This is a genomic window from Acinetobacter sp. Lyrl_1 (genome assembly GCF_051948795.1).
GTDB lineage: Bacteria > Pseudomonadota > Gammaproteobacteria > Pseudomonadales > Moraxellaceae > Acinetobacter > Acinetobacter towneri.
This window is the reverse complement of sequence record NZ_JAYJLK010000012.1, coordinates 1-57,540: the sequence shown is the minus strand read 5'-3', so window position 1 is coordinate 57,540 and position 57,540 is coordinate 1. Positions and strand designations below refer to the sequence as shown.

60 protein-coding genes are annotated in these 57,540 nt (G+C 41.3%); 47 read left to right on the top strand and 13 right to left on the bottom strand.

Annotated features, from left to right (window positions below; all coding sequences use genetic code 11):
• Positions 1-162 precede the first annotated feature (162 nt).
• Positions 163-738, top strand: a complete 576-nt coding sequence (locus VF675_RS06145) for an FxsA family protein (protein WP_440204942.1) — start codon at positions 163-165, stop codon at positions 736-738.
• 169 nt (positions 739-907) lie between these two features.
• Positions 908-1,543 carry a LysE family transporter gene (locus VF675_RS06140; RefSeq protein ID WP_096901197.1) on the top strand — a complete coding sequence of 212 codons (636 nt, stop codon included), beginning with the start codon at positions 908-910 and terminating at the stop codon, positions 1,541-1,543.
• A 20-nt stretch (positions 1,544-1,563) separates the two neighbouring features.
• Here VF675_RS06140 and VF675_RS06135 read toward each other — a convergent pair whose 3' ends face one another.
• Positions 1,564-1,773, bottom strand: coding sequence for a hypothetical protein (locus VF675_RS06135; protein ID WP_154320816.1), 210 nt, complete (start codon positions 1,771-1,773; stop codon positions 1,564-1,566).
• Between the two features lie 312 nt (positions 1,774-2,085).
• On the opposite strand from VF675_RS06135, the gene VF675_RS06130 reads away from it, so the two are divergent.
• A complete protein-coding gene (locus VF675_RS06130; protein WP_440204941.1) occupies positions 2,086-2,316 on the top strand; it encodes a hypothetical protein in 231 nt (76 codons plus the stop codon).
• Between the two features lie 152 nt (positions 2,317-2,468).
• Here the strand turns inward: VF675_RS06130 and VF675_RS06125 are convergent, their stop codons facing one another.
• Positions 2,469-2,780 carry a monooxygenase gene (locus VF675_RS06125; protein WP_004976884.1) on the bottom strand — a complete coding sequence of 104 codons (312 nt, stop codon included), beginning with the start codon at positions 2,778-2,780 and terminating at the stop codon, positions 2,469-2,471.
• Positions 2,781-2,938: 158 nt separating this feature from the next.
• Positions 2,939-4,105, bottom strand: a complete 1,167-nt coding sequence (gene metK, locus VF675_RS06120; protein WP_004976883.1) for a methionine adenosyltransferase — start codon at positions 4,103-4,105, stop codon at positions 2,939-2,941.
• Positions 4,106-4,854: 749 nt separating this feature from the next.
• On the opposite strand from metK, the gene tkt reads away from it, so the two are divergent.
• From tkt to VF675_RS06100, 4 genes are all read left to right on the top strand, one after another.
• Positions 4,855-6,843 carry a transketolase gene (gene tkt / locus VF675_RS06115; RefSeq protein ID WP_179997015.1) on the top strand — a complete coding sequence of 663 codons (1,989 nt, stop codon included), beginning with the start codon at positions 4,855-4,857 and terminating at the stop codon, positions 6,841-6,843.
• A 152-nt stretch (positions 6,844-6,995) separates the two neighbouring features.
• On the top strand, positions 6,996-7,211 hold the full coding sequence (locus VF675_RS06110) for a hypothetical protein (RefSeq protein WP_004976879.1): 216 nt from the start codon (positions 6,996-6,998) through the stop codon (positions 7,209-7,211).
• A 221-nt stretch (positions 7,212-7,432) separates the two neighbouring features.
• Complete coding sequence (locus VF675_RS06105) at positions 7,433-7,873, top strand: GNAT family N-acetyltransferase (RefSeq protein ID WP_004976877.1); 441 nt, start codon at positions 7,433-7,435, stop codon at positions 7,871-7,873.
• A gap of 136 nt (positions 7,874-8,009) precedes the next feature.
• Positions 8,010-8,594 (top strand): YceI family protein, encoded by a 585-nt coding sequence (locus VF675_RS06100; RefSeq protein WP_440204940.1) that lies wholly within the window; start codon positions 8,010-8,012, stop codon positions 8,592-8,594.
• A gap of 175 nt (positions 8,595-8,769) precedes the next feature.
• Here VF675_RS06100 and exaC read toward each other — a convergent pair whose 3' ends face one another.
• Complete coding sequence (exaC, locus tag VF675_RS06095; protein WP_019837400.1) at positions 8,770-10,281, bottom strand: acetaldehyde dehydrogenase ExaC; 1,512 nt, start codon at positions 10,279-10,281, stop codon at positions 8,770-8,772.
• A 245-nt stretch (positions 10,282-10,526) separates the two neighbouring features.
• Between exaC and VF675_RS06090 the strand changes: the two genes are divergently transcribed.
• A complete protein-coding gene (locus VF675_RS06090; RefSeq protein ID WP_070155198.1) occupies positions 10,527-11,708 on the top strand; it encodes a transcriptional regulator in 1,182 nt (393 codons plus the stop codon).
• A 57-nt stretch (positions 11,709-11,765) separates the two neighbouring features.
• Here the strand turns inward: VF675_RS06090 and VF675_RS06085 are convergent, their stop codons facing one another.
• Positions 11,766-12,761: an alpha/beta hydrolase gene (locus VF675_RS06085; RefSeq protein WP_323712825.1), complete on the bottom strand. Its 996-nt coding sequence runs from the start codon at positions 12,759-12,761 to the stop codon at positions 11,766-11,768.
• Positions 12,762-13,008: 247 nt separating this feature from the next.
• Positions 13,009-14,181, bottom strand: coding sequence for an iron-dependent methanol dehydrogenase (gene mdh, locus VF675_RS06080; RefSeq protein WP_004976867.1), 1,173 nt, complete (start codon positions 14,179-14,181; stop codon positions 13,009-13,011).
• A 456-nt stretch (positions 14,182-14,637) separates the two neighbouring features.
• On the opposite strand from mdh, the gene VF675_RS06075 reads away from it, so the two are divergent.
• The 6 genes from VF675_RS06075 (at position 14,638) to VF675_RS06050 (ending at position 22,661) form a co-directional block, all read left to right on the top strand.
• A complete protein-coding gene (locus tag VF675_RS06075; protein WP_440204939.1) occupies positions 14,638-16,641 on the top strand; it encodes a hypothetical protein in 2,004 nt (667 codons plus the stop codon).
• Positions 16,642-16,744: 103 nt separating this feature from the next.
• A complete protein-coding gene (locus VF675_RS06070) occupies positions 16,745-18,457 on the top strand; it encodes an AAA family ATPase (RefSeq protein WP_136144566.1) in 1,713 nt (570 codons plus the stop codon).
• A 140-nt stretch (positions 18,458-18,597) separates the two neighbouring features.
• The gene (locus VF675_RS06065) at positions 18,598-19,581 is read left to right on the top strand and encodes an ion transporter (RefSeq protein ID WP_096901190.1); all 984 of its coding nucleotides are present in this window, start codon (positions 18,598-18,600) and stop codon (positions 19,579-19,581) included.
• Positions 19,582-19,617: 36 nt separating this feature from the next.
• Positions 19,618-20,046 carry a hypothetical protein gene (locus VF675_RS06060; RefSeq protein WP_440204938.1) on the top strand — a complete coding sequence of 143 codons (429 nt, stop codon included), beginning with the start codon at positions 19,618-19,620 and terminating at the stop codon, positions 20,044-20,046.
• A gap of 388 nt (positions 20,047-20,434) precedes the next feature.
• The gene (locus tag VF675_RS06055) at positions 20,435-21,355 is read left to right on the top strand and encodes a LysR family transcriptional regulator (RefSeq protein ID WP_131261626.1); all 921 of its coding nucleotides are present in this window, start codon (positions 20,435-20,437) and stop codon (positions 21,353-21,355) included.
• 130 nt (positions 21,356-21,485) lie between these two features.
• On the top strand, positions 21,486-22,661 hold the full coding sequence (locus tag VF675_RS06050; RefSeq protein ID WP_179988719.1) for an MFS transporter: 1,176 nt from the start codon (positions 21,486-21,488) through the stop codon (positions 22,659-22,661).
• Positions 22,662-22,746: 85 nt separating this feature from the next.
• Here VF675_RS06050 and VF675_RS06045 read toward each other — a convergent pair whose 3' ends face one another.
• Entirely contained in the window at positions 22,747-23,202 is a 456-nt protein-coding gene (locus VF675_RS06045; protein WP_004976854.1) for a DUF441 domain-containing protein, read from the bottom strand.
• Between the two features lie 159 nt (positions 23,203-23,361).
• Here VF675_RS06045 and VF675_RS06040 point away from each other — a divergent pair, with 159 nt between their 5' ends.
• Positions 23,362-24,084 (top strand): pseudouridine synthase, encoded by a 723-nt coding sequence (locus VF675_RS06040; protein ID WP_440204937.1) that lies wholly within the window; start codon positions 23,362-23,364, stop codon positions 24,082-24,084.
• Between the two features lie 101 nt (positions 24,085-24,185).
• Here VF675_RS06040 and VF675_RS06035 read toward each other — a convergent pair whose 3' ends face one another.
• The 3 genes from VF675_RS06035 to VF675_RS06025 form a co-directional block, all read right to left on the bottom strand.
• Complete coding sequence (locus VF675_RS06035; RefSeq protein ID WP_004976850.1) at positions 24,186-24,629, bottom strand: GNAT family N-acetyltransferase; 444 nt, start codon at positions 24,627-24,629, stop codon at positions 24,186-24,188.
• 93 nt (positions 24,630-24,722) lie between these two features.
• Positions 24,723-25,079, bottom strand: coding sequence for a type II toxin-antitoxin system RelB/DinJ family antitoxin (locus VF675_RS06030; RefSeq protein WP_004976848.1), 357 nt, complete (start codon positions 25,077-25,079; stop codon positions 24,723-24,725).
• A 110-nt stretch (positions 25,080-25,189) separates the two neighbouring features.
• Complete coding sequence (locus VF675_RS06025) at positions 25,190-26,104, bottom strand: pseudouridine synthase (protein WP_154320807.1); 915 nt, start codon at positions 26,102-26,104, stop codon at positions 25,190-25,192.
• Positions 26,105-26,319: 215 nt separating this feature from the next.
• Here VF675_RS06025 and tsaE point away from each other — a divergent pair, with 215 nt between their 5' ends.
• From tsaE to hfq, 4 genes are all read left to right on the top strand, one after another.
• Positions 26,320-26,796: a tRNA (adenosine(37)-N6)-threonylcarbamoyltransferase complex ATPase subunit type 1 TsaE gene (gene tsaE, locus VF675_RS06020; RefSeq protein WP_440204944.1), complete on the top strand. Its 477-nt coding sequence runs from the start codon at positions 26,320-26,322 to the stop codon at positions 26,794-26,796.
• Positions 26,789-28,771, top strand: a complete 1,983-nt coding sequence (gene mutL / locus VF675_RS06015) for a DNA mismatch repair endonuclease MutL (RefSeq protein ID WP_440204936.1) — start codon at positions 26,789-26,791, stop codon at positions 28,769-28,771. The genes tsaE and mutL overlap by 8 nt, the downstream gene beginning before the upstream one ends.
• 6 nt (positions 28,772-28,777) lie before the next feature.
• Positions 28,778-29,722 (top strand): tRNA (adenosine(37)-N6)-dimethylallyltransferase MiaA, encoded by a 945-nt coding sequence (miaA, locus tag VF675_RS06010; RefSeq protein ID WP_440204935.1) that lies wholly within the window; start codon positions 28,778-28,780, stop codon positions 29,720-29,722.
• Positions 29,723-29,814: 92 nt separating this feature from the next.
• Positions 29,815-30,333 (top strand): RNA chaperone Hfq, encoded by a 519-nt coding sequence (gene hfq / locus VF675_RS06005; RefSeq protein ID WP_154320804.1) that lies wholly within the window; start codon positions 29,815-29,817, stop codon positions 30,331-30,333.
• A 169-nt stretch (positions 30,334-30,502) separates the two neighbouring features.
• Here the strand turns inward: hfq and VF675_RS06000 are convergent, their stop codons facing one another.
• Both VF675_RS06000 and VF675_RS05995 read right to left on the bottom strand, forming a co-directional pair.
• Positions 30,503-31,801 carry a peptidylprolyl isomerase gene (locus VF675_RS06000; RefSeq protein WP_278517477.1) on the bottom strand — a complete coding sequence of 433 codons (1,299 nt, stop codon included), beginning with the start codon at positions 31,799-31,801 and terminating at the stop codon, positions 30,503-30,505.
• Positions 31,801-34,254 (bottom strand): LPS-assembly protein LptD, encoded by a 2,454-nt coding sequence (locus tag VF675_RS05995; protein WP_440204934.1) that lies wholly within the window; start codon positions 34,252-34,254, stop codon positions 31,801-31,803. The genes VF675_RS06000 and VF675_RS05995 overlap by 1 nt, the downstream gene beginning before the upstream one ends.
• A gap of 120 nt (positions 34,255-34,374) precedes the next feature.
• Here VF675_RS05995 and VF675_RS05990 point away from each other — a divergent pair, with 120 nt between their 5' ends.
• From VF675_RS05990 to pyrF, 28 genes are all read left to right on the top strand, one after another.
• Positions 34,375-35,388: an aminoglycoside phosphotransferase family protein gene (locus VF675_RS05990; RefSeq protein ID WP_440204933.1), complete on the top strand. Its 1,014-nt coding sequence runs from the start codon at positions 34,375-34,377 to the stop codon at positions 35,386-35,388.
• Positions 35,389-36,078: an N-acetylmuramate alpha-1-phosphate uridylyltransferase MurU gene (gene murU, locus VF675_RS05985; RefSeq protein ID WP_440204932.1), complete on the top strand. Its 690-nt coding sequence runs from the start codon at positions 35,389-35,391 to the stop codon at positions 36,076-36,078.
• A gap of 84 nt (positions 36,079-36,162) precedes the next feature.
• Positions 36,163-36,795, top strand: coding sequence for a 16S rRNA (guanine(527)-N(7))-methyltransferase RsmG (gene rsmG / locus VF675_RS05980; protein ID WP_440204931.1), 633 nt, complete (start codon positions 36,163-36,165; stop codon positions 36,793-36,795).
• Between the two features lie 23 nt (positions 36,796-36,818).
• On the top strand, positions 36,819-37,601 hold the full coding sequence (locus tag VF675_RS05975; protein WP_004976821.1) for a ParA family protein: 783 nt from the start codon (positions 36,819-36,821) through the stop codon (positions 37,599-37,601).
• Complete coding sequence (locus tag VF675_RS05970; RefSeq protein WP_180044047.1) at positions 37,598-38,485, top strand: ParB/RepB/Spo0J family partition protein; 888 nt, start codon at positions 37,598-37,600, stop codon at positions 38,483-38,485. The genes VF675_RS05975 and VF675_RS05970 overlap by 4 nt, the downstream gene beginning before the upstream one ends.
• A 30-nt stretch (positions 38,486-38,515) precedes the next feature.
• Positions 38,516-39,163, top strand: coding sequence for a MotA/TolQ/ExbB proton channel family protein (locus VF675_RS05965; protein ID WP_440204930.1), 648 nt, complete (start codon positions 38,516-38,518; stop codon positions 39,161-39,163).
• 9 nt (positions 39,164-39,172) lie between these two features.
• Complete coding sequence (locus VF675_RS05960; RefSeq protein WP_180062205.1) at positions 39,173-39,595, top strand: ExbD/TolR family protein; 423 nt, start codon at positions 39,173-39,175, stop codon at positions 39,593-39,595.
• Complete coding sequence (msbA, locus tag VF675_RS05955; RefSeq protein ID WP_178318410.1) at positions 39,595-41,322, top strand: lipid A export permease/ATP-binding protein MsbA; 1,728 nt, start codon at positions 39,595-39,597, stop codon at positions 41,320-41,322. Before VF675_RS05960 ends, msbA begins: the two co-directional genes overlap by 1 nt.
• 3 nt (positions 41,323-41,325) lie before the next feature.
• Positions 41,326-42,339: a tetraacyldisaccharide 4'-kinase gene (gene lpxK / locus VF675_RS05950; RefSeq protein WP_004976808.1), complete on the top strand. Its 1,014-nt coding sequence runs from the start codon at positions 41,326-41,328 to the stop codon at positions 42,337-42,339.
• Positions 42,340-42,350: 11 nt separating this feature from the next.
• Entirely contained in the window at positions 42,351-43,112 is a 762-nt protein-coding gene (kdsB, locus tag VF675_RS05945) for a 3-deoxy-manno-octulosonate cytidylyltransferase (RefSeq protein WP_004976805.1), read from the top strand.
• 14 nt (positions 43,113-43,126) lie between these two features.
• Positions 43,127-44,116 carry a DNA polymerase III subunit delta' C-terminal domain-containing protein gene (locus VF675_RS05940; protein ID WP_004976804.1) on the top strand — a complete coding sequence of 330 codons (990 nt, stop codon included), beginning with the start codon at positions 43,127-43,129 and terminating at the stop codon, positions 44,114-44,116.
• 10 nt (positions 44,117-44,126) lie between these two features.
• A complete protein-coding gene (locus VF675_RS05935) occupies positions 44,127-44,468 on the top strand; it encodes a PilZ domain-containing protein (protein ID WP_026438361.1) in 342 nt (113 codons plus the stop codon).
• 24 nt (positions 44,469-44,492) lie between these two features.
• Positions 44,493-45,266 (top strand): TatD family hydrolase, encoded by a 774-nt coding sequence (locus VF675_RS05930; RefSeq protein ID WP_104851894.1) that lies wholly within the window; start codon positions 44,493-44,495, stop codon positions 45,264-45,266.
• A 95-nt stretch (positions 45,267-45,361) separates the two neighbouring features.
• Complete coding sequence (locus VF675_RS05925; protein ID WP_096901168.1) at positions 45,362-45,976, top strand: TetR/AcrR family transcriptional regulator; 615 nt, start codon at positions 45,362-45,364, stop codon at positions 45,974-45,976.
• Between the two features lie 6 nt (positions 45,977-45,982).
• Positions 45,983-46,534: a pilus assembly FimT family protein gene (locus VF675_RS05920; protein ID WP_440204929.1), complete on the top strand. Its 552-nt coding sequence runs from the start codon at positions 45,983-45,985 to the stop codon at positions 46,532-46,534.
• The gene (gspI, locus tag VF675_RS05915) at positions 46,524-46,904 is read left to right on the top strand and encodes a type II secretion system minor pseudopilin GspI (RefSeq protein ID WP_004976793.1); all 381 of its coding nucleotides are present in this window, start codon (positions 46,524-46,526) and stop codon (positions 46,902-46,904) included. Before VF675_RS05920 ends, gspI begins: the two co-directional genes overlap by 11 nt.
• Positions 46,901-47,524 (top strand): type II secretion system minor pseudopilin GspJ, encoded by a 624-nt coding sequence (gspJ, locus tag VF675_RS05910; protein ID WP_440204928.1) that lies wholly within the window; start codon positions 46,901-46,903, stop codon positions 47,522-47,524. The genes gspI and gspJ overlap by 4 nt, the downstream gene beginning before the upstream one ends.
• A 13-nt stretch (positions 47,525-47,537) precedes the next feature.
• Positions 47,538-48,521, top strand: coding sequence for a type II secretion system minor pseudopilin GspK (gene gspK, locus VF675_RS05905; protein ID WP_096901166.1), 984 nt, complete (start codon positions 47,538-47,540; stop codon positions 48,519-48,521).
• Between the two features lie 175 nt (positions 48,522-48,696).
• On the top strand, positions 48,697-49,293 hold the full coding sequence (locus VF675_RS05900) for a 6-pyruvoyl trahydropterin synthase family protein (protein ID WP_104851897.1): 597 nt from the start codon (positions 48,697-48,699) through the stop codon (positions 49,291-49,293).
• 37 nt (positions 49,294-49,330) lie between these two features.
• Positions 49,331-50,044 (top strand): uracil-DNA glycosylase, encoded by a 714-nt coding sequence (gene ung, locus VF675_RS05895; RefSeq protein ID WP_096901164.1) that lies wholly within the window; start codon positions 49,331-49,333, stop codon positions 50,042-50,044.
• Positions 50,041-51,162: an enoyl-CoA hydratase/isomerase family protein gene (locus VF675_RS05890; protein ID WP_004976784.1), complete on the top strand. Its 1,122-nt coding sequence runs from the start codon at positions 50,041-50,043 to the stop codon at positions 51,160-51,162. The genes ung and VF675_RS05890 overlap by 4 nt, the downstream gene beginning before the upstream one ends.
• Before the next feature lie 27 nt (positions 51,163-51,189).
• On the top strand, positions 51,190-51,681 hold the full coding sequence (gene tadA, locus VF675_RS05885) for a tRNA adenosine(34) deaminase TadA (RefSeq protein WP_004976782.1): 492 nt from the start codon (positions 51,190-51,192) through the stop codon (positions 51,679-51,681).
• A 101-nt stretch (positions 51,682-51,782) separates the two neighbouring features.
• A complete protein-coding gene (locus VF675_RS05880) occupies positions 51,783-52,214 on the top strand; it encodes an SRPBCC family protein (RefSeq protein WP_019836521.1) in 432 nt (143 codons plus the stop codon).
• Positions 52,215-52,230: 16 nt separating this feature from the next.
• Entirely contained in the window at positions 52,231-52,923 is a 693-nt protein-coding gene (gene cmk / locus VF675_RS05875) for a (d)CMP kinase (protein ID WP_440204927.1), read from the top strand.
• A 119-nt stretch (positions 52,924-53,042) separates the two neighbouring features.
• Positions 53,043-54,719 (top strand): 30S ribosomal protein S1, encoded by a 1,677-nt coding sequence (rpsA, locus tag VF675_RS05870; protein WP_004976774.1) that lies wholly within the window; start codon positions 53,043-53,045, stop codon positions 54,717-54,719.
• Positions 54,720-54,878: 159 nt separating this feature from the next.
• Entirely contained in the window at positions 54,879-55,184 is a 306-nt protein-coding gene (locus VF675_RS05865; RefSeq protein ID WP_004976773.1) for an integration host factor subunit beta, read from the top strand.
• A gap of 17 nt (positions 55,185-55,201) precedes the next feature.
• Positions 55,202-55,567 (top strand): lipopolysaccharide assembly protein LapA domain-containing protein, encoded by a 366-nt coding sequence (locus tag VF675_RS05860; protein WP_004976771.1) that lies wholly within the window; start codon positions 55,202-55,204, stop codon positions 55,565-55,567.
• Positions 55,568-55,749: 182 nt separating this feature from the next.
• Positions 55,750-56,430 (top strand): orotidine-5'-phosphate decarboxylase, encoded by a 681-nt coding sequence (gene pyrF / locus VF675_RS05855; RefSeq protein ID WP_019836519.1) that lies wholly within the window; start codon positions 55,750-55,752, stop codon positions 56,428-56,430.
• A gap of 121 nt (positions 56,431-56,551) precedes the next feature.
• Here pyrF and VF675_RS05850 read toward each other — a convergent pair whose 3' ends face one another.
• Complete coding sequence (locus tag VF675_RS05850; RefSeq protein ID WP_440204943.1) at positions 56,552-57,457, bottom strand: lysine exporter LysO family protein; 906 nt, start codon at positions 57,455-57,457, stop codon at positions 56,552-56,554.
• Positions 57,458-57,540 lie beyond the last annotated feature (83 nt).

The following is a 57,540-nucleotide window of genomic DNA, read 5'->3' as shown; positions in this document are numbered from 1 at the left end:
TAAGTCTGTTATTGGGTGATGATGAAAATATTAATGACAGACTTAACCTTTAAAAATACAATAATGCCCATATTGAAACAACAGCGAATCAAAAAAGCTTGATCCCGATGAAGCACTTGGTTACTGCATTTTATTTATTTTGTTGAGATTAGATTAATTTTCATGAAATTATTTCTTATTGTTCTAATTGGCTTAGTTCTTGAAGTCTTCGTCTGGATTGGTGTGGGCGACCTAGTGGGGAGCATGTGGTACGTGTTCTTTTGGTTTGTCGCTGCTTTCTTCATTGGTTTGAACCTGATTCGTAAATATTCTGCAGGCGTGATGCCACAAATGCAGCAAATGCAAATGGGGCAGATGAGTGCCGATCCTGCGCTGAGTAATAATTTACCTAAAATTTTTGCGGGTTTTTTATTGATGATTCCAGGATTAATCAGCGATGTTTTGGCATTGCTGGTGATGATTCCTGCCGCACAAAATGCCTTTAAAGCGGCAATGATGAAAGCCATGATGAAACGTCAGCAAGCCATGATGGATCAAATGATGGGTGGCATGATGGGCGATATGAATGGCATGGGCGGAGCAGGTCAAAACCCGTTTGCAGATTTAATGCGCCAAATGCAAGACATGCAAAATCAGCAGGGCGGTGGTCGTGATTCCAGTATTATTGATGGTGAAGCACGTGAAATTACCCCCGATGCGAAAAAAATTGAAATGAAAGATGTCAATCCACCTAAATAATATGGGTGATGCTTGAGATCAAACCGAATCGTGCTGATTCGGTTTTTTTATGGGTATTTTTTGGTGAATATGCATGTGAGTGTTTAAACATTGAGGTGTGCATTTAAAGCCTTATTTATTCTCCTACCGCACAAGGTATAATCGGATTTTCAATTCTCCTGATGTATTTATGTCTTTGTTATTCACCATTTGTGCGCTGCATTTTGTGGCACAGCTTAGTCCAGGACCAGATGTTTTATTAATTGCCAAAAGTGCAGCCAGCAATACCCGCCGTAATACCTTGCAGATTATTGCGGGTATTTCATCAGGGATTGTGGTGTGGGTGGTGCTGACCTTATTAGGTTTTACGGTTTTGGTGCAGCAATTTCCTTGGATTCAGCAAGTCTTAATGCTGATTGGCGGTTTATTTCTTGCCAAAATGGGATGGGGCATGTTGTCGGGCGGTTGGCATAGTTGGCAGCAGCGCAAACAGTTTGATGATACTCAAGTGCAAATTCCAGCCGCAAAAAACTACTTTTTATTGGGGCTATTCACCAATTTATCTAATCCGAAAACCTTAATTTATTTTAGTAGTGTATTTGCTTTGGCGTTGAGTTCATCGGCAAGTGCATCTTTGAAAGCCCAATTGGCAGTGATTATTCCAATCCAAACTTTTGTGACATTTACACTATTTATGTTGCTACTTTCTACACCAAAAATGAAAAAGTTATATCAGCGTTCAGGCAGTTATATTGATATGGTCTCGGGCGGATTATTTTTATTATTTGCTGTGTGGTTGTGGTTAGATGCACTGCGTATGTTTTAAAACATAGGTTTTGATGCCAATTAGTTAGATGATTTGATGTTGTCCAAAGCCAAGTTTGACGATTTTTCATTCAGTATTTCGGTTGCAGTCGTGTTTTCAGTTTTATCTAAATGATTGGGCTGATAAGTACGGTTTGATTGCAAAGTTGCTTCGGTATTTTCCGAACCTTGGTATTTACGACTACGGTTGGCACGTTCTCGCAAGCCACCTTTTTTAATGAGTTGCACCACTTTAACTTTACTCCGTGTAATAAAAAAATATGTGCTGAAAGCCAAGCTTGAGTCTAAACTTCAAGTAATCGAGCATGCAGAATTTTAGCATGGCATACCTATTTTAGATGGATAAAGTGACTGTTTATTCAAAAATACGATTTGCGCGAATAGCCGAACTTTGACATTCTAATTTACAAGCGATTGTGTCTGCTCAATCATCCAAAGGGTGTAAGCTACAAAGTGTCACAGTTGCTTAAACAAAATTACACTGCATCAGGGTAGATGGTGTAACAATAAAAACAAGAATTACAGTGAAGTAGGAGAATACCTATGCTGTATCATCAGTATCGTTGCGCATGTTGCAATCGGGTGGTGGAATCATCAGAAAAAGAATGTGGTACTTGTGGTTCACATATTCGTAGTCCTTATGGTTTCTGGTTATTCTGTATTTTGGCATGCTTGGCAGCAGCCGTTGTGTTTAAAGTTGTGCATGTTTATTTGCAAGATCATCAAGAAGTGCCCGTGCAACAATCGGTGCTTGAGGTGATTCGTACGCAATAAGTGCTGCATCCAAGCTTAACGCTTATTTCGTCTATACAAGATTTCAAAAAATCCTGAATCATTAAATGGCTCAGGATTTTATTCAACTGTTTTTTCAATATTGAAGAGACTCACCATTTTATTCTTCAATATGGATGAGCAATTTAAAAAGATTAGCGACTTAAGAAGTCAGCTTGGTTGATTGCAGACAGTGCAGCATTCACCTCAAAAATCTTGCCACGAATATTCTTCACGCCAAAACTTTCTAAACGTGCAGTGTGCATTTTTAAATAGCGTTCAGCATTGGCCGCATGATCAAACAGATAGATTCCACCGGCTTCCTGTGTTTGACTGTTCTCAGTCCAAATTTTCCAAAGCATGCCAGTTTCTAGGTTAATGCTTTCTGCAAGTTCACGGTACGCTTGGCTCATGCTTTCGCCAAATGGGCCTTCAGAAGGGAAATCGACTTGAAGAATAACCGCCATAATAAACTCCTACATCATTATCTTAGATGAGTATTTAAAAAATCTCAGGAATGATTCACTATAACATATTCGTATTTTGTATATTGTGGTTTGACAGCTAAATTTTAGGCATAAAAAAGCCCACCGAAGTGAGCTTGATAAAACTAAAAAGTTTTACATTACAGACCTGCAGAGGCTTTTAATGCTTCAACTTTGTCGGTTTTTTCCCATGTAAATGCAGTGTCAGAACCTTGACGACCAAAGTGGCCATAAGCTGCAGTCTGTTTATACATTGGTTGTAACAGGTTCAACATGTTGGTAATGCCGTATGGACGTAAATCGAAGTGTTCACGTACTAAAGCAATAATCAACTCATCTGCCACTTTTGCAGTGTTGAAGGTGTTGATTGAAATTGATGTTGGCTCTGCAACACCAATAGCATAAGACACCTGAATTTCACATTTGTCTGCCAAGCCAGCTGCCACAATATTTTTGGCAACATAACGGCCTGCATAAGCAGCAGAACGGTCAACTTTAGATGGGTCTTTACCAGAGAATGCACCACCACCATGACGCGCCATGCCGCCGTAAGTATCTACAATGATTTTACGACCTGTTAAGCCGCAGTCACCTACAGGACCGCCAATCACAAACATACCTGTTGGGTTGATGTGGAATTTGGTGTCTGCATGGAACATTTCTGCAGGAATCACTTTTTTCACAATTTCTTCAATTACCGCTTCTTTAAGCTGAATTTGAGAAATTTCAGGATCATGCTGAGTAGATAACACCACCGCGTCCAAACGTACAGGCACACCATTTTCATAAGCAAAAGTCACCTGACTTTTTGCATCTGGGCGTAACCACGGCAAAGCACCACTGCGACGTAATTCAGCTTGCTTTTCCATTAAGCGGTGTGCGTAAGAAATTGGGGCAGGCATTAATACATCAGTTTCACGGCTGGCGTAACCAAACATCAAACCTTGGTCACCTGCGCCTTGATCTTCAGGCTTTTGACGGTCTACACCTTGTGCAATTTCAGGTGATTGTTTACCAATCATGTTAATGACCGCACAGGTTGAACCATCAAAACCTAAGTCAGAATGATGGTAACCAATGCCATTTACGGTTTGACGAACAACGGCTTCAAAATCGACATTTGCAGTTGTTGTGATTTCACCTGCCAGTACAACCGCACCCGTTTTTACAAGCGTTTCACAAGCAACCCGCGCATAAGGGTCTTCTTTTAAGATTGCATCCAAAATGGCATCACTGATTTGGTCAGCCATTTTATCTGGATGGCCTTCGCTTACAGATTCCGAGGTAAATACAGCGTACTCGCGCATAAGTCCTATCACAGTTAAATTCAAAAGACGCAATATGTTACATCGAGTTAGACTTTAGGACTAGCGCATTACGACTAAATTGGCTGAATTTATTTCAATTCAATGACTTTTTATCGCATATCTTTAGCTAAAAAATAGATAAAGTATCGGTATGACTATATTGTGACTCAAAAATATTCATGTTGGCTAAAGTATGCTGTCATAATTTTAAACTAAGGAGCACCTTGTTTTTAAGTGGTGAATCATTTTTAAAAACAATATTGTAGATGGGTAATTTAAAGACTTTGAATTGACTTTATCTGCATCAAGCTGCATTTTCAAAAGCTGTTTTAAAATTTTGGACGATGGCTGTGATTCAATTTATTGTGTGAAAAGTGAATAAAATTCAAGATGTGTTAAAATCTGTCTATTATTTCTACAGAATACTGTTGTGTTTTAACTTGTTGCTAGGCATTTGATTGGAGTTGCTGCAAGAGCGACATCACAATTCCATCCTGCGTCTATAAATTGAAATATCTATACTTTAGAATTTTGCCAAGAATAGAGCTTAACACGGCAATTAGCTATTTTCTTGTTGTTATAAACGTGAAAACGTCTTTGAATTTGCACGAAAAATACCCTGAATGGGAATTAATGCGTAAATATTGTTGCATAGGCTTTACCCCTCAGGCGTTTTTTTGAGAGAATAGCGGCTGTTTTGAATTCTATTCATCTTCTTCTATTTAACGATTTTTTGTGGACTCTGACCTATGACGACCCCGCTTAACGAACGTCGTATTGCAAACGCAATTCGTGTATTGGCAATGGATGCTGTGCAAAAAGCAAATTCAGGACATCCAGGTGCACCGATGGGGATGGCAGATATTGCCGATGTGGTGTGGCGTGAATTTTTGAATCACAACCCAACCAATCCACAATGGGCAAACCGCGACCGTTTTGTATTGTCTAATGGTCATGGTTCAATGTTGCAATATGCGTTGTTGCATTTAACAGGTTATGATCTTTCAATCGAAGATTTAAAAGCGTTCCGTCAGTTACACTCTAAAACACCTGGCCACCCAGAATTGGGTTATGCACCAGGGATTGAAACCACCACTGGTCCACTCGGTCAGGGGATTGCCAATGCTGTTGGTTTTGCTTTAGCAGAAAAAACACTGGCTGCACAATTTAATAAAGAAGATATTCAGGTTGTAGACCATTTCACTTACTGTTTCTTGGGTGATGGTTGCTTAATGGAAGGTGTTTCACACGAAGCATGTTCATTGGCAGGTACTTTAGGTTTAGGCAAGCTGGTTGTTTATTATGATGACAACGGCATTTCTATTGATGGTGAAGTAGAAGGCTGGTTCTCTGACGATACCGAACAACGTTTCTTATCTTACGGCTGGCAAGTCTTAAAAGTTGATGGTCACGATGCCGATGCAATTCGTGCTGCAACGGTTGAAGCAAAAGCTGAAACGCAAAAACCGACTATTATTATTTGTAAAACTGTTATTGGTTTAGGTTCGCCAAACAAACAAGGTAAAGAAGACTGTCACGGTGCGCCATTAGGCCATGATGAAATCGCTTTGACGCGTCAAGCATTAGGCTGGACAGATGAAGCATTTGTTATTCCTGAAGATGTATATGCCGCTTGGGATGCTAAAGCGAAAGGTGCAGAAGCAGAAGCAGCATGGAATACAACTTTTGATGCCTATGCAGCAAAATATCCAACGGAAGCTGCAGAACTTAAACGCCGTTTAAGCGGTGAACTACCTGCAGAATTCATCGCGCAGGCAGATGCGTTTATTGTTGAAACCAATGCTAAAGCTGAAACTATTGCAACGCGTAAAGCCAGCCAAAATACTTTGCAAGCATTTGGCCCATTATTGCCTGAATTATTGGGTGGTTCTGCAGACTTGGCAGGTTCAAACTTAACCCTTTGGAAGGGTTGCCAAGGCGTTCAGGACAATGCAGCAGGGAACTACGTGCATTATGGCGTACGTGAGTTTGGTATGACTGCTATTGCAAATGGTGTAGCACTTCACGGTGGTTTCATTCCTTACGTTGCAACATTCTTAATGTTTATGGAATATGCGCGTAATGCCGTGCGTATGTCTGCATTAATGAAGCAACGTGTGATTCATGTGTATACCCACGACTCGATTGGTTTGGGTGAAGATGGTCCAACACACCAACCGATTGAACAAATTGCATCTTTACGTGGTACGCCAAACTTAAATACATGGCGTCCTGCAGATACCGTTGAAGCGGCTATTTCTTGGAAATCTGCATTAGTACGCAGCGAAGGTCCAACTGCTTTAATTTTCTCACGTCAAAACTTGCCATTCCAAACTCGTACTCAAGCGCAAATTGAGAACGTGGCAAAAGGTGGTTATGTCTTGGCTGAAGAAAAAGGTGAATTGAAAGCCATTATTATTGCAACAGGTTCAGAAGTGGGCTTGGCAATGGAAGCATACGCGCAGCTTGAAGGTGTACGTGTTGTGTCTATGCCGTGTGCAGAAGAATTTGTGAAGCAAGATGCAGCATATCGTGAAGCGGTATTGCCATCACATATTCGCGCACGTGTTGCGGTTGAAGCAGCGCATGTAGACTACTGGTGGAAGTTTGTCGGCTTAGACGGTAAAGTTATTGGTATGACAACTTATGGTGAATCTGCACCTGCAAAAGACTTGTATCAGTACTTTGGCATTACCACTGAAGCGGTTGTTGCTGCAGTAAAAGAATTAACAGCTTAATTTTTTAATACAGTGTTTTTAAAGGCGTTCCTGCAAAGGGACGTCTTTTATTTTTGCATATTTGTTTGGTATTCGATGTGATGATCCAACAAATTTTGTCAGTGTAAGTCAGGTTTGTGAATAAACCTCTGTGTAATTGAGTGAGATGAGAAATGAGTTTGTACGAGCAAATTAATGATGAAGTCACTTTAATGGATGCGGGTGAGCAAAAGTGGATTGGACAAGATTTACCACTTGAAGCTATGGTGGCGGTAGAGTTGTTGTTACAGGATTTGGCTGAAGATCAGCAAATCAAAATTCGCCGTAAGAACCATGAAAAGCAATCAGGCTTAAAGCAAGTTGATCGTATTTTGATTGAGAAGCTTTAATCTATTGCGATGAATGCGGTGCATTAAATGGTGTATCGTCAAAAATAGCTTTATTCTATGCGTAGGGTAAAGCTTTTTTTATTGCTGAAAAATAGTTTATAAAATAGCCTAAGCATAATATTCAATGTGAATCATCAAGCATTTCAAGATATAACAATTAGGCAATATCCAAGCATGCAGACAACACAAGTACAGCATAACTAAGTCAAAAAATAGATATTGTGCCGTTAAGCGGAATTCAGTTTGAACAATGGCAAGCACTTTGGCAAGGCTATCAGCAATTTTATCGGGTGCAACTCAGTGATGACGTGACACAACAGACTTGGTCAAAACTAACTGATCCTCAACGACCCTATATTTATGGCTTGGCTGCCGTATATCAAACTCAAGTTGTCGCCATTGTGCATGTAATTGAACATGACAGTTGCTGGACGCTTAAACCTTATGCCTATTTGCAAGATTTATATACCTTGCCTGAGTACAGAGGGATGGGAATTGCTCAGCAGCTTATTCAGCAGGTGAATCAAACAGCGCAACAGCGTGAATGTGATCGGGTATATTGGCTGACTCATGAAGATAATTTACAGGCACGGCAGTTGTATGATCGTGTCGCAAAAAGAACAGGTTTTATTCAATATCGCAGCCCTGCAACAGCGATGTAAAACGCGCATGCATATTTTTACAAATTTATCGTTTCAGTCATGCAACATACTGTTTTATCTTTAATCCTGTATTTGCAGCAAAAATCTATAAACTAAACCTCATTGAAACGTATCAACACTTTTAGAGATGAACAATATGAACATGAAATCAATTGCTTTAGGTTTGGCTATCGCGTCTGCAGCAACAATGACAATGGCTAAACCAGTGGCTTATCAAATTGACCCAACGCATACTGCTACTGTATTTACTTGGGATCACTTCGGTTTTTCTACGCCATCAGGTAACTTCTCAGACATTCAAGGTACTATCAACATTGATGAGAAAAAACCTGCGAACTCATCTGTTAACGTAACTATTCCATTAAGCAGCATTAACACTAACGTTAAAGCTTTAGATGAGCATTTAATGGTAGCAGACTGGTTTGATGCAGCAAAATACCCAATAATTACTTTCAAAAGTACTAAAGTTGAAACTCAAGACAAGAAAAACTTTAAAATCACTGGTGATTTAACTGTAAAAGGTGTGACTAAACCGGTAGTACTTGATGCCGTATTGAACAAGCAAGGTCCACACCCAATGACTCAGGCGGCGACTGTTGGCTTTAATGCAACAACTTCATTCAACCGTTCTGCATTTGGTATTGCAAGCTATGTACCAAACGTAGGTGATAAAATTACTGTAAACATCACTACTGAAGCATCTGTAGCTGCAAAAAAATAAGCAGATATGATGTGATAAAAGCACCATTGATATGGTGCTTTTTTGTGTCTGTAATTTTAGATGTATTTATACATGTGGCAGATTTTGAGTCTAATATTGAAAGGGATGAAATAAAAATGCGAACCGAAGTTCGCATTTTTATATAGGAGCTTTAGCTTTTAAAATTTAACAAAGCTTAGAAGAAGCCCGCAGGTTTAGTTGAATAGCTCACCAACAAGTTTTTGGTTTGTTGATAATGCTCTAACATCATCTTGTGGTTTTCACGGCCAATACCTGATTTTTTATAACCACCGAAAGCTGCATGCGCAGGGTAAATGTGATAACAGTTCGTCCAAACGCGACCCGACTGAATAGCACGACCTGCACGGTAAGAAGTGTGCGCAGAACGTGACCAAACACCTGCCCCTAAACCGTAAATGGTGTCATTGGCAATTTTAATGGCTTCATCGAAGTCTTTAAATGTGGTCACAGAAAGCACTGGGCCAAAAATCTCTTCTTGGAAAATTTTCATGTCGTTGGTGCCTTTGAAAATTGTCGGCTCAATATAGAAACCGCTGCCAACTTCATGACGCTCACCACCACCTGTTAACACTTGTGCACCTTCGGCACGACCTGTCGCAATACAACCCAAGATTTTGTCCTGTTGTTCTTGCGATGCTTGTGCACCAATCATCGTTTCAGTATCAAGCGGGTGACCTGTTTTAATACGTTTAACACGTTCAATGGCTTTTTCAAGGAAACGGTCAGCAATACTTTCCTGCACAAGCGCACGCGATGGACAAGTACAAATTTCACCCTGATTCAGCGCGAACATAGCAAAGCCTTCGAGTGCTTTGTCTAGGTAGTCGTCTTCTTGCGCCATAACATCTTCAAAGAAAAGATTTGGAGATTTACCACCAAGCTCCAAAGTCACTGGAATGATGTTTTCAGTGGCGTATTGCATGATCAATTGACCGACCTGAGTCGAACCTGTGAATGCAATTTTGGCAATACGTGGATTGGTTGCCAATGGGCGACCCACTTCTACACCGTAACCATTGACTACGTTTAGTACGCCAGCAGGCAATAAATCTTGAATCAGTTCGACTAAAACTAAAATGCTGGCAGGGGTTTGCTCTGCAGGTTTAAGTACAATACAGTTACCGGCAGCCAAAGCAGGTGCAAGTTTCCATGTTGCCATTAAAATAGGGAAGTTCCATGGAATAATTTGCCCTACAACGCCCAATGGCTCATGGAAATGATAGGCAATGGTATCTTCATCAATTTCAGAAATTCCGCCTTCTTGGGCACGAATACAGCCCGCAAAATAACGGAAATGGTCAATCGCCAATGGAATGTCGGCAGCCAATGTTTCACGAACAGGCTTACCATTATCCCATGTTTCTGCCACTGCCAATAACTCTAGATTTTGTTCTAAACGATCTGCAATTTTTAACAAAATGTTAGAACGCGTTGTTGGAGATGAGCTGTTCCATTGCGCTTTGGCTTTATGGGCTGCATCTAAAGCCAGTTCAATGTCTTCTGCCGATGAACGTGGGACTTTGGTAAATACTTTGCCATCCACAGGAGAGATATTTTCAAAATATTCACCTTTTACAGGGGCGACCCACTCGCCACCAATAAAGTTTTCGTATTGTGCTTTGAATTGAACTTTTGAACCGGGTTGATTGGGATCTACGTAACGCATAATTCACTTCCTTTGATGGTTTTTTATAATCTGCCGTCATCTTTACCTTTTAGCACAATCCTGTGTCTAAAATCAGGTTAAATTTACGGCTAAGGTATAAGGTACTTTGGTACGCTATTTGTTTAGCATACCAATATAAGGTTGGAAAAAGGTTGGAAAGTTGCAGGTTTACAAGCAATGAACAAATCCTTACAAAAGTAAGCGGTACAATGGATGTAATGCCCACAGGATTGTGAGAATCAATAATGATGAAAAAACAAGACCTATTGGAAAAAAGACAGCATATTGAACAATTTAGACAAAGCAGCAGTTTATCGCCGCTGCATGCGCAGCAAATTCAGCAGAGTATTTTAAAATCATGGCAACGCTCTCAAATTGCTGAAATTCCTGTTGATCGGTTGGCAGCCCCGTTAAATTATAGTCTAACGCATACACATGGTGGTTCGGCCTTACAACGTGCTGTGCAAAACTGTGCAGAAGATTTAAGACATATCGCACAGCAGTCCGACATGGTGGCAGCCGTGGGCGATGTGGGCAGTACAATTATTTGGACGGCAGCGAGCGCGCAAATGCGTAATGTGGCGGAACAGGTGCATTTTGTAGAAGGCGGGCAGTGGCGTGAAGAGTTGGTGGGTACCAATGCTTTGGCTTTGTCACTTAAAACTCAGCAAGCAAGTTGTGTGTTTTCCAGTGAACACTTTATGTCATCGTTACATGACTGGGTTTGTTATGCAGCGCCTATTTTAGACCCTTATTCCAAACAAGTATTGGGTGTAATTGATTTATCGACTACTTGGAAAAACCATAACAGTTTGGGGATGTTGGCAGCAGAACGCTGTGCTTCTTTGATTCAAAATGCACTGCTTGATCAGCAAAAACAGCAGCTTTATATTCGCGCGTTTCGCGTGCCACAGGTGTTATTTAATGGCAAAGTGGTGGTGATGACACCGCGTCAAATTGAAATATTGGTGATTTTAGCACTTTGTCCACAAGGCATGAGTTTAGATACTTTACACCAAGCTCTATATGGTGAGCGTAAAGTCAGTATGGGCACGCTTAAAGCTGAGATGTCTCAATTACGTGATATTCTAGGCGGGATGCTTGGTTCGCGTCCTTACCGAATTTTGGCGCATATAGAAGCCGATTTTTTACAAGCCGAGCAGGCTTTAGATGCTGGTTATGTGCAGTCTGCCTTACAAACGTGTGCAGGAGTATTTTTGGCGAAAACTGAAAGTCCATTTTTATGTGCATGGCGAGATTGCTTAGAATCTCGCCTGAGTGATGCCATTTTTAATGCACAAGATACCGATGTATTGCTAAAACATTTGGCACGCAGCCCTGAAGCGATTGACGCAGTGGAGCGTTTAATTGAATTGATGCCCAAGGGGCATCCTGCACATCAAATTTTATTAAAATACACAGCTTAAGGGATGCATCAAGTCATTTAGCCGTTAATTCACTTCCTTTAGTTCTAGTTTTTAGTTTTATAGCCCCTTGCGGTTTAACCAGTCAAACAAGGACTGATACACTTCCGCACGGACTTCGGGCGCAGAAAGTACCAAATCATGCACACCATTTTCAATTTGGCAAAGCTGAATATCGCCATGCATGTGATGCCCATATTTTTGCATATCTGCAACATTTAAAATTACGTCAGTGCGTTGCGCAATCTCATTCCATTGGCGTGGATAACTACTTTGACTCGCATGCATAATTAAGGTGGGTACACCCAAATGCACACTGGCATGAATTTCTTTTTGCGCTTCATGAATTGCACGTACAAAACTTAATCGCACTTTTGGATAACGCGGTTTCTTCCATTCCAAATTAAATAACCATTCACCATGATATTGTTTGTGTAGACTTGGTACATAAAATGGATTAAGGCGGCTTGGAAATTTCATTTCTGGCAGCAATTTGCCCAATTGGCTCAAACGAGGAATGCCGAATTTTTTCTCAATCTCGCTCATATTGAAATCATAAAAAGGGCTGTTACACCATAAACCACGAATCAGTGGATGATTGGGATGATGTGCTACATATAACGTGGTGATTAATCCACCTGTTGAATGTCCCGCCAAAATTACCGAATCATGTTCTTCTGTGGCAATTTGCTCAAGTGCAGCGGAAATTTCTGCATCATATTCAGACAAGCTGCGCACATTGTACCAATTTTGATGTGACAAATGCGAACGCCCATATTTACGTAAATCTAGGGCATAAAAGTCATAACCATGCTGATTAAACTGGTCTGCCATTTCTGTTTGAAAAAAATAGTCAATAAAACCATGAATATAAAGTACGGCTTTACGGGTTTCCTGTTCGGCTTTTTTGCGTACCAAGGTAGCAATCACTTTGCCTTCATAATCCGAAGGAAAATCCAGCGTCATTTGTTGGTAATCGGCACCCAAAATATCGGGTTGATAGCTTGGTGTTGTTTTTTGTTTTTTACTTAACAGCATAAGGTGTTCGTCATCCATTTTATTTTGACTATATCCTTGATGAGCTGTGCGCATTTGTCAAATTGAATTATGCAAACCCTCTGCATCTAAATCGCTTTAGTTTTATGCTGCGAGTTCATTTTGTTCTGAACAGCAAAAAAAGCAGAACGCATCTGAGATGGTTCTGCCAAAGGGAAGGATAAAAATAAAACAGCAACAGAGGAAAATTGAAAAAAAGGATGGGAGATGCTGAACAAATCTTGATTCACTCAGCAGGAGATTCAAATTACATCGCGGCTTTAAAAATTTCGACCACTTGTGCATGATTGGCTTTACGTGGGTTGGTGAGCATGCAGGCATCTTTTTGTGCATTTTCAGCCATAATCGCCAAGTCATCTTCTTTCACGCCTAACTCTGCTAAACCTGTTGGAATACCAATCGAGCTAGATAGTTCACGAATAGCATCAATCGCGGCATAGGCGGCTTCTGTGGTGGTTAATCCGTCAGTATTGACTCCCATCAATTCTGCAATATCTGCATAACGCTCAGGGCAGGCAATCAGGTTAAATTCGCAAACATGCGGCAGTAAAATTGCATTACAGACGCCGTGCGGCAAGTTGTAGAAACCACCGAGTTGATGCGCCATGGCATGCACATAACCCAATGAGGCATTATTAAATGCCATACCAGCCAAATATTGCGCATAGCTCATGGCATCACGTGCTTCAATATTTTCACCATTTGCCACGGCAGGGCTAAGCCACTGGCTAATCATACGAATAGCTTTTTCAGCGCAGGCATCGGTAATAGGATTGGCTGCAGTTGAAACGTAGGCTTCTACAGCATGGGTTAAGGCATCCATGCCTGTTGCTGCGGTTAAACCTGCAGGTTTGGCAATCATGAGTTTTGGATCATCAATGGCGATGAGTGGTGTGCAGCGCCAATCGACAATTGCCATTTTAACGTGCGTGTCGGTATTGGTAATGATACAGAAACGGGTCATTTCCGATGCTGTACCTGCTGTGGTGTTAATGGCAATTAGTGGAGTCATTGGCACGGTACTTTTATCAATGCCTTCATAATCACGAATATGCCCACCACCTGCGGTAACTAAGCCAATGCCTTTGGCACAGTCGTGTGAAGAACCGCCACCTAAAGACACAATAAAGTCGCATTGATTGGCATTGTAGGCATCGACACCTTTATGTACGTTAATGTCGGTTGGGTTTGGCTCAGCACCTGCAAAGATATGGCTAGCAACGCCTGCTTCGGTGAGATAGCCTGCAATGGTATCGGCTACGCCAAATTTAAACAGTCCTTCATCTGTCACAATCAGGGCTTTTTTAGCACCTAAATTTTGCGCTCTTACGCCAATTTCTTTGGCACAACCAGGGCCGAAGAGAGACACACAAGGAATATAAAAACCGTTGGTTTGATCTGCAATATTTTTAAAAGCCATGCTCAGATTCCTTCTTGCATTGGGTATTGGAATAATGTGTTGTTATCGCGGTGTTGAACCGTGATTTGAGTATTCAATGCTTTGTGGTGAAATCCTACCTACCAAACACCAACCCTATTTTCTGAGTAAATAATGCAAACTAATCAATTGAAATTTATTTGTTTTTTAATGGGTTTTTATTTTTTCTGAAGTTGTGCGCAGGCTATAGGCAAGGGCTTAAATCTTGTTTATAGTGTTTTTGTATCTCTAATTTTAAGGTGTAGATACCGTTCACATAAATTTCAGGTGTAATTCAATTAATAAGTGGCTTAAGCTCGATTGAAGAATTGTCCACTTTTTGCAGATGGAAATAAAAAACAAAAAATAGGGATGTATCACGTGATGGGTCTAGTCGGTGCAATCAAATAAAAATAAGATGACACTTAGATAGACCGCACTTAAGCATGAGGAGCGTATATGCAGCCAATTTGCCAGCATAGCCAGTTGCATGCCGTTGCACAGCAATTGGTTCGTATTTCCAGTGTGGCCGCAGAAATCTATCAAGATCAAATGGATTTGGTTGGACATTTTACAGCACAAAATTTGTTTCGGATCGATCCTTTGCAGCATCGGGTCGAATTGCTGAATGGTCTGTTTAGTCTTGAATTTTATCCGCCAAAATCGCATACAAATTTAATAGAAACTCACTTTGAATTTGCGGGGAAACAGCAAGAAGCATTTGAAGATTTTTTCTTACATGATCTGCATTTTTTGACTGGGGATTTAAAACCGCAGCATTCTTTATTTTTGCGTAATCAGGCGCAGCAATTGCGACAATTGATTCTGCAGCAAGTTTACCTGTGGGTAGATGGTGCAGCACGGGTTAAGCAATTGTTATTGCATTTAGATGCAATGCAGGCACAAATTTTAGATCAGGCATTAATGCAGGCAGACGATCAGTATCAACCAGTATTGACCAAATTTGTGCAGCAAGGGCAGCACATTCCTGAAGATGTTTTAACTAACTTATCGATGCTGTGTGCTTTGGAATTTGTAGAGGGTGAAACCTTTTTGCCAGTGCAAGCACTGATGCAAAGTTATGATGATTTTTGTTTTAGTGCGGCAGAATTTTTACCTAAAGCCATGCATCGTATTTTAAGTATTTCATTTCCTGAACGATTTAATTTGCAGGATTTAATCGATCATCAGGATGATATTCGGTTGTTGTATCGACATGCCGAAGAACATGGGCATTTATTGGGTTTTGCGCGTTTAATGCACCGTGAGGTGTGGCAGCGTTCCGATGCTTTGGCGAAACCGCATTTTTTAAAATCTTGCCCTTTAATTTGGCAAAAGAAAGTCGCCAAACTGCCGTTATTTGATTATCCACGTGCGGTGAATTGGCTGTTTAAACAGTCTGCACAAGTGTTGGATTGGCTTAGTTTAAATATTCATCATACCAGTGTGCGGGTGGCAGTGACTGCGCTCAGTTTTGTCGATTGTAGTCAGGCACATCCACGGATTATTTTGGCAACTTTGCAATATTTTCAATATTCAGCCGCACGTATGTTCATTCAAAGCTGTAATGTATATGCGACACAGCAAGCGTGGTTCGCACATGCGCATAATGTCAGTTTAATGCCGCATGGCGAAAAACAATCGTTGGATGATCCGCGAGTTGCCATTAGTCCTTCTATTTTGTATTTGGATGAGTGGATGACTTTGCTGAAAACCGTGGCACAACATGATGAGCATTTGGTCAAGCATGTATTTCGGCGTTTAAGTCGTGTCATGCAAAGCTATATGTTGTATTTACAGCAAATCACTCAAGATTTACCGACAGCTTTGTTGGACTATATTCAGTCAGAAAGTCAGCAGCAACGTGATTTTTATACGGTATTGCAGCGTTATCAGATTCAGCCTGATGATTTTCGGCAGCGTTTTTATTTACGTGCACACAATACACGTGTTTCGGTATTTGACAGTTATGTGCGCGACTATTTACTGGAATATTTCGTAGCGCATACACATATTCCAAAAAGTTTGAGTTGGTTGGGGTTGTTTCATCAAGCGGTACATTGGCATCAACAAGTGTATAAAGCAGAGCTATTTGCCAAACTGAAAAAAGAAATTCCGTGTAGCACATGGCAGGCGAAAAGCCCGCAGCAAATATTGTACTTTTCAGGTTGGTGTTTTGAAGAACTGACCGATTTAGACCGTATTATTGAAGAATCGAAAAACTTTAAACACTGTTTGGCACTGAGCTATGCCAAAGCCGTGAGTGAAGGACAATATGTGGCGTTTAACATGGCATCACCACATTATGTGCAGCAATTGACCTTGGGCTGTCACTTTAGGAATGGGCAACTTGTGTTTGATCAATTGGAATATCCTAATAATCAAAAAGCAGAACAATTGTTGGTTACCATCGCAGCGCAGTTTATTGCATGGCTGAATCCACAATTACCATCAAAGTCATAAGTTACAAGTCATAAGACAACTGTTGTCGTATTCACGGACTTGAGCCTTAACTTTTGGCTCAAAACTCGTTAGGCTATAGCCGTTCAATCATGGTATAGGTCTTATGAAACAGGAAACTGCACTTAAACTTTTAAAAGCAGGCGAAAATGTCTTTTTAACAGGCTCGGCTGGTGCGGGTAAAACCTATACCCTGAATCAATACATCAATTATTTAAAAGCGCGCAAAGTGCCAGTGGCAATTACGGCATCTACAGGCATTGCTGCAACGCACATGAATGGCATGACCATTCATACATGGGCAGGCATTGGTATTAAAGATTTTTTGTCCGATGCTGACCTGAAAAATATGAAAGAGCGCAAATATCTCAAAGAACATTTAGAAAATGCGCAAGTGCTGATTATTGATGAAATTTCGATGTTGCATGCTAAGCAACTGAATTTGGTCAATCAGGTTTTAAAATATTTTAAAGACAGTGATGACGCTTTTGGTGGTATTCAGGTGATTGTCGCGGGAGATTTTTTCCAGTTACCGCCTGTGGGAAAAAACGATGAGCGCAATCGTGACAAGTTCTGTTTTATGTCAGATGCGTGGGTCGAAGCTAAATTTCGGGTCTGTTATTTAACCGAGCAGCACCGTCAGGGCGATGACTACTTAAATGACATTCTCAATGCGATTCGTGCACAAAGTATTGATCATCAACATATTCAGGCTTTGGAACACACCCGTCATCAAGATATTGGCGACACTTTCACGCGTTTATATACGCACAATATGGATGTGGACAATATCAACTTTAAGCATTTGAATGAAATTGAAACTGAGAGCAAGCAGTTTGATGCCGTGTGTGATGGCAATGAAAAGTTGATTGAAACGCTGAAATCATCGGTACGTGCGCCTGAAATTTTAAATCTAAAAAAACATGCCAAAGTGATGTTTGTTAAAAACAACTTCGATATGGGCTATATCAACGGCAGTTTGGGCGAAGTGATTGGCTTTGAAGAAGATGATGATCACGGCATTTTACCTAAAGTAAAATTGACCGATGGCACAGTATTGTTGGTCGAGCCTGAAACTTGGTCGGTGGATAATGATGCAGGCAAAACCATTGCCAGTTTCCAGCAAATTCCGCTGCGTTTGGCATGGGCAATTACCATCCACAAATCACAAGGTATGACCTTAGAAGCGGCAGAAATCAATCTTAGCCATACTTTTGAAAAAGGGCAGGGTTATGTGGCGTTGTCACGATTAAAATCGTTAAGCGGTTTGCGTTTATTGGGATTTAATAGCCAAGCTTTGGAACTCGACAGTTTAGCGATTAAGGCTGACCGCCGTTTTCAGGAATTGTCTGAAGAAGCTGAAACGCACTATGAGCTGATGGATTTAACACCACAACATAATGCATTTATTCGTCACTGTGGTGGCACGTTGAACGAAACCGAAATTTTGCGCAATGAAAAGAAAATTGCCAAAGGTGGAAAAACCAATTATGCGACTGCCACGTTAGATGAAACCCGCGCTTTATTTGAAGAAGGTTATGATATTCAGGATATTGCAGTAGAGCGAGGTTTAACTCCTGCAACTATTATCAACCATTTGGCACGTTTGCAAAAAGAACAAAATCTGGATATTTCAGTGGCACATCCAGGTGAAGAAGTGGTGGAAGAGGTCCGTAAAATTTATAAGCGATTAATGAAGCGTCAAAATGCAGAGCACTTCAGCGATGATGGCGCAATTAAACTGCGCCCGATTGTTGAAGCGACTAGTCCACGCATGGGCTATGATCAGGTGCGTTTAGCATTGCTGTTTATTCAGTAGTTTAGTCATTTGGATAATGATGACTTATACTGCAATTCTGCATTAAAAATGCCCGCTTAACGTCACATAAAATACTATCGTTTTGAGAAAAACTTCGGTTAAACTGCCATCACTGTAAGCCTTAAAATATAATATTCGGTATGGCATTTACACCGTGGTACACATTTCGAAAATTTGTCTATAACAACTTACACGACGATGACTATGAAACATGGTTTAGTCGTTGCATTAACTATTTTTTAATTTTACTGATTTTAGGCAATGCCAGTGCGGTTATTTTAGAGTCGGTGAATGATGTCTATCTTGCCTATCAGGTATTTTTTGACCATTTTGAAAACTTTTCCATCGCAGTGTTTACGCTTGAATATTTGCTGCGGATTTGGAGTATTGCCGAAAAAGACCCGTTTATTTCGCCGTGGAAACAGCGTGTAAAATGGCTTACCAGCGGTGGGGCAATTATAGATTTGTTGGCGATTCTACCTGCTTATATTAACTTCTTTGTGCATCTAGATTTACGGTTCCTAAGAATTTTACGTTTGCTGCGTTTGTTAAAACTGACACGTTACTTTGTATCATTGCAAATTTTATTAAGAGTGATCGAACGGGAAAAAGGATCATTTCAGGCAGTCATTTTTATTCTCTCTATTATGATTGTGATGTCTGCCGCAGGTGTGTATGTGGTGGAAAGCAAGGCACAGCCTGAAGCCTTTAGCTCAATTCCCGCTTCGATGTGGTGGGCAGTGGTGACTTTAACCACAGTCGGTTATGGCGATGTCACACCAATTACTCCTTGGGGCAGAATTTTAGGTGCGTTAATTACGGTATTGGGTGTCGGCTTGGCAGCATTGCCTGCAGGTATTTTAGCCACAGGTTTAGCCAACGAACTTGAACAACGTAAGCAGCATTTAGGGTTGAAATTTAGAGAGCTATTGCAAAATAGTGAGATTGATCTGTTAAATGATCAAGAAAAAATTGAAGATTTACGCAAACAAGTCGGTTTAACCACTGAGCAAACCCAAGATATTTTATTGCAGTTAATTCGTGAGCGTCGTGAAGAAGAGCTGCGTTTAGAACAGGAGCCTTATAAATACTGCCCACATTGTGGAGAGAAGTTGTCGGAGTAAGCTAATATCTGAACTAGGCAAGCAAAGGGAGGGTGTATGCAATATTCAAAAAATACGATAGCGAAGGCTTTGTTTCTTGCCCCTTTGCCATTACTTTTTTGTATAGCGCTGTTTTTCATCGTTGTGAACCGTGAATATAGCTTTTACGCTATTTCGGTGGTTTTTTTGGGGCATTTGCTCGTGTATTTAGTGTATTGCATTTTAATTGTGCCATTCACTTTTTTACTTTCCCTGCTTTTAAACCGTGACCACGCTTTGAATTTATTGACGATTTGTATCAGTGCTTTTGTTTTCGCTATCCCTTTTTTTATGTTGCTTGGATGGGCACATACAGGTACGGTTTCGAGCGAGTGGTGGAAAATGTATAGTGATATCATTACTATTTTAATGGTCTTACTGCCAAGTGTGTGTTACTGGTTGTTTTTAATGAGATTTAATACAAAAAATAATATAACAGCGAATTAATTCCAGTATTTATTTATCTATTTCGACAATGTGAGTGATGGCTCTAAAAATTTTTAGCAGATGTTCATAGTCAGTATCAACCCATTTTTAATTTATCAAGTTGTTATATCGTTGCAGTTAGATGTCTTACATAGAGTCAAAAGAATTACTGCTTGACCAACTAATCTGCATGCTGAATGCCATACTATTTCTATGGAATTGTATTGATTTCGTAGTAAATATCATCGAATAAAAACTAAGATGAAGAAAACTCATTATTTACATGCTAAGATTAAATTAATTCATTATTAAATTGAATCATGTTTGGCTTTGTTTCTTATTTTGCAAAATAAAAATGCGACCTAGGTCTAAACATGCAGTCAATAACTTGAAAAACTAGGAACAAGCAATGCTTGAAATTCGCCACTTAAAAACGCTATCAGCCCTGCGTGAACATGGTTCTTTGGTTGCTGCCGCCAATGATTTATGTCTGACGCCATCTGCCATTTCTCACCAACTCAAAGAACTAGATCATTGGTATGGCGTAGAAGTGGTGAACCGTCGTAGTCGCCCTGTGACATTTTCCAATGTCGGACAGCGTTTATTGAAACTGGCGGATGATGTCCTGCCACAAATTCAAATCACCCAAACTGATATTACCCGCATTGTGCATGGTCAAACGGGGCGAATTATTTTTTCTTCGGAATGTCATAGTTGCTTTGACTGGTTGATGCCGCTGCTGAATCAATATCGTCAGCAATACCCTGATGTAGATTTAGATTTTGCTTCAGGTTTTGAAGCCAATCCGCATGAATTATTGCAAAACGCAGAATTTGATTTATTGATTACCGCAGACCCGATTGCCTTAAAAGGTATCGAATATTTTCCAATTTTTGAATATGAATCGCGTTTGGTGTTGTCAAATACTCATCCTTTAGTACGTGCCGAGCGCATTACCGTACAGGAGTTGGCAGAAGAAACCCTGATTACCTATCCTGTCGATAAACACCGTTTAGATATTATGTCTAAGCTATTCATTCCAGCCAATATTCAGCCAAAAGCTATTCGTACTACAGATTTAACCCAAATGTTGATTCAACTGGTGGCGAGTGGGCGAGGGATTGGCGCATTGCCAGATTGGGTGGTGAATGAATATGAGCAAAAAGGCTGGGTAACTTCACGTCGTTTAGACTGCGTTGCTGCGGGAGGATTACGCCGTACCTTGTATGCGGGTTATCGTAGCGAAGAAAAAGAAAAGTGCTATTTTGAAGGCTTTTTGAAGCAATTAGAGAAATTTTCCCAAAAACGCACGCAGTATTATTCAAGTTAAAAATCGTACGATCAGCATCGTAAAGAGAATGCTAATTTATCGCTAAAAACACTAAGCTCATCTAAATCTCCACTAAAAACGGTGAGATGTTCTTGCTAAGCTTGCCTTGCGAAAATTAAGGGAGAGCGCAGTGAGTTCGGTACGTTGGCTGACAAAGGATTTGTGGATTGTTGCTGCGGGTTTTATGGCAGCAATGCATATTGGCAAGTTGCCACCGACTGTACCCATCCTACAAGCTGAACTCGGAATTAGTTTGGTTCAGGCAGGTTTTTTGCTGTCTTTGGTACAAGCTGCGGGCATGTCTTTGGCGTTGTTGCTAGGCAGTTATACCGCAAAAATTGGCTTAAAACGCTGTGTACTTTTGGGTTTGTCTTTATTGGCAGGTGCAAGTTTTGTTGGTGGTTTTGTACATAGCTTTTCCGCACTATTAAGTCTGCGTGTAATTGAAGGTTTTGGCTTTTTACTGATTACACTCAGCGGCCCTGCATTTATTCGTCAACTGGTTGCAGTGGAGCAGTTGCCTGCCAAAATGGGGCTGTGGAGTGCCTATATGGGCGGTGGGATGGGTATTGGTTTACTAAGTACGCCGTTTTTACTGACCATCTTGGATTGGCAAGGCGTGTGGATGTGTTTGGGATTGTTATCCTTTGCGCTCGCAATCATCATTTATAAAGCCGTACCGAGTGTGCAGATCAGCACGCAAGCCATTGCCATCTTTGAACTGATTAAAAGCACTTTGAGCCATCCACCCGCATGGATATTGGCTTTGGTTTTTGGTGTTTATGCAGGGCAGTGGTTCAGTTTGGTGGGTTTTTTGCCGACCATTTATCAGCAATATCAAATATCTTTACAAACCGCAGGTGTGCTCACAGCTATGGTTGCAATGGCAAATGCGGTGGGTACATTTGTATGTGGGTTGTTATTACAGCGTGGGCTGAGAGCGCAAGTGTTGATGCAAATGGGTTTTGCGGTATTGATGCTATGCGCACTGAGTTTTTATATTTTGCGTGATGTTTTACCATTCATTGTGCAGTTTTTATTGGTCATCCATTTCTCTTTATTTGGTGGTTTAGTCGCAGCTGTGGTATTTGCGCAAGTACTTAATTTTGCACCACAACCGATTGCGATTAGTACCACCGTAGGTTTGGTGTTGCAGTGCTCGGCAATTTCACAATTTTTATTGCCGCCTGTGGTCGCAGCTATCGTATCTGCCACAGGAACATGGCTTTGGGTTGGTATTTTAATGGCCGTTTTATCTGCAATGGGAATGATATTAACATCTATCTTGTTTCGCAAAGTGGCTTAGATTTGGATGGTTTTTATTGAAATTGGTTGATACAAGACGATGAATTCAAGCAAAACCATCTAAACCAAGCGTCCCTAAATCTATGTTAAGAATAGCCAATAAACAAGGTGAGAATTCCTGCTGCAATCAGTGGTCCCACAGGCACGCCACGTAGCACAGCAACACCTGCGACTGTACCAATCAATAAGCCTGCGACCACATCAGGCTGATTGGTCATGAGCTTGACACCACGCCCGCCTAACCATGCCACAAAAACACCAATTGCAATCGCAAGTAAAGATTTCCAACTCAGGAAAGATTTTAGAATTGCTTCGCCTGGAAGTTTGCCACTGGCAATGGGTGTCAGTACGCCAATGGTGAGAATGATAATGCCCAGATTTAAGCCATGCTGCTGCAATAGTGGGAAAAATTCACTTAGCGGCGTAATTCTAAAAACAATCAGTACTGCTGCGGCAATGGTCACAGCCGTATTTTGGCTAAAAATACCGCATGCGAGTAGAACGATCAGCACCATCAGGTTAAGGTCTAATTGAGAGAGCATGGTGATCCATAAAAGGGGAAATAAATTGGAAAAGTGCAGTTATTGTAATTGTTTTGAACTACAAGCGGGCAAGGTACGCAATGTGTTCAGAATTTACGGTGTATTTGGTTTAGAATAGCAGCAAATATATTTATACTTTTTATCATTAGGTCGCTCATCATGTTGTTGGAAAAAATGTTGCAATCACAAGGCTTTGGATCACGTAAACATTGCCAACAACTCATTAAAAATGGTGCAGTCACCATTATGGGCGAAACCCAGACCAATCCTAAATTCGCGATAAAAATTGCGCCTGAAACGGTTTTGCAATTTTCGGTGTATGGGCAAAATTATCAATATCGTGAAAAGGTCTATATCGCCTTACATAAACCACAAGGCTATGAGTGTTCGCATCAGGCGACCCATCATTTTAGTGTGTTTGACTTGTTTGATGATGTATTGCTGAATCGTGGTTTGCAGTGTGTTGGACGCTTAGATCAGGACACCACAGGGCTGTTATTGCTGACGGATGATGGACAGTTTTTACAAGCATTGACCCATCCTAAAAAGCATGTGGCAAAAGTGTATGCTATGAACACCGCAGACCCGATTAATGCAACACAAATCCAGCAACTTGAGCAGGGTGTCGCATTGCGCAATGAATCAGGGACATTTGCTGCAACAGAGGTACAACAGCTTGCTGAACATGAATTGCAGATGACCATTCATCAAGGTGTTTATCACCAAGTTAAACGTATGCTGGCAGCAGTGGGCAATAAAGTAGAACAATTACATCGTCAGCAAGTTGGTGCATTAAACTTGACTGATTTGGCTTTAGATGTGGGTGAATGGATGTATTTAAGCCCTGAACAAGTCGAATTGGCAAAAAACCGTATGGAATAAATGAGGTTCTGCTGAACTTTCATCAATAGCTTATGATCAATGGCTTACGTCAGATTAAATTTAAACCCTTTGCCTAAAGCCGTAATCGTCAGATCAGGTGACTATTTTAAAAAGCAGTGATAAGTCTGGAATTCATCATCTTTGACAAAGCCCATCTTTTCATACAATTGGTGGGATTGGTAATTACTTTTTTGTGTTTCAAGGCTAATCCGTAGCGCATTTTCATGTCGTGCAAATAAAATTGCAGTATCAATGAGCTGTTTGGCCGAACCTTGTCGTCTAAAAACAGGGGTGACATAAACGTCATCTAAAATATAGTAGGTCGAGCAGGCAACCGAAGAAAAGCCTAAATAAAGTAATACAAATCCAGTGATTTTTTGATCTTTGATATGAATGAAAATCACACTTTCCTGATTTTCAAAACGCTGTTTTAAGAATGCTGCTGAAAGGCTTAAATTCGAGGATGCACCATAAAACTGACGATACTCATCGAACAATACAGCAAGCTGGTCTAAGTCTTCTAAAGTGGCACGTCTTACAATCATTACGATACTCCATGCTTTTTTATTGTCCTTGCATGAAGCATAGCTAAGTTTTTAAAGTAAATTTTTAAAGAATTGTTTAAAAATGCAACACTGTTAATTTTTGTCAGTTTCACCCAAAATTGCATTGAGTTCATCAAACAAGTCTAGATGTTCATCATCCAGTTCAAAATCTTCAACACTATTATTGCCAGTTACAGATGCTTCATTGCTTGGGGTTGCATCCACTAGCGTTGCTTTTTGCTCTTGTTTTAATTTGCGTAACTTAATCAATTGTTCCAGATTAATATTCTGATTTTCAATTGAAAAGGGAATTGATTTAGTCAGCACGACTTGCTTAAAAAACAAACGTACCGCTTGCGCAGGCGTAATCCCCAACTGTTTAAACACAGCAAAGGCTTGTTTTTTCTCTTGAGAGTCCAAGCGTACTTGATAGACTTCAGTTTTTCTCATAATTTTTAATAGAAGGAAATAGATTTAAATTTTAGCAATATTGTAAACAATTCATTTGTAATTTCAATATGACTACAACGAAAATCCACTATTTTGTAATGACAAACATATTACAATGTCAATTCTTGCTGTGCGCTAAAGTGGAATTGTTGCTGGCTAATCGGGTCAAAAAAACTTAAATGCTTGGCAAGCAATTGTAGCGGTGCAGAAAAATCATCTGCTTGTTTGTGCTGTAAAATGGGATAAAACGGGTCGTTCTTAATCGCAATACCTAAGCTATTTAAATGCACACGCAGTTGGTGCTGCTTGCCTGTTGTAGGCTTTAATTCATATTTTGCCCATGTTTGATTATGTTCAAGCAAACGAATTTCTGTTTCGCTGTTAGGTGTGCCTGCCACGACGTGCATCAAATAAAAAGGTTCACCTTTTTCCATGCGTAATTGCACAGTACATGGTAGTGACAAATTAGCTTGATAAGGCGCAATGGCATGGTAGGTTTTTTGCACCTGACGTTCTGCAAATAATTGCTGATACACCGCCCGAGTTTCTGGTTGTTTGGAAAACAGCACCACACCCGCAGTTTCGCGGTCTAAACGATGAATAGGTGTGAGCTGCTCATTCTGTGTTTGTTTTTTTAAGCGTACTAATAGGGTTTCTTGTACATATTGCCCTGTAGGGCTCATGGTCAAAAAATGTGGTTTATCTACAACCAATAAGTGTTCATTTTCAAATAAAACTTGATGCTGAAAAGGCACGGCAACTTCATGCGCTAAAAAACGATAATAAAAAATATCCTGATGTGCGCTATAAGGTGTATCTAAATCTAAACGCTTGCCTTCGGCATCATAAACCAGACCATCCTCAAAGCGTTGCAGCCATTCCTGTGCAGAAATATGGGCAAACTGGGCACATAAATAACGAAAAATTGATTCAGGCTGCGTGCTTAATTTAGGTAAATGCAATTTGCTGGCGCTCACACCATCTAGCATGGGTGGAACAAATGTGTTGGGATGAGTCGACTTCATCTGCAAATTGCTCATATTCAGGTGGGAGAGTTTCTTTTTCATCATATTGGAAATAGCCTAAGCAGCTTGGGTGCTAAGCTTAACAATATTGATCATTGCCTTGTCTAAGCTTGTTATAAATTGTCCACATTTACACAGTTTTATCCATCAGTACATAGGCTTTAAAGCAGTGCGATGCTATCATAATTGGTCTTTTGAATCATGTCGTGAGCGTTATGCAGTATTCATTTAATTTGGTTTTAAATAATGAGCAAGATACCCAAAATCTGGCGCAGGTTTTGGCAACGCATTTTCGTTCGGGTGTGATTTATTTAATTGGTGATTTAGGCGCAGGAAAAACCACTTTATCGCGCTATTTTCTACAGAATTTGGGGCATCAGGGCGCGGTTAAAAGCCCGACTTACACTTTGGTAGAACCTTATCAAATACAAGGACAAGATATTTTTCATTTTGATTTATATCGTTTAAATGATCCTTATGAATTAGAGCTGATGGGCATTCGTGATTATTTAGAAACTCCAAATGCTTTGTTTTTATTTGAATGGCCATCAAAAGGTGGCGATGAAATTCCGCCCGCAGACCTGATCATTGAAATTAAAAAATCGGAAGATGAATTAAGCCGTACTGCAACGCTAAGTTCGTCTTCGGTTGCATTACAACAAGCTTTGGAGCAACAATTTAATCATGCCTAATGATGTGTTAAATCTACGTCGGATCCACACGCTTGAACCTGCCTTAGCCAACCAAATTGCTGCAGGTGAGGTGATTGAACGTCCTGCCTCTGTGGTCAAAGAACTACTAGAAAACTCCATTGATGCAGGTGCAACCGAGCTAATTATTCGGGTGGCACAAGGCGGCAGTACACTCATTGAAATTATTGATAATGGTCGTGGCATTCATGCTGAAGATTTGCCTTTGGCGGTGACTCGTCACGCGACCAGTAAAATTCAAACGGCTGATGATTTACATGCTATTGTCAGTTTAGGCTTTCGTGGTGAAGCACTGGCATCAATTGCAGCAGTATCGCGTTTGACTTTGGTCAGTAGCCAAACTGAAGATGGTGTCGGTTATCAGGTCGAAGTCAATGGCACTGCCTTTGACCATCAAGATATTCAGGCCGTTGCTGCACAAAAAGGCACACATATTCGGGTACAGGATTTATTTTTTAATGTGCCTGCACGACGTAAATTCCTGAAAAAAGCGGGTACAGAATTCGGACATATTGAAGAAATTGTGCGTCGTTTGGCACTGACACATTTCGATATTCGTTTTGTTTTGGAACACAACGACAGCATCAAACTGAATTTACCCATTGCAGACAGTGGCGAATTGCGTTTTCAGCGCGTGCAGCAACTTTTAGGACGAAACTTTGTCGAAAATGCCTATTGGATAGATGCTGACAGTGTCACCATGCACTTATCAGGTTGGTTGGGGCATCCTTCCGATGCACGTTCACAAGCCGATCTGCAATATGTGTATGTGAATGGGCGTATTGTTAAAGACAAGACCATTTCCCATGCTTTACGCATGGCTTATGATGGTATTTTGCATGGGCATCAACATGCGGCATATTTACTGTTTTTAGAAGTTGAACCTGAAAATATTGATGTCAATGTGCATCCAACTAAGCACGAAATCCGCTTTTTAAATCAGCGTGAAGTGCATGAGTTTGTACGGCATTATGCCAAAGAAACCTTGGCACAATTTCAAACTGCAACAGCTGATCTTGCGACCGCAATGAAAGCCGACCCAGTAGAGCAGGCAGCACCTTATGTCGTACAACCACGTTACCAAGAACAATTTCAGCTGCACAAATCTGCGCAGACCAACCCTTTAAATTCATATGAACAAACGGTAGATGCAGATCACGTATCCAATCCAGCAGCATCGGGTACTGATTTACTTACCGAGTTTGATCGTAGCCATCCGCAAACTGTGCAATACGGCCAAGCGATGCAAGGCAGTTATCAAGGCTCACAACAACTGAATAATGCCTTAAAAAGCTATCTCGCACCTTTACGTGATGTCGACCCTCAAGATTCAACTAGCGTAGCGTATGAATCGACGACAGCTGTAGATGAACACCCGCTAGGGATTGCGATTGCACAATTGCACGGTATTTATATTCTGGCGCAAAATAGCGAAGGTTTGATTATTGTCGATATGCATGCAGCACATGAACGTATCGTTTTACAACAGATGAAAGCCGCTTGGGATAAACCTGAATTTTGGACTTCGCAGCAATTGTTGATCCCCAAAGTCATCAGCATTAGCCGTATGCAAGCCATGCGGGTGGATGATTTAAAAGAACAATTGGCACGATTGGGCTTGGAAATAGACCAATATGGTGATGAACAGGTCATTGTGCGCGGTGTGCCCGCGATTTTGCATAAGGCAGATTTTGCTGAGTTAATTCCTGAATTACTGGATGATTTAGATCCGAATGATGAAGCGCAAGCCTTGTTGCAAAAGCGTGATCATATTTTGGCAGGAATGGCATGCCATAGCGCAGTACGTGCACACCGAATGCTGAGCCTTTCTGAAATGAATGCCTTGTTACGTCAAATGGAACAAACTGAATTTGCCAGCCAATGTAATCATGGTCGTCCAACATGGCGTGCTTTTCCATTGGTTCAATTAGATAAACTTTTTGCTCGAGGAGAGTAGTGTTACATGTCAAAACAATTGCCGGTCATCAATTTAATGGGACCAACTGCAAGTGGTAAAACTGCTTTGGCATGTGAACTCTATGAACTAGGTCATTTTGAGCTAATTTCAGTCGATTCTGCGCTGGTTTATCGAGATATGGACATTGGTACAGCCAAGCCGACTAAAGCGGAGCAGGCGCGTTATCCGCACCATTTGATTGATATTATCAGCCCGCTTGAAGTGTATTCTGCTGCGCAATTTGTTGAAGATGCCTGCGCCTTGATTGACGATATGCATGCGCGTGGCAAAACCCCAATTTTAGTGGGCGGAACCATGCTGTATTTTAAGGCATTGCTTGAAGGTTTATCTTCAAATTTACCCAGCGCCAATTACCAAGTACGTGCTGAAATTGAAGATAAAGCCGCGCGTGAAGGTTGGGAAGTTGTATATGCAGAATTATGCGCGGTAGATACATTGGCGGGACAAAAATTTAAAGTGTCCGATAAGCAACGTATTATTCGTGCACTAGAAGTTTATAAATTAACAGGAACGCCAATTACCCAACTGCAAGCGGAACAACCTAAAAATGTACCATATCGTTACACTTTTCATAACCACGCCTTAGTGCCTGATCGGGTAGAATTACATCAGCGTATCGAAAAACGCTTAGAGATTATGTGGGAAATGGGTTTTTTGAATGAGGTGCGTCATCTTATTGAAAAATACGATTTAGATGCAAATTTACCATCCATGCGCTCTGTCGGTTATCGTCAAGCTTTAGAGTTTTTACAAAAAGGTGATGAAAGTCGCGGAAAAATGCAGGAAATGGAGGATAAGGCGCTATTCGCAACACGACAACTTGCGAAACGTCAATATACTTGGCTCAGATCGTTGCAAGAATCGCATAAATTTCACACATATTTTACGATAAAGCAGGCTCAAGAAGACTTGCGAAACTGCTACGGATAAAGCAAAATTTACACACTGTCTTTTTTATAATTTTTAATTGAAAAATAAAGATAGTTTTTGCGCTGATTTTTAATTATTTTTGGAGTTATAACATGTCTAAAGGTCAAACTTTACAAGATCCGTTCTTAAATTCTCTCCGTAAAGAACGTATTCCTGTTTCTATCTTCCTTGTGAACGGTATCAAGCTACAAGGTCATATTGAATCTTTTGACCAATATGTTGTTTTATTGAAAAACACGGTAAGCCAAATGGTTTACAAACATGCAATTTCTACAGTTGTTCCTGCACGTAATCCACGTCCAGCGGGTGCACCAGCAGGCGGTCAAGGCGCAGGCTTTGGTGGTCAAGGTGGCGGCTTCGGTGGTCAAGGTGGTGGCTTCGGTGGTCAAGGCGGCTTCGGTGCTCAAGGTGGTGGCTTTGGCGGTCAAGGTGGCTTCGGTGGTCAAGGTGGTGGCTTCGGTAGTCAAGGTGGTTTCGGTGGTCAAGGCGGCGGCTTCGGTGGTCAAGGTGGCTTCGGTGGTCAAGGTGGCTTCGGTGGCGGTCAAGCAACTGGCGGTTTTGACAACGATTCTAAATTTGAAGAATCTTCAGAAGACGATAACAACCGTTAATTGATCTTCTTAAAAAACCTCTCGAAATGAGAGGTTTTTTTATGTCTATGGTTTTTTTATCAAAGTCGTATTTTGGTAGTGGCTAAGATGAAGTGCATATGGTAAAAAAGCATAAAAAACCAGTGTTGCTACACTGGTTTTAATTTTGGAAATAGCAGAAAACTTAAGCTTAGTTTTTCTTGCGGTCTAAGCTTGGGTCTTTAATTTCTACAAAAGCATTGTTACGTGTTTCACGTAACCAGCTATCCAATTCAGTATCAAACTGGCGTTCACCTAGTATTTGACGTGCCATACGTTCTTGGTATTCACGAGTCATATCTTGCTGGCGTGTATCGGTCACTTGCAGTACATGCCAACCAAACTGGGTTTGGAATGGTGCGCTAATTTCACCTTTTGCAGTATTTTTCATTTGATTTTCAAATTCTGGCACCATCACGCCAGGATTCACCCAGCCTAGACTGCCGCCATCACGTGCAGAGCCAGCGTCATTAGAGAACGTCGCTGCTAAGGTTGCAAAGTCTTCACCCGCTTTTAAACGGTTGTGAATACTGTCAATCATGTGTTTCGCATTTTCAGGGCTTACGACTTCACTTGGCTGAATCAAGATATGTCGAGTTTGATATTGTGGAACTAGTGCACGTTGCTCAGTACTTTTGCGCTCTAAGAGCTTGACCACATGAATACCATCACGGACTTCAATCAGTTCACTGGTTTGACCTACATTTAACGGTGTAATGCGTGCAGCAAGTTCTGCAGGAATATCCGTTAGGTTACGTAAACCCATGTCTGCAGATTGTACGGTTACACCATTGCCTGTGTATTTTTTGCTAATGGCTTGAATATCGTTGCTTTGTGCCAATTCAGCTTTTACTTTTTGCGCAACTTGTGCGGCATTTTCTGCTCCAGAAACACGCACATGCAAAATATGGACTTGGTTGCCTAAGGCAGCCTGACCTTGTGGGGTTTTCAGAAAGTTATCAACGTCTTGATCGCTAATTTGAATACGTGACATCACCACTTGCTGACGCAAACGATTCATAGCTAAATCTTCGGCAATACGATTACGTAAAAACGCATAACTGCCTGGTGCAGATTTATCTAATTTTTGCTGAAAAGTTTCTAGGCTGTTTGCGCCATTTTGCTGTGCAACTTTTAAAACTGCTTCATTTAAAGATTTTTCATCAGCTTTAATGTTATAGCGTTTGACTTGCTCTAATTGCGCTTGGCGTACAATCAGTTGTTCTAAAGCTTGTTGTTCTAAAATGTGTTGTGGTGGAACAGGGCGCTTTTGCATCTCAAGTTGTTGTTTGAGTTCAACCACGCTTTGCGCTAAATCACTTTTTAAAATGACACTATTGTCAACTACAGCCACAATTTGATCATTCGCAGCAAATGCAGGCAGCGCTGCTGTCATGCAAAGTGCTAAGGTTGATGCTTTTAAAAATCGTTTTAACTGTTCTGTCTTCATTAACGTTGTGTCCAAGATTGATTAATTTTATTAAAACCTAAAATACGGTTTTCAAGCAAAGATGCAAGTTTATTATTGAAACCGCCTAAACCTTTCAAATTTAATTCCGCCATAATGGCACGTTTTGGTTTTACACCGGCATCGGTAACATCATCTAAATCGTTATAGTAAGAGCGACCATAGACTGAGATGCCCCAACAGCACGACTCATAGTTCACACCTAGCAAATATTCACGCGCAACGCTGTTGTCTAGGTCATATTGAGCATGACCTAAAATGCGCCAGTTGTTGTGAATAGGTTGAATAAACGATGCCACAACTTGATCATAATGATCTTGACGGTTTGGAATAACACGGCGGTTAATATAACCAAAGCTATATAAGTTGCCTTGATCACCCGTGTAAAGCATATTGACACTGCGCTGTGCATTGTCGCCATTTGACATCCATGCAGCATTGGCACCCACACTAAGGTTTTGGCTTAGCTGACTGGTTAGGCTAACAATTGGCCCAGTACGGTTTTCCGTATTAAATTCGTCTTCGGTATTATCCAGCGTGACACGACGATCTTCAAAGTAAAAACTTTGACCAATTCCTGCTCTAAGGCGTTCTAAACCAATTTCATCAAACAGGCTATAGCTTAAACCCAAAGACAAAAAGTTGTTATCTTCTAAACGGTCATGACCATAGAAACGGTTTGGACTGAACAGCTGGTCATAATTAATAGAAGCGGTTACAGAGTCAAAGTTCGGGTGGTCGTTTTGATTGCGGTACGGTGCATAGGCATAGAACGCGCGCGGGGTGATGGTTTGCAAGAAGCGACCATCTTTTTCAAAGGTAATCCCTGTATCTAAAGTGAATTGCGGAACAGTAACCGACTCACTTTCACTTGAAGAATTATATTGATCTAGCGCGTTTCGAGTGTCTTTGTCGTAGAAGGTGTTGATGTTACGTAACGATACTTCAGGAATTACAAATGACCACGGGTTACGGTAGTTGTAACGTACTGCAAACTCATTATAAATACGTGTACCACTAGGTTCGCCTACATCCAATGCGCCAATATCTTTTTTGAAGTAAGCCGTGTCGTTATTAAATTCGACTTGGAAGCCTTGAGGATTGCCCGTTTTATAGTTCAATAAGAATTGGGGTAAACGTGCATAAGGACGTTTTTCATATTCAATAGATTGATCAAGGGTTTGGAAATCTTCAACTTTGAGCTGTGCTTTTAAACCCGGAATGCCGTTACGATAGTTAAGTTCCCAAGCACGACGTAAATTAAGATCGGTTTTGGAGTTAGGATTATTATTTAAATCGGCAAAGTAATCTTTGTCCGATGCATAGTTATATTCTAAGTTGGTTGAAAATTGTTCGTTGATTTGCCAGCCGTGTAAAAAATGTAAGTCTTTACGGTCTTGGTCATCATATTTGGCATCCGATGCTAAATAACCGCCCCAAATTTTACCTGAACCAAAATTTTCAGTTAAATAACGGAATTCACCTTCTAGCATCGCGCCACGATCGCCAATATAACGCGGGCTAACGGTAGCATCAAAATTCGGTGCTAGGTTCAAATACACAGGTACAGAAAGTTCGACACCACCATCATTGGTAAAACCAAAACTTGGGGTCAAAATACCTGTCGTGCGGCGGTCGTCAATCGGAAAGTTAAAATAAGGCACAGCCATGACCGGTACATTTTTTACATATAGTTTTGTACCGCGTGTTTCACCGCGTCCAGTTTCCTGATTGAGCTTAATTTCGTTGGCTTGAATTTTCCAGGTTGGCGCTTGCTCGGGTGGGCAGGTGCTGTAGGTGGCGTTATTGAGTACCATGGTATTGGTTGAGGTACGTGCAATTTTTTCTGCCATGCCATGCGCATGCTGTTCTTCAGCAATATAAAAACTGTTATTTAAATCGCCTTGCTGAGTTTTAAGGTTGTAGTTAATTTCATCACTTTGCGCAAGTAAACCAGCTTGTGCCATTTGTACACGACCTTCGGCTTTGGCAAAGGTTTGGGTTTGATCAATGGTAATTTTATCGGCGCGAATTTGACGGCCTTGCTGGTCAATCAGGACATTGCCTTCCAAGACGGAATCGCCATTTGGGTCATAGTGACCATAATCGGCAGTAACGGTAGAGGTCGCTTCTGCAGCATCTACGGCAACGGTGCTTGAGCTGATCGGCGTCAGCCAAGCACCTTTGCAATAAGCCGAGCTGGCTGTGTTACCAAATTGTTGTTGCGCTTCGGGCGTTGCTTTATCAACATAATATTGCTCAAAGAATTGCTGACCTGGGTAAGTCTCTTGAATACTTTGTTTAAGCCGTTGGTTGTCAATATGACTGACCGATGAAGCCTGATCTGCTGTCTGTGCATAACTGGAAACAGAGTGACCACATAACAGAGTTAAGACCGCAGTCGCTAAAGGATTAAATTTAAACTGATGCTTCATTTATCTCATCAACCAAGAGTGCTTAATCGCAATTAATTATTGTCGCATCATAGAGAAAAAGCGCAGAAGTAGCTACACTTAGCACTTTAAAAACTCAGCCTGTATTAGAATTTATTGCAAATGAATACACAACGCGAACAATTGATACAAACATGGATAACATCTGTACTTGGTTCAGATCAATTTGAAACTCATTTTTTAGCAGGCGATGCAAGTTTTCGTCGTTACGCACGAATCAAGTTGAATAATAAAACATTTATGCTCATGGATGCACCACCAGAAAAAGAAGATTGTGGTCCTTTTGTGACGATTGATGAATTTTTTGCTGCCCATGGCGTGCGCGTGCCAAAAATTGTAGCTAAAGACCTGACACAAGGCTTTTTGTTGCTTGAAGATTTTGGTGATGTCTTGTTATCCACCTTGCTGAATGATCAGACTGTAGATGACTATTATGCGCAGTGTTTTAAACAACTGATTCAATTGCAAGGCATTGATGGTACCGCACATTTCCCTGAATACTCGTATGACAAACTGATCAGTGAAATGGAACTACTCACCGACTGGTTATTGCCTGCCTTACAGATTCAGCCAAGCGCAGAAGAAAGTGCCTTAATTAAACGTACTTTTGCTATTTTAGCCAATGCAGCTGTGGCACAGCCGCAAGTGATTGTGCATCGTGATTTTCATAGTCGTAACTTAATGAAAGTAGGCGATGACACGGAACTTGGTGTGATTGATTTTCAGGATGCGGTCATTGGTGCAGATACATACGATTTAATTTCGATTACCCGTGATGCTTATGTGCAGTGGAATGCTGAGCATGTGTATCGTTGGTTTAAAATGTTCTATGACTTGTTGCCAGCAGCATCTAAGCAAGACCGTGATTTTGAACAATTTAAAAAAGATGCCGATATGATGGCGATTCAGCGTCATATCAAAATTTTAGGTATTTTTGTGCGTTTATTTGAGCGTGATGGTAAATCGGGTTATCTCAAGGATTTACCGCGCGTAATGTGGTATTTACTTGAAGAAAGTAAACCTTATCCAGAATTACAACCATTTATGCACTTTATTCACACGACAGTAATGCCAAAATTTACTGCTAAATATGGTCAGTATGAGGTGGTTGCCTAAATGAAAGCCATGATTCTTGCCGCAGGAATGGGCAATCGTATGCGTCCTTTAACACTGCATACGCCTAAACCTTTATTGGAAGTCGGTGGAAAACATCTAATTGTGTGGCACATCGAAAAATTACAAAAGATGGGTGTGCAGGAAATTGTCATCAATACGGCATGGTTGGGTGAAAAACTCGCAGATGCTTTGGGTGATGGTTCTCAGTTTGGTGTGAAAATTTTGTGGTCGCATGAAGGCGAAGGCTTAGAAACGGCAGGTGGCATCATCAATGCGTTGCCATTATTGGGCAATGAACCTTTTATATTGGTGAATGGTGATGTCTGGACCACTATGGATTTTGCACCATTATTAAATGTGCAGCTTCAAGACGATTTAGCACATTTGGTTTTGGTGGAAAATCCCGTGCAGCATCCACAAGGTGATTTCACTTTGGCTGCAAATAAAGCCTATACTTTTGAGCAAGCACGCTCAGGTGAAAATCTAACTTATAGTGGCGTGGCGGTGATGCATCCGCAAATGTTTAACGGTTTGGAATCGGGCAAACGTCCGCTTGCGCCATTGCTCAAACAGGCCATGCAGCAAGAAAAAATTTCTGCACAGAAATTGCAAGGTGTTTGGGTGGATGTTGGCACTCCTGAACGATTAAATGCGCTAGATCAACAAATTCAGCAGGGTGTGTACGCTTAAGTGCATATTCACTAAGCATTCGCCCCTATGACTGCAACTATAAATCGGTATACTTCCATTAACTTTTTCGAGATGTGAATTGTGATGCATTCGTTTTTTCAGGAACTCAAGCAAGGTAGTCAGGCTTTAGGTTTAGAGCTCAGTGATGAGGCTTTAAATTTATTACTCAAATACCAAGATGCTTTGGTGCTATGGAACAAAGCGTATAACCTCACTGCAATTCGTGACCCGAAAGAAATGCTAGTGAAGCATTTGCTAGACAGTCTGAGCATCCTCAAAGATTTGCCTGCAGGTCGTTTACTAGATATTGGTACAGGTGGCGGTATGCCGGGCATTATTATTGCCTTGTGTCAGCCTGAGCGCGATTGCGTGTTATTGGACTCGAATGGTAAAAAGATTCGTTTCTTAAAACAGTTTATTGCCGATTTAAAACTGAAAAACGTCGTGGCAGTTCAGACCCGTGTTGAAAATGAAGACAGCATCCGCGAGTTAGGTCAGTTTGATGTCATCACCAGTCGTGCTTTTGCTTCGTTAACCGACTTTGTTACTGCATCAACACCTTTTATGCATGCGCAAAGTATCATTGCTTCTATGAAAGGTTTGGTTCCTACCGATGAAGTCGCGGCATTGAAAGATCAGTTTAGCTGTGAAATTATTGAGCTCAAAGTTCCGCGTTTAGACGAACAACGTCATTTACTTTTATTAAAACGTATTTAATTTTTCAAAGGACTGGGGTGATCATGGCACAAATTATTGCGATTGCGAACCAAAAAGGTGGTGTCGGAAAAACCACAACCGCAGTAAATTTGGCAGCATCTTTAGCTGTTTTGAAAAAGCGCGTTTTATTGGTCGATATGGACTCACAAGGCAATGCCACCATGGGTTCAGGCATTCAAAAAAATGATTTGCTGTATTCAGTGACCGATGTATTGTTGGGCGAAGTGCCGATTGAAACCGCAATTAGCAAGGCAGAAGTTGGTTATAAAGTCTTGGGCGCCAATCGTGATTTGGCAGGGGTTGAATTGGTGATTGCTGAGCAAGAAGGGCGCGAGTTTATTTTGCGCAATGCCTTGCAAGAAGTTGCCAAAGACTTTGATTATATTATTGTCGACTGTGCACCAAGTTTAAGCTTAATTACAGTAAACGCTTTAGCAGCAGTGCAAAGTGTAATCATTCCAATGCAGTGCGAATATTATGCACTTGAAGGTTTGGCTGACCTGACGCAAACCATTGACCGTATTCAACAAGCACTCAATCCTGATTTAGAAATTATTGGTGTATTACGCACCATGTATGATGCGCGTAATGCCTTAACCCGTGACGTGTCTGAAGAATTATCGCACTATTTTGGTAAAAAATTATACGATACCGTGATTCCGCGTAATGTACGCTTGGCAGAAGCACCTGCACACGGTTTACCCGTCATTTATTTTGAAAAAAGCTCGAAGGGTGCAGTTGCCTACCTGAATTTAGCAGCTGAAATGTTGAAAAAAAGCAAAGTGAAAAAAGGAAGTAAAGCATGACCACAAAAAAACGCGGATTAGCCAAAGGTCGTGGTTTGGATGCCTTATTGGGGTCAATCCAGAAAGAAAAATTACAACTTGAAGTGCAATCTTTAGATCATGGTCAGCTAAAACAAATTGATGTCAATTTATTAAAACGTGGTGAATATCAACCGCGTCGCTTTATTCAAGAGCAAGATTTACAGGAATTGGCGGCATCTATTGAAAAACATGGTGTAATGCAGCCAATTGTGATTCGTCCGATAGATGACGAACAACATCCTTATGAAATTATTGCAGGTGAGCGTCGCTGGCGTGCTGCACAGTTGGCAGGTTTAACTGAAATTCCTGCAATTGTGCGTGATTTGACCGATCAGGTCGCGATTGCTTTGGCATTAATTGAAAACATTCAGCGTCAAGACCTCAACCCAATTGATCAGGCAATGGCGTTACAACGCTTTCACGATGAGTTTGGCTTGAGTCATCAGGAAATTGCCGAAACAGTAGGTAAAGCACGTACCACGGTCAGTAATTTATTGCGTTTACTCACTTTGGCTGAGCCTGTTAAAGAGTTGATGCAGCAAGGCTTGCTAGATATGGGTCATGCACGTGCTATTTTAACTTTGAAAGCTAAAGATCAGCTCAAAGTCGCGCAGCATGTAATTGAAAAGAATTTATCGGTACGTCAAACCGAACAGTTGGTACGTGACTTTAATGCGCCAAAACAAGAAAAGCCGAAAACGGCTATTGCGCCTGATATTCAACAACTCACGCAACGTCTTTCTGAGCGTTTTAGTGCAGATGTTAAAATTGATTATAACAAGCAGGGTAAGGGCAAATTGACCATCAGTTATCACTCTCTGGAAGAGCTGGATGGTATTTTAAATATTTGCCTGTCCGATTAATTTAATTCGTATTTTATTGGGGAAAAGCGAATGTGGGAATTGGTAAAAGCAGGTGGCTGGCTGATGCTGCTGTTGGTATTGTGCTCGGTATTTACCGTTGCAATTACCATTGAGCGTTTTATGCGTTTAAAGAGAGCAGGTATTTTGCCCAATGCGTTGTTGCTCAACCGCGGGCAAAGTTTAGCGACTGTGTTGCAACAACTGAATCAAAGTGCCAACTTAAAAAACAGTACATTAGGCCGTATTTTTGAGGCGGGTGCGCGTAACAAACAACAATCAGAACACTATGCGCGTGCACAAATGGAAGCGACAGCTTCACAAGAAATTGGTTATTTAGAAAAAAATATCAACTTCTTGGGTACGCTCAGTGCAGTTGCGCCATTATTGGGTTTATTGGGTACAGTGCTTGGGATTATTGAATCATTTTTAGTGATTGATGTGGGTGCAAGTAATCCAACCTTAATGATTCCAGGGATTTCTAAAGCCTTAATTACCACTGCTGCAGGTATGTTAATTGCAATTCCAGCCTTATTTGCCTATCGTTATTTTCAGCGTTTGGTGCAAGAATATACTGCTGAGTTAGAGCAGCAAGCGACTTTGTTTCACGCAGGATTATTTCATCAGAGTCAACCTCATCAGCTTGATGCGGATGTGCAAGATGTGAAAAAAGTAAGCTAAGGTGAGTTTATGAAATTCAAACGCTCGCAAGTTGAAGATATTCATATTAACCTGACTCCAATGATTGACTGTTTACTGTTCATCTTGGTGTTTTTGTTGCTTTCGACCACATTTAACCAATTTAGCCGTATGAATTTAACTTTGCCAGATGCGCAAGGCGTACCACCAAAATCTTATGAACATAAAATTGAAGTCGTGGTAGATTCTTCAGGGCATTATTCTGTCAATGGTCAGGCACTTTCGACTAAGGAAGTGGCAGATTTAAGCACAGCAATTAAACAAATTTCTCAAGATCGACACGATTTAATGTTTATCATTGCTGCAGATGCCAAAGCCACTCATCAAGATGTGATTCGAGTGATGGATGTCGCAGGACAACTTGGTTTCGTCAACATCAATATCAGTACGAAAGTCCCAACTCGAGGTTATTAGTGAAGAAGGATTTACAGGTCTATCGCCGTCTTCTGAGATATTTGCTCCCATTTTGGGGCTTGGCAATCTTGGTGATTATCGGTTTCGCCATTAATGCAGCCACAGAAGTATCTGTGGCAAAACTCTTGGAAAAAATTATTAATGCCATTCAGGAGCGTGACCAATCTTTCACCACACTATTTCCGCTATTAGTCATTGCACTGATGTTTTTCCGTGGTTTGGGAACTTTTATTGGCGGTTACTATACCGCAGTGATTTCACGTAATTTGGTATTCAATATCCGTCAGGAAGTCTTTGCTAAATTGCTGCGTTTACCTGCACAGTATTACTTAGATAATACCAGTGGGCACATTACTGCCAAAATTATGTATAACGTAGAGCAGTTGACCGCTGCATCTACAGAATCGCTGCGTACATTGGTACAACAGGGTTTGATTACACTCGGCTTGCTCGGCTATTTGCTGTATACCAACTGGCGTTTGACCCTCTGTATTTTGGTATTTGGCCCATTAATTGGCTTGCTGATTCGTAAAGCTGCAAAACGCATGCGTCGTTTATCTATTCAAGTACAAGACACCATGGGGGATGTAAACCACGTGGTGCAAGAAACGGTGAATGGTAATTTGGTCGTCAAAGGTTTTGGTGGTCAGACCTATGAACAAAGCCGATTTAAAGAAAACTCTTTAGAAAACCTGCGTCGTGGTTTAAAGATGGTGGCAGTGCAGCAATTGAACAGCCCTGTGGTGCAGTTCATTATGTCCATTGCTTTGGCAATTATTATCTGGATTGCCTTACGCCCAGAAATTCTACGTGATATTTCAGCAGGCGAGTTTGTAGCCTACATTACTGCCGCAGGTATGTTGAGCAAACCAATTAAAGCCCTTACCGATATTAATGAAAAATTACAACGCGGTTTGGCAGCAGCGCATTCGGTTTTTGAATTGCTCGATATGCCTGAAGAAGATAATCACGGGACGCTTACACCAGACTTAAAAGGTAATTTGCAATTTAAGAATGTGAATTTGGTGTATTCCGATGGGCATCATGCCATTCATGATTTTAATCTGGATGTCAAAGCAGGTGAAACTGTGGCTTTAGTTGGGCGTTCAGGTGCGGGTAAAACCTCATTGGTCAATCTGTTGGTACGTTTTCAGGAAGTATCTTCAGGGCAAATTTTGTTTGATCAGCAGGATATTCGTGACATTGAGCTGAATAGCCTGCGTTCACAAATTGCTATGGTCAATCAGCAAGTGGTATTGTTTAACCGTACGGTGCGTGAAAATATTGCCTATGGTCAGCTTGAAGGTGCGAGTGATGAAGCAGTGATTGCTGCAGCCAAAGCGGCTTATGCACATGACTTTATTATGGCTTTACCGCAAGGCTACGACACAGCATTAGGTGCGCAAGGCTTGAATTTGTCTGGTGGTCAGCGACAACGTATTGCCATTGCACGTGCAATCTTGAAAAATGCACCGATTTTAATTTTAGATGAAGCCACCAGTGCTTTAGACAATGAATCTGAATACTTTATTCAACGTGCATTTGATGCGGCTATGCAAGACCGTACCACCATTGTCATTGCACACCGTTTATCTACCATCGAAAATGCTGACCGTATTGTAGTGATGGATCAGGGACGTATTTTAGAACAAGGTACTCATCAGGAACTCATGGCGCAAAAAGGCGCGTACTTTCAGTTGCATCAGCGTAACTTCGAGGAACATTAATTCATGTCTTTGGCACAATTTATTCAGGACGCTTGGCAGCAACAGGCCAAATGGCTAGTTGTGCTTAGGCCCTTGTCTTTATTGTACCGTGGCGTGAGTTTGCTCAATCAAAACTTATATCGTTCAGGTATTAAAACCGCTTATACCGCGCCCGTACCTGTGATGGTGATTGGCAATATTACTGTGGGTGGCAGCGGCAAAACCCCTTTGCTGATTCACTTGGTCAAATATCTACAAAGTTTAGATGTTCGTGTTGGCGTGATTAGCCGTGGTTATGGCGGAAAAGGCCCATTTCCAGCCTATGTCAGCATTGACGCTAATGTTGACGTAGTGGGCGATGAACCGACTTTGATTGTGCAATCTACAGGCGTACCGATGGCTGTGGGGCCAAATCGTCAAAAAAGTATTGAATTGTTACTTGCACAGCATGAATTGGATTTAATTATTAGTGATGATGGTTTGCAGCATTTGGCTTTAAACCGTCAATTGGAATGGATTGTTTTAGATAATAATCGTGGTTTGGGTAACGAGAAAATATTGCCCGAAGGTTATTTGCGTGAACCAAAATCTCGATTAGAGCATGCCACGGTGATTGAACATGCAGCGCAACCGAGTTCTGAATTAAATATGCATTTGGCCGTTGCAGCGCCATACTTATTGCATCCCGCACAAGAATTAATTTTTGATCCGACCCAAAATTTTTATGCTGTCGTGGGCATTGGCTTTCCTGAGCGGTTTTATAAAACTTTAGAGTCGATGGGTGTGACCCAATTTCAATGTCATGAGTTTCCAGACCATCATGACTATGAAATTACCGATTTGCAGTTTGAAGACTCGCAACCGATGATTACCACAGAAAAAGATGCGGTCAAGTTATTGCCCCTGTTAAAGCAATATCCAGATTTTCAGCGCGAAATTTGGGTTGTACCTGTAGATGCAGTATTGTCATCGGCCTGCTATGTCACCTTACATCAACAATTGAAACAATTGGGTTTAAACCTGCCTGAAAGACCATGATAAGGAAAATTATGAAGCACATTGTTATCCCTGCACGTTATGCCAGTTCACGCCTGCCAGGCAAACCTTTACTGGAAATTCATGGTCGTGCCATGATTTTACGTGTGGTTGATCAGGCAAAAAAAGTGGCAGGTTTTGATGACTTGTGTGTGGCGACCGATGATGCTCGTATTGCAGAATTATGCCGTGCCGAAGGTGTAGATGTAGTGCTGACTTCGGCAGACCATCCATCAGGTACAGATCGTTTAAGTGAAGTGGCGCGCATTAAAGGTTGGGATAAAAACGATATTATCGTCAATGTGCAGGGCGATGAGCCACTTTTGCCTGCGCAATTGGTGCAACAAGTGGCGCAGTTGTTAGAAGCTCAACCTGAATGCTCGATGTCTACGCTATGTGAGCCGATTCAGCAACTAGATGAATTTACTCGCGACAGCATTGTTAAAGTGGTCATGTCTAAACACAATCAGGCTTTGTATTTTAGCCGTGCCACGATTCCTTATGACCGTGATGGTGCGAAAGCAGCGACACCACAATTGCATGCACATGCGTATCGCCATTTAGGTTTGTATGCGTACCGTGTGGAATTGCTGCAAGAATATGTGACTTGGGAAATGGGAACATTGGAAAAGCTGGAAAGCCTAGAGCAATTGCGTGTCTTGGAAAATGGACATCGTATTGCCATTGCAGTTGCAGAAGCCAATTTACCACCGGGTGTAGATACCCAAGCAGACTTAGACCGTTTAAATGCAATGGATATTGCCCATTTTGAGTAAGTGAATCACCGACCATGCAACGTGATGTAATTGGACAAGTATATCCTTGGCAGCAACAAGTTTGGGAAAACCTGACAGGGCGATTTCCCAAAATGGGGCATGGTTTATTGTTTTTTGGCAAACAGGGTTGTGGTAAAGAAGCCTTTGCACAGCAATTTGTGGCTTGGATTTTATGCCAACAGCGTGATGTGCAGTCACAGCCTTGTGGTGAATGTAGCAGTTGTCAGTGGTTAAAATCAGATACACATCCGAATTATGTCTATATCAGCACCGATGAAGAGAATAAAAAGCAAAACGCGAAAATTAAGATCGAGAAGATCCGTGATTTATTACCTTTTGTCCAGCAAACGGTAGATGGCTGGCGGGTGATTGTGATTGAACCTGCTGAAGCCTTAAATATTGCATCTTCCAATGCGTTGCTGAAAACCCTCGAAGAACCGGGTGATCGCATCGTGATTATTTTGCTGGCAGATCATTATCTTAAATTACCTGCAACCATTCGTAGCCGTTTGCAGCATTTTGCTTTAGACCGTATTGATGCTGCACAGGCTACGGCATATTTGCAGCAGCATTTGCCCGATTTAGATGCGAACAAACAGCAATTGTTGATGAATTTGTCTAATCAAATGCCATTGCAGGCTTTGCAGTTGGCACAGGCAGAATGGCTGGAACAGCGTACAGATTTTCTGAAAGACTGGTATAAACTGGTGACGCAAAAAAATATGCCGATGGCAATCGCAACCAAGTGGAACAAGGCGCTGAGCTTTACTGATTTTAGTCAGATGTTTGAATACTTGTTGTGTGATTTAATTTGTGTCAAGCTAAATCAAAGCATTAAAAATTTGGATTTAAGCACCGCTTTGCAGCATTTGGCTGAACAATATGACTTAGAAAGTCTGTTTGGTTTATATGCAGAATTACAGCAAGCCAAGCCAATGCTTGAGCAAAACGTGCAAAGTAATCTAGTGCTTGATCAATTATGTATTAAGTTGATGAATATTTAAGGGGAACATGATGCAACCACGTATGGGCGGTATTATCCAGGCCAATATTCCTGATGTCGAAACGCTATATTTAAGTTATATGCCATACGTTGTGGGCGGTGGCTTATTTGTACCCTCAAAACAACCTGTAAAAATGGGTGAAGAAATCTTCGTGCTTGCAACTTTGCCTGAACAATCACAAAAAATTCCACTTACAGGAAAAGTCATCTGGATTTCGCAAAAGCAAAACGGCATCAAATTGCAGGGCTTTGGCATTCAACTGAGCGGTGAAAAAGGCGTTTATTACAAATCTGAAGCCGAAAGAATCCTTGCGGGGCTTAAGTCTGACAACCGTAACAGTTACACTATGTAGGTTGTTTGCTTTTAGGAAAAAATCGTGTTTGTAGATACACATTGTCATTTAACGATGTTGGATTTAAGCCCTTATGATGGTGACTTAGATGCAGCAATTGCACAGGCACGCCTAGCGGGTGTGTCTAAAATTATGGGTATCTCTGTCGATTTAGACGATCATATTGCATTGTCAAAAATTGCAGCACGCCATGCCGATGTCGGTTATAGCGTGGGTGTGCATCCTTGTGAAAATGCAGAAAATATGGCGCGTGCCACCACCGAGCAACTGATTGCTTTAGCACAAGCAGACAAAGTCTGGGCTTTGGGCGAAACAGGTTTGGACTATTTTCACAGTACCGATTTTGTCGCAGAGCAAAAAGCCTGCTTTGCGCGGCATATTCATGCGTCACAAGCTGTAAAAAAACCTGTGGTGGTACATACCCGTGCTGCCAAGCAAGATACAGTAGATATTATCCGTGCTGAAAAGTCGACACATGGTGTATTACATTGCTTTACTGAAGACTGGGTAACTGCCAAAGCGGTGTTGGATTGCGGTTATTATGTGTCATTTTCAGGCATTGTTTCCTTCAAAAATGCGCAAGATTTACGTGATGTGGCCAAGCAAGTACCTTTAGACCGTGTCTTAATTGAAACTGATAGTCCATATTTGGCACCTGTGCCATATCGCGGTAAGACAAATGAGCCAAAATACGTTCCGTATGTAGCCAAAGCCCTAAGTGATGTATATGATAAGTCCTTAGAGGAAATGGCTTTCATAACAACACAAAACTTTGAAAACCTGCTCAAAGGACATTAATTTGCATGGTGGAATGATGCAAAAATTTAATGTTCTGGTGATATATTAAAAATTTCAATTGATTGAATAGTGAAAAGAGAGTTTATCGGGTGAAGATGGATCGTCAGGCTCAGTTTCGAGCAAGAGAAACGTTAATTTTCCAAGTGGCAGAGCAGTTGCTTTTGGAAAATGGTGAAGCAGGAATGACCCTTGATGCTTTGGCAGCAGAACTGGATTTGGCCAAAGGTACTCTATATAAACACTTTCAAAGTAAAGATGAACTATATATGTTGCTCATTATTCGTAATGAGCGCATGTTGCTAGAAATGATTAAAGATGCGGAAAAACAGTTTCCTGAACATCTAGCATTTTTTATGCTGCATCACTTACATCATCCTGAACGTACTGTGCTTTTTCATCAAATTGAAGAACGCCTTTCTACAACGGGTGTTGGCATTGGCTTGTTGTTTAGTGAACTATATCAGGTTCGTAAAAGCCGATTACGCATCATTATCCGTATGACTGAACAATATTTGGAATCTATTAATAGTCAGATGGAAGTGCGTGATTATCTGGCTTCAATTTGGGCACTTACGCATGGTGCGGCAGCCATTTTAAACTCAAGTTTCTATCAGCGTTATTTAGGTTCGCGGGATACTTTACGTGTGGCCTATATCGATCAAGCGTTGGCGATGCCCAAACAAGCACAATCTTTCGAGCAATTGAATTAATACGCTATGAACACACCACTGTCTTCGGTTCGCGGTTTTACGCTCATTGAATTGATGGTGGTGATAGTCATTATGGCGATTATGGTATCGCTGGTTTTAATGAATATTGGCGGTGTCGATCAGCGTAAAGCTATGCAGGCGCGGGAAGTGTTTTTATTGGATTTGCGTAAGCTGAATCGTGAAGCCAATGATCAAGCGCGTATTTTTGCACTCAATTTGCATCAAGCAACCGATGTTTCGCCTGCGCGTTATGATGTGTTGGAATATCAGCCTTATGCCACAGAACAACAATTAAGCCTACAAAATAATCAAAAATGGCAAAGCTATAGCGAATTTAAAAGAAGAACTTTACCTGAACAAGTTTCTATCCAAATTTTATCTTTAGAACAAAGCTATCCAAATGCTAACAACAGTGAGTTGTTGCAAGGTAATGTGCCTGCACTGATTTGGCTGGGCAATGGTGAAGCCAAACCTGTGCGTATTCAGTTCTATTTAGAACAGCGTCCTGTGGGTGCGGAAATAGAGGTCGATCATTTAGGAAAAATCCATGAAAGCTAAAGGATTTACACTACTTGAAGTTATGGTGGCTTTGGCAATTTTTGCAACAGCAGCTATGGCAATGACCAAAGTGGCGATGCAATATACCCAATCCACCGCCAATGCAATTTTAAGAACCAAAGCACAATTTGTGGCTTTGAATGAAGTGGCATTGATGGAAATGAATCGGCAATGGTTAAGTGGAACAGAGTCAAAGCAAGTGACACAACAGGGCGAAACATGGCAAATTGACAAGTCCACACAGCCAACCATTAGTCCGAATGTGCAACGTGTCGATCTTCAAATCAGTTTATATAATCAAGACACAGGACAAGTTGAAGCAGGAGTGACTTCTTTGGTGTTTTTTAATGCCCGTGAGCAGCAATCATGAGTACAAAGAAAGGCTTCACTTTAGTTGAGTTGCTAGTCGCTATTGCAATTTTTGCAGTGCTGTCTGCTTTGGGTTGGAAAGTATTTGATTATCTCGCCAAAGTCAAAGATCGCAATGCGATGCATGAAGCCAATTTAGAGCAGTTGCAAGAAAGCTATCAACAAATTTTACGTGACACGATGCAGGCTGTTCCATTAACGGCCAATGTTAAAGGGCAGCAACAACCTGCTTTAGTTTTACAAAATGGACGCTTTAATTTCAGTAAAACAGGGGTGACCGATCCTTTGCAGCAGGGTATTTCACCCCATGAGCGTGTTGAATATCAATATCGTGCCGATGAAAAAAAATTGTATCGTTTAAAATATCGTAATTTGCATCAAACGGGCAATGATCAGCCTGAGTCGAGCGTGATGTTGGATGAAGTTGAAGCCTTTGAGATTATGGTATTGAATCCAAATGAATTAAGTAGTTGGCCTGAAAGCAATATTGATCCTCAGCAAACTGAACAATTAAGGCTACTCCCGAAAGGAATAAAAATAAATTTAACCGTGCGTGACGTGCAATACGAATGGATATTTAGCTTATTTCAGACTGATTTTTTAAAGAAGAAAGACAATTAAAGGCACAGTGGCAATGTATTCAAAATCGACTCAGCGCTTAGGTAGCATCATCAAATCACAACAAGGCATCGCCTTGATTACGATTTTGATGTTGGTTGCCTTAGCTACGATTTTGGCAGCGACCATTGCCAAGCGGCAAATGTACACCAGTGAAAATACCGCCTATTTGATGCGTCAAAATCAGGCATTGTTATATGCCAAAAGTGCTGAAGTATTTTTTGCAGAATTACTGCAAGATGATGCTGAAAATGCAGGCCAAGTTGATCACTTACAAGAGAACTGGGCAAAACCGATGCCGCCATTTCCAGTCGAAGATGGTTATGTATCGGGCGTATTGCAAGATGAGTCGGGGAAATTTAATTTAAATAGTTTGCTGACAACCGAAGATCAAGTGAACGAAAAAGCAAAAAAATATTTTGAAAAGCTGTTGCAGCGTGTTGGGCTACCTGCTCAATTAAGTGAAGCCGTGATTGACTGGCAAGATGCAGATGATGAGCCGAGTGGTGCAATGGGTGCAGAGTCGAGTTATTACCAAGGTTTAGCAATTCCTTATTTACCGCCCAATAGCTTATTTCACAGCGCAGAAGAATTAAAACAAGTCCGTGGTTTTGAAGGTACGAAGTATCAGCAAATTGCGCCTTATGTGAGTGCCTTGCCAAAACGGGATACCACTATCAATATTAATACCGCACCTGCTTTGGTTTTGGCGAGCTTAGATGAAAAACTGGATGTGGTTGTAGTGCAAAATCTACTTGATCGTCGTAATGCCAATTTGGAACACTTTAGCAATGTAAACGCTTTGTGGGAGTTAGATGGCTTTCAAGCTGTCGATAGCGCGATACGCAATGAATTTACAGGTTTATTGGGTGTACAATCACATTATTTTAAAGCCAAAATTGAAGTGGTATTGGGCGAGCGCAAACGTCAATTTAGCAGTGATTTGGTGCGTAGTGAAAAATCTGTCAATGTTAGTGGGCGAAGTCTGACGCCATTTTAAGTATCATCATTAACCTTGTGCTGCTATTTAGATGTAAATGCATTGCATGTCTGTGCTGAAACTGATCATTACGATTTTTGTCTGGCAATCTGTGGGCTAAAATTGGCTTATTGTTCACGTTTTGCATTATACTTAAAAAGAATATCCCCCAAATATTTTGATGACGTTAAGACCCATGTTAATTCGAAAGTTATTTAAGTTTGAAAATGCGCATATTGTGCGTAATTGCACTTCAGACCGCTGTAAGCGCTCGATTCATGGTCATAGCTATAAAGTAGAATTGTTACTGAAAGCTTCAAAACTCGATCATGGACAAATGGTGTATGACTTTGGTTTGCTTAAAGGTGTAATCAAAGAATTATTTGATGCTTTTGATCATGCCATTTGTTTTTGGGAGCAGGACGATCCTGCATATATTCAAGCCTGCAAAACGTTCAGCGCACGTTGGGTTTCTTTACCAGTATCGCCATCGGCAGAGCAGTTTTCACGTATTTTCTTTTATTTGGCACAGCAAGTTTTGGCATCGACCATCACACAAAATGGGGAGGGTGATGTAGAGGTCTATTCTGTAATTGTGCATGAAACCGATACTGGCTATGCACAAAGCTTTTTGGAAGATATTGAAAATGCGCAGATGGGATTGCTGAGTCTGGATCAAATTCATTTCTCTGAGCAAGTACAGACAGAGTGGTCAGACCCACAAATGTATGAAAAATTAAAACAGGGGATGACATTCCAAAACCCGAATGTCGAGTTACAAGTTAAACTTTAAATCACATCATTAGACATCAACAAGGATTGATAGCGGTATGTCTTTTACTGAGCAGCAATATGCGAGCTTAAATAAAGTTCAGTTAGATGAGAGTTGGAAATACAATCTAGCTGAATTTTTATTGAGTCCACAAATGGATGCGCTACGCGATTTTTTGTTGCAGGAAAAACAACAGAATAAGGTGATTTATCCACCAAGTTCACTGATATTTAATGCTCTAAATACCACGCCTTTAGATCAGGTGAAAGTCGTGATTATTGGGCAAGACCCTTATCATGGACCTAATCAGGCACATGGACTTAGTTTTTCTGTACAAAGAGGGGTTGCATTGCCACCATCTTTGCGTAATATTTTCCATGAGTTACATACAGATTTAGGTGTGCCTATTCCAAGACACGGTGATTTAACGCATTGGGCAGAGCAAGGGGTATTGCTGCTCAACAGCGTGTTAACGGTAGAAGCAGGACAACCAACCTCGCACCAAAAGCAGGGTTGGGAAGATTTTACAGATCATGTGATTGATGTGTTAAATCAACAACGTGAGCATATTGTGTTTATTTTGTGGGGCGCGTATGCACAACGTAAAGGACAACGTATAGATCCAAATAAACATCTGATTTTGAAGGCAGCGCATCCATCCCCATTGGCAGCAAACCGCGGTGGTTTTTTTGGATGTAAAGTATTTTCAAAATCAAATAATTATCTTAAACAAAATGGCATTGAGCCTATAGACTGGCAGCTGGACGCATGACACATTCTCCCATTTCTAAAGAATATCATCCGGATTTAATTGTCGAAGAAGCAAATAACGGTTGGCGCATTGTACGTTTGAATCGCCCAAAATCTTTGCATGCTTTAGATGAATCTATTGTTTCTGCATTATTGGCAGTATTTGAAGACTTTCATACCGATGATAGCGTAAAAGCAATTTGGCTAGATTCGACCACACCAAAAGCATTTTGTGCAGGCGGTGATGTGCGTAAATTACGTCAGCTTGTCATTAATGATGAGGTTGCAACTGCCAATAAATTCTTTGAGCAAGAATATGCGTTGGACTTGTTGCTACATAACTATGCCAAGCCTGTTTTAGTGTGGGGTGAAGGTTATGTCATGGGTGGTGGCTTAGGTCTATTTATGGCTGCACCATTCCGTTTGGTGACACCGTATTCACGTTTAGCTATGCCAGAAATTAACATTGGTTTATACCCAGATGTAGGGGCAACTCGTTTCTTGGCTGACCGTGGTGCGATTGGCTTGTTCACAGGTTTAACGGGTTCAATTATGACTGCTGCAGGTGCGTATGGTATTGGTTGGGCAACCCATATTTGTGATGCACAACGCGCTTCTGTATTAGAAAAAGTCATTAATATTGACTGGAATCATTACCCTGCAGGTGACTTCCGTGCCATTGATGATACCTTGAACAGCATGCACCGTCCTGTAGGGCCTGGGCCGCTACAGAATTCTTTGGATGTGATTCAAAGCGTGTGCCGTGGTGTGAGTTTTGAAAGTGATTATGAATCCATCATTGGTCTAAGCGATGCACGTAGCGATTGGTTACGTCAAGCCAGTGAAAACTTGCAAAAAGGTTCACCAACCACAGCAGCTTTAACGTGGTTACTATGGCAATGGGGTAAGAAGGTTCACGCTTGGAATGAAGTGTTTGAACTGGAAACGCAAATTTCAGACTGGAAAATTCGCCACGCAGATTTTGTCGAAGGTGTGCGCGCACGTTTGGTCGATAAAGACCTTGCACCAGCTTGGCAGCAAAATGGGCCAGTGCAGCTCAAAACCATTTTTGCAGACAATCCACCTGTGACGAGCATTGAAAGCTGGAATGAGTTATTGAAACAATACGAGATTATTTAATTCGTATTGATTTTTACTCATATTTAAATGTCAGAACAGAACTATAGTGATGAAGACTGGATGCAGCTTGCCTATGCGCAGGCTGCTTTGGCTGCAGCACAGGGGGAAATTCCTGTGGGGGCTGTCATCGTTAGTCAAAATCAAGTGATTGGCGCGGGTTATAACGCGCCTATTTCCTTACACGACGCAACCGCACATGCCGAAATTGTGGCAATCCGTGCAGCATGTGATCATATTCAAAATTATCGTTTACCTGAAGATGCCACGCTTTATGTCACACTGGAGCCTTGTACCATGTGTGTGGGTGCGCTCATTCACGCGCGAATTAAACGAGTAGTGTTTGGAGCAACTGAACCCAAAGCTGGCTCATTGATCAGTGCCAGAAAGCTTTTAGAGTCAGGCTATTACAATCATATTTTTGAGTATCAATCAGGTTGTTTAGAGCAGCAATGTTCAGCCCAGTTGAGTGATTTTTTTAAGATGCGCCGTGCGCAAAAGAAACAACAAAAGCAGCAATAGTTGATAAATGACCTCCATGATCAAAACCAGTTCTGAGTTTTAGGCTTGATTTGCGTTAAACTAAATCAAACACAACATAGCATTCATCATCAGGGCAAACCATGCACGCTATTCAAATTAAAAAAGAATTTAATGCGCCAGTTGCGCAAGTATTTGAATTACTTTCTAAACATGCAACTTATAATATTGCATTTGCACCAATGCAAGTGGTGCGCATTAAAGACTCTGCTGACCCTGAACGTCCAGATGGTGTAGGTTCGGTGCGTCGTATGGGGATTGGGCCAATTAAACCTTTGCAAGAGCAAATTACCGTGCTTGAACCGAATCAGCGGATTGAATATAAAATCATTAAAAATCCATTGATCAAACATCATTTGGGTACAATTGAATTTCAGCAAGTGGCAGATCACAAAACCTTGGTCACGTATAGCATTGAGCTACAAGCGCGAGTTCCGTTTGTGAGCAAAGCTATTCTTGCGCAGTTGAAAACTGCAATTAAAATTGGTTTATCCAAACTCGCAAAATCTCTCTAATCATTTCGGAAACAGCATGACGGTTCAAATTATTACCATTGATGGCCCTAGCGGTTCAGGTAAAGGCACACTCGCGGCAAAATTGGCAGCATATTATCAGTTTCATTTACTCGACTCTGGTGCGTTGTATCGTTTGTTGGGTTTGGCGTTACATAAGCAGAATTTGCTAGATCAACTTGATACTGAACTGAGTCAATGCGTTGCCATTGCAACACAGCTCAATATTCAATTTGTGACCCAGCCAGATGGCACACAAGTGTTGCTTGATGGTGAAGATGTCACGCAAACCATACGTACCGAACGTGTGGGGGAATATGCCTCAAAAGTTGCGGCAGTACCTAAATTGCGCACAGCATTACTTGCACGTCAGCATGCCTTTGCCCAAGCACCAGGCTTGGTTGCAGATGGACGCGATATGGCGACCAGTATTTTTCCAAATGCGCAGGCTAAAATTTATTTAACTGCTTCGGCAGAGTCGCGTGCACAAAGACGAGTAAAACAGTTGCAGGGTATGGGGCTGGATGCTAAAATAAGCGACATTTTAGCGAATATACAGGCTCGCGACAAACGAGACATGGAGCGCACAGTTGCTCCGCTCAAGCCCGCAGAAGATGCTTACATCATTGATAGTTCTGAGTTGAACATTGATGAAGTGTTTGCATTAATGACGGCTTATGTCGATCAGAAGCTTGCTATTTGCCGCGCTTAACCGCGTGAAATAAACCTATTCAGCGAACGCATAGCTTGATCAGTTCTATACGGACTATGTAGACGCTTAACTAAACCGGCCTTGTCTGATCCAAGACCGCTGACTTTATCAGGTATATCATGACCGAATCTTTTGCAGCCCTCTTTGAAGAAAGCGAATTAAACCTCAACGTTGAAAAGGGTGCTGTCATCCAAGGCGTTGTAGTAAGCATCGACTCTGACTGGGTAACAGTTGATACTGGCCTTAAATCAGAAGGCGTTGTTGACCGCGCTGAATTCTTAAACGAACAACGCGAACTTGAAGTTCAAGTTGGTGACACCGTTGATGTTGTTGTTGAAGCACTTGACAACGGTATGGGCCAAACTGTTTTATCACGTGAAAAAGCGAAACGTGCTGAAACTTGGACTAAACTTGAAAAAATCTTTGAAGACGGCGAAATCGTTACTGGTGTTATCTCTGGTAAAGTTAAAGGCGGTTTCACTGTAGACATCGGTCCAGTTCGTGCGTTCTTACCAGGTTCTTTGGTAGACACTCGTCCTATCCGTGACACAACTCACCTTGAAGGTAAAGAGTTAGAGTTCAAAGTTATCAAACTTGATGCTAAACGTAACAACGTTGTTGTATCTCGTCGTGCAGTTATGGAAGCTGAATCTTCAGCTGACCGTGAAGCGCTTCTTGCTCAGCTTGAAGAAGGTCAAACTGTTACTGGTACGATTAAGAACCTTACTGACTACGGTGCATTCGTTGACCTTGGCGGTATTGACGGTCTTCTTCACATCACTGACATGGCTTGGAAACGTATCAAGCATCCATCAGAAGTGGTTGAAGTGGGTCAAGAAGTTACTGTTAAAGTACTTAAATTTGACAAAGAGCGTAACCGCGTATCTTTAGGTCTTAAGCAATTAGGCGAAGATCCATGGTTAGCGATCATGAGCCGTTATCCTAAAGGTTCTATCGTTAAAGCTCGCGTAACAAACTTAACTGACTACGGCTGTTTCGCAGAAATCGCTGAAGGCGTTGAAGGTTTAGTACACGTTTCAGAAATGGACCACACTAACAAAAACATCCACCCATCTAAAGTTGTTCAGATTGGTGACGAAGTTGACGTTATGGTTCTTGAAGTGGACGAAGAGCGTCGTCGTATTTCTCTTGGTATCAAACAAACTCGTGCTAACCCATGGGAAGAGTTTGCTAAGAACCACGACAAAGGTGAAAAAGTTTCAGGTACAATCAAGTCAATCACTGACTTCGGTATCTTCATCGGTTTACCAGGCGGTATCGATGGCCTAGTTCACTTGTCTGACATTTCTTGGAACGAGCAAGGCGAAGAAGCTATTCGTCGTTACAAGAAAGGTGACACTGTTGAAGCGGTTATCCTTTCTGTAGACGCTGAAGGCAACCGTATCAGCCTTGGTATCAAGCAATTGAACAGCGATCCATTCAACGATTTCTTAGCTGCTAACGAACGTGGTGCTTTGGTTAAAGGTACTGTAACTGCTGTTGATGCTCGTGGCGCAACTGTTAAGTTAGCTGACGAAGTTGAAGCAACACTTAAAGCATCTGAAATCAACCGTGATCGCGTTGAAGATGCAACTAAGTTCTTGGAAGTTGGTCAAGAAGTTGAAGCGAAAATCATCAACGTAGACCGTAAATCTCGCTCTATCAACTTGTCTATCAAAGCGAAAGACGAAGCTGAAGAGAAAGAAGCTGTTGCTAACTTGAAAACTGCAACTAGCGGTCAAGACAATGGTCCTAAGACAATTGGTGACTTGATCAAAGCTCAAATGGGCAACTAAGTTGCGGGTAAACTGTATGGTTAATGTAAATTAGCACATACTTTTTACACAAATACTGTAAACGGTAGCGTAGTATTCAATTATTACGCTACCGTTTTGTATTTAAACAGGTTATTATCAGTTTAGGTAAAAGTAGCTTGATAATTAAAGAGGTCGCAGATGACTACTGAAGCACTTAATAAGTCTGACTTGATAGAACGAATTGCTTTGAAAAATCCACATTTGGCTGAGCCATTGGTGGAAGAAGCTGTAAAGATCATGATTGATCAAATGATTGCATCACTATCGGCAGATAACCGAATTGAAATTCGTGGATTCGGTAGTTTTGCATTGCATCACCGTGAACCACGTGTAGGTCGTAACCCAAAAACAGGTAAGTCTGTAGAAGTTGCGGCTAAAGCTGTACCGCACTTTAAACCGGGTAAAGCACTACGTGATGCAGTAAACGAATCTGTAAATAAATAAAATTCCTAGGGGTGTTCATGCGTTACGTTCTAGTCGCTATTTTAGTTATTCTATTTGGATATTCTCTGGCATTGGTTTTGCAAAACGGCACTGAACTTTCAGTTGACCTGTTATTTACTCAAGTGCCAGCAATGCGTTTGGGTCTATTGCTACTGATTACATTGGCACTTGGTTTGGTGCTAGGGTTATTGTTGGGCGTGCAGGTTTTCCGTGTATTCCAAAATAGTTGGGAAATTAAGCGACTACGTAAAGATATTGAATACCTACGCAAAGAGCAAATTCATGCAGCTCAACTGGCTGCTGCTGAAGCTGCTGCGCATACTCGTCATGAAAAAACGGTATTAGATGTGCATACTGAAGATCGTTCTTCTAATGCACTTTAATTTGCTCTGTTGAGCGAATTGATCATCAACACCTCAAGGTTATCTTGGGGTGTTTTTTTATGTGTGCCTTTGACGAATGGCTGATTATCGCTGCGATGGGGGGTAAGCTGTCTTTTTGACTATCTGCTTGGCACGAATCACTTTATAATAGCGACTCTTTGTCAAATCCATAGGTAATTCTCTTGAGTATCATTGTTGCCCTCGATGCTAAAAGCCAATATGACGCCTTAACCATTGCAGAACAATTAGACCCTGCATTATGTCGAGTAAAAGTTGGTAAAGAGTTATTTACCCATGAAGGTCCTGCAGTCGTGAAAGCCTTGCATGACAAAGGTTTTGAGGTTTTTCTAGATTTGAAATTTCACGATATTCCAAATACAACGGCTCAGGCTGTATGTGCTGCAGCAGATTTAGGCGTATGGATGGTCAACGTGCATGCCTCAGGTGGTCGTAAAATGATGGAAACCTGTGTGGAGCGTTTAAAAGCAGGGAATTATCAGACTCAACTGATTGCAGTGACTGTACTAACCTCTATGGGGCGTGAAGATTTAAAAGATTTAGGTTTAGATATTGAGCCTTTTGAGCAAGTTCAGCGTTTAGCTAAACTCACTCAAGAAAGTGGTTTAGATGGTGTGGTGTGTTCTGCGCAAGAAGCCAAAATGTTGCGTGAAATCTTAGGGCAGGATTTTGCCTTAGTAACTCCAGGGATTCGTCCTGAAGGCTCAAATGCCGATGATCAAAAACGTATTGTGACTCCCAAACAAGCTATGCTGGATGGTTCTACGCATTTGGTGATTGGTCGTCCAATTACAAAATCTGAAAATCCACGTCAGACTTTGAAAGATATTTTAGCGACGCTTTAATTTTACTATCGCTGACTCTCTAAAAGGGAGATAAGCCCTCTCTCTAACTCTCGCCTAAATAGAGCGCAAACCCTCTCTCCAACTCTCTCCCAGAGGGAGAGAGGACAATTGTTGATTCTCTTTAAATAGCAGCCAATACACTTACAGCAATGGGTGCAAGGATTGACAATATAAATCCACTGACCATGGCATGTGGAATAAAATCGTTGCCACAGGCTTGTTTTACCATGGGCAAAGTGACGTCCATTGCAGTTGCGCCTGCGGCAGAAATTGCAGCACGTGGATAACGCCATCCCAAAATATACATCAGCAATATCGCAAAAATCTCTCTGAATAAATCATTCATTAACGCAATACTACCCAATTCGGCATTGCGAAGTTCCGACACCACAATCCCGCTCATGGAATAAAATCCATAACCTTGTGAGAGCATAAGCAAATCTTGTAGAGCGATGGGGAGCCAAAGTGCGCAAAGTAGTACCCCTGTAACTGAACCGAAAATACAGCCTACGGGCACCATTAAAATTTTCCAATTCAGCCAAGAACGATCTAAAGGCGAATAAGCGAGATCGAGTCCAATCATCCACATAAACAGCAACAGTAAATACCAAGTGTTGATCTGAACTTGGAAATCCATAGCACTAAAAAGTAGATGCAGCACGTAGCCTGCCAATAGTGCAAAAAAGGCATAACTGATGTTGATGCAGGATTGAATCAACAACTGTAATGAAACTTTGCCTTGCGTTGCTTGCAGCCCCAAACCTTTGTAAAGCAAATAACAACACAGAAAAGCACCAATTGATGTAGCAAATGCAATCTGTAAAGCTGTAGATAGAATATGCGATGGCTGCTTTAATGAACCGAACGTTTGTGAAAATTCCATTGCAATTGCAATTAGCAGGATATAGCTAAAATACGGCAGCAGTTGAAACGCAATTTTTTCGATTATTCGAGGAAGGCGTTTTGCCAGTACAAAGCCTAGACATAAACAGCAGAGTAATTGGAAAATCAGCCAAAGAGATTGCATGAGATCAACAGGTGGGAGATAGATAAAAACCTGTTGATTATGCCAGTTTGCTTTTAAAAGCGGAAATTTATCCACTGGAGCGT

What these genes read in the sequence shown, in the direction of transcription:
- VF675_RS06145 (WP_440204942.1), top strand. Translation starts at nt 163, where the DNA reads ATGAAATTATTTCTTATTGTTCTAATTGGCTTAGTTCTTGAAGTCTTC.
- VF675_RS06140 (WP_096901197.1), top strand. Translation starts at nt 908, where the DNA reads ATGTCTTTGTTATTCACCATTTGTGCGCTGCATTTTGTGGCACAGCTT.
- VF675_RS06130 (WP_440204941.1), top strand. Translation starts at nt 2,086, where the DNA reads ATGCTGTATCATCAGTATCGTTGCGCATGTTGCAATCGGGTGGTGGAA.
- VF675_RS06125 (WP_004976884.1), bottom strand. Translation starts at nt 2,780, where the DNA reads ATGGCGGTTATTCTTCAAGTCGATTTCCCTTCTGAAGGCCCATTTGGC.
- metK (WP_004976883.1), bottom strand. Translation starts at nt 4,105, where the DNA reads ATGCGCGAGTACGCTGTATTTACCTCGGAATCTGTAAGCGAAGGCCAT.
- tkt (WP_179997015.1), top strand. Translation starts at nt 4,855, where the DNA reads ATGACGACCCCGCTTAACGAACGTCGTATTGCAAACGCAATTCGTGTA.
- VF675_RS06110 (WP_004976879.1), top strand. Translation starts at nt 6,996, where the DNA reads ATGAGTTTGTACGAGCAAATTAATGATGAAGTCACTTTAATGGATGCG.
- VF675_RS06100 (WP_440204940.1), top strand. Translation starts at nt 8,010, where the DNA reads ATGAACATGAAATCAATTGCTTTAGGTTTGGCTATCGCGTCTGCAGCA.
- exaC (WP_019837400.1), bottom strand. Translation starts at nt 10,281, where the DNA reads ATGCGTTACGTAGATCCCAATCAACCCGGTTCAAAAGTTCAATTCAAA.
- VF675_RS06090 (WP_070155198.1), top strand. Translation starts at nt 10,527, where the DNA reads ATGATGAAAAAACAAGACCTATTGGAAAAAAGACAGCATATTGAACAA.
- VF675_RS06085 (WP_323712825.1), bottom strand. Translation starts at nt 12,761, where the DNA reads ATGGATGACGAACACCTTATGCTGTTAAGTAAAAAACAAAAAACAACA.
- mdh (WP_004976867.1), bottom strand. Translation starts at nt 14,181, where the DNA reads ATGGCTTTTAAAAATATTGCAGATCAAACCAACGGTTTTTATATTCCT.
- VF675_RS06075 (WP_440204939.1), top strand. Translation starts at nt 14,638, where the DNA reads ATGCAGCCAATTTGCCAGCATAGCCAGTTGCATGCCGTTGCACAGCAA.
- VF675_RS06070 (WP_136144566.1), top strand. Translation starts at nt 16,745, where the DNA reads ATGAAACAGGAAACTGCACTTAAACTTTTAAAAGCAGGCGAAAATGTC.
- VF675_RS06065 (WP_096901190.1), top strand. Translation starts at nt 18,598, where the DNA reads ATGGCATTTACACCGTGGTACACATTTCGAAAATTTGTCTATAACAAC.
- VF675_RS06060 (WP_440204938.1), top strand. Translation starts at nt 19,618, where the DNA reads ATGCAATATTCAAAAAATACGATAGCGAAGGCTTTGTTTCTTGCCCCT.
- VF675_RS06055 (WP_131261626.1), top strand. Translation starts at nt 20,435, where the DNA reads ATGCTTGAAATTCGCCACTTAAAAACGCTATCAGCCCTGCGTGAACAT.
- VF675_RS06045 (WP_004976854.1), bottom strand. Translation starts at nt 23,202, where the DNA reads ATGCTCTCTCAATTAGACCTTAACCTGATGGTGCTGATCGTTCTACTC.
- VF675_RS06040 (WP_440204937.1), top strand. Translation starts at nt 23,362, where the DNA reads ATGTTGTTGGAAAAAATGTTGCAATCACAAGGCTTTGGATCACGTAAA.
- VF675_RS06035 (WP_004976850.1), bottom strand. Translation starts at nt 24,629, where the DNA reads ATGATTGTAAGACGTGCCACTTTAGAAGACTTAGACCAGCTTGCTGTA.
- VF675_RS06030 (WP_004976848.1), bottom strand. Translation starts at nt 25,079, where the DNA reads ATGAGAAAAACTGAAGTCTATCAAGTACGCTTGGACTCTCAAGAGAAA.
- VF675_RS06025 (WP_154320807.1), bottom strand. Translation starts at nt 26,104, where the DNA reads ATGAAGTCGACTCATCCCAACACATTTGTTCCACCCATGCTAGATGGT.
- tsaE (WP_440204944.1), top strand. Translation starts at nt 26,320, where the DNA reads ATGCAGTATTCATTTAATTTGGTTTTAAATAATGAGCAAGATACCCAA.
- mutL (WP_440204936.1), top strand. Translation starts at nt 26,789, where the DNA reads ATGCCTAATGATGTGTTAAATCTACGTCGGATCCACACGCTTGAACCT.
- miaA (WP_440204935.1), top strand. Translation starts at nt 28,778, where the DNA reads ATGTCAAAACAATTGCCGGTCATCAATTTAATGGGACCAACTGCAAGT.
- hfq (WP_154320804.1), top strand. Translation starts at nt 29,815, where the DNA reads ATGTCTAAAGGTCAAACTTTACAAGATCCGTTCTTAAATTCTCTCCGT.
- VF675_RS06000 (WP_278517477.1), bottom strand. Translation starts at nt 31,801, where the DNA reads ATGAAGACAGAACAGTTAAAACGATTTTTAAAAGCATCAACCTTAGCA.
- VF675_RS05995 (WP_440204934.1), bottom strand. Translation starts at nt 34,254, where the DNA reads ATGAAGCATCAGTTTAAATTTAATCCTTTAGCGACTGCGGTCTTAACT.
- VF675_RS05990 (WP_440204933.1), top strand. Translation starts at nt 34,375, where the DNA reads ATGAATACACAACGCGAACAATTGATACAAACATGGATAACATCTGTA.
- murU (WP_440204932.1), top strand. Translation starts at nt 35,389, where the DNA reads ATGAAAGCCATGATTCTTGCCGCAGGAATGGGCAATCGTATGCGTCCT.
- rsmG (WP_440204931.1), top strand. Translation starts at nt 36,163, where the DNA reads ATGCATTCGTTTTTTCAGGAACTCAAGCAAGGTAGTCAGGCTTTAGGT.
- VF675_RS05975 (WP_004976821.1), top strand. Translation starts at nt 36,819, where the DNA reads ATGGCACAAATTATTGCGATTGCGAACCAAAAAGGTGGTGTCGGAAAA.
- VF675_RS05970 (WP_180044047.1), top strand. Translation starts at nt 37,598, where the DNA reads ATGACCACAAAAAAACGCGGATTAGCCAAAGGTCGTGGTTTGGATGCC.
- VF675_RS05965 (WP_440204930.1), top strand. Translation starts at nt 38,516, where the DNA reads ATGTGGGAATTGGTAAAAGCAGGTGGCTGGCTGATGCTGCTGTTGGTA.
- VF675_RS05960 (WP_180062205.1), top strand. Translation starts at nt 39,173, where the DNA reads ATGAAATTCAAACGCTCGCAAGTTGAAGATATTCATATTAACCTGACT.
- lpxK (WP_004976808.1), top strand. Translation starts at nt 41,326, where the DNA reads ATGTCTTTGGCACAATTTATTCAGGACGCTTGGCAGCAACAGGCCAAA.
- kdsB (WP_004976805.1), top strand. Translation starts at nt 42,351, where the DNA reads ATGAAGCACATTGTTATCCCTGCACGTTATGCCAGTTCACGCCTGCCA.
- VF675_RS05940 (WP_004976804.1), top strand. Translation starts at nt 43,127, where the DNA reads ATGCAACGTGATGTAATTGGACAAGTATATCCTTGGCAGCAACAAGTT.
- VF675_RS05935 (WP_026438361.1), top strand. Translation starts at nt 44,127, where the DNA reads ATGCAACCACGTATGGGCGGTATTATCCAGGCCAATATTCCTGATGTC.
- VF675_RS05925 (WP_096901168.1), top strand. Translation starts at nt 45,362, where the DNA reads ATGGATCGTCAGGCTCAGTTTCGAGCAAGAGAAACGTTAATTTTCCAA.
- VF675_RS05920 (WP_440204929.1), top strand. Translation starts at nt 45,983, where the DNA reads ATGAACACACCACTGTCTTCGGTTCGCGGTTTTACGCTCATTGAATTG.
- gspI (WP_004976793.1), top strand. Translation starts at nt 46,524, where the DNA reads ATGAAAGCTAAAGGATTTACACTACTTGAAGTTATGGTGGCTTTGGCA.
- gspJ (WP_440204928.1), top strand. Translation starts at nt 46,901, where the DNA reads ATGAGTACAAAGAAAGGCTTCACTTTAGTTGAGTTGCTAGTCGCTATT.
- gspK (WP_096901166.1), top strand. Translation starts at nt 47,538, where the DNA reads ATGTATTCAAAATCGACTCAGCGCTTAGGTAGCATCATCAAATCACAA.
- VF675_RS05900 (WP_104851897.1), top strand. Translation starts at nt 48,697, where the DNA reads ATGTTAATTCGAAAGTTATTTAAGTTTGAAAATGCGCATATTGTGCGT.
- ung (WP_096901164.1), top strand. Translation starts at nt 49,331, where the DNA reads ATGTCTTTTACTGAGCAGCAATATGCGAGCTTAAATAAAGTTCAGTTA.
- VF675_RS05890 (WP_004976784.1), top strand. Translation starts at nt 50,041, where the DNA reads ATGACACATTCTCCCATTTCTAAAGAATATCATCCGGATTTAATTGTC.
- tadA (WP_004976782.1), top strand. Translation starts at nt 51,190, where the DNA reads ATGTCAGAACAGAACTATAGTGATGAAGACTGGATGCAGCTTGCCTAT.
- VF675_RS05880 (WP_019836521.1), top strand. Translation starts at nt 51,783, where the DNA reads ATGCACGCTATTCAAATTAAAAAAGAATTTAATGCGCCAGTTGCGCAA.
- cmk (WP_440204927.1), top strand. Translation starts at nt 52,231, where the DNA reads ATGACGGTTCAAATTATTACCATTGATGGCCCTAGCGGTTCAGGTAAA.
- rpsA (WP_004976774.1), top strand. Translation starts at nt 53,043, where the DNA reads ATGACCGAATCTTTTGCAGCCCTCTTTGAAGAAAGCGAATTAAACCTC.
- VF675_RS05865 (WP_004976773.1), top strand. Translation starts at nt 54,879, where the DNA reads ATGACTACTGAAGCACTTAATAAGTCTGACTTGATAGAACGAATTGCT.
- VF675_RS05860 (WP_004976771.1), top strand. Translation starts at nt 55,202, where the DNA reads ATGCGTTACGTTCTAGTCGCTATTTTAGTTATTCTATTTGGATATTCT.
- VF675_RS05850 (WP_440204943.1), bottom strand. Translation starts at nt 57,457, where the DNA reads ATGCAATCTCTTTGGCTGATTTTCCAATTACTCTGCTGTTTATGTCTA.